This is a genomic window from Spirosoma pollinicola (assembly GCF_002831565.1).
Lineage (GTDB): Bacteria > Bacteroidota > Bacteroidia > Cytophagales > Spirosomataceae > Spirosoma > Spirosoma pollinicola.
The window spans coordinates 2,998,915-3,056,585 of sequence record NZ_CP025096.1; the positions used below are offsets into that span (position 1 = coordinate 2,998,915).

The 57,671-nt window shown below is 47.4% G+C and carries 46 protein-coding genes (2 of these 46 only partly in view); 26 read left to right on the top strand and 20 right to left on the bottom strand.

Going from position 1 to position 57,671, the window contains the following annotated elements:
• The 16 genes from CWM47_RS12595 to CWM47_RS12670 all read left to right on the top strand — a co-directional run.
• Positions 1–442 carry the 3' portion of a WecB/TagA/CpsF family glycosyltransferase gene (locus tag CWM47_RS12595; protein ID WP_100993851.1) on the top strand. 341 nt of this gene lie to the left of the window's left edge, so only the last 442 of its 783 coding nucleotides appear in the window; its start codon lies beyond the left edge, outside the window; its stop codon occupies positions 440–442.
• A complete protein-coding gene (locus CWM47_RS12600; protein WP_100988315.1) occupies positions 439–1,422 on the top strand; it encodes an NAD-dependent epimerase/dehydratase family protein in 984 nt (327 codons plus the stop codon). The genes CWM47_RS12595 and CWM47_RS12600 overlap by 4 nt, the downstream gene beginning before the upstream one ends.
• Positions 1,422–1,766, top strand: a complete 345-nt coding sequence (locus CWM47_RS12605) for a cupin domain-containing protein (protein WP_100988316.1) — start codon at positions 1,422–1,424, stop codon at positions 1,764–1,766. The genes CWM47_RS12600 and CWM47_RS12605 overlap by 1 nt, the downstream gene beginning before the upstream one ends.
• Positions 1,753–3,162 carry a flippase gene (locus tag CWM47_RS12610; RefSeq protein ID WP_240625880.1) on the top strand — a complete coding sequence of 470 codons (1,410 nt, stop codon included), beginning with the start codon at positions 1,753–1,755 and terminating at the stop codon, positions 3,160–3,162. The genes CWM47_RS12605 and CWM47_RS12610 overlap by 14 nt, the downstream gene beginning before the upstream one ends.
• 3 nt (positions 3,163–3,165) lie before the next feature.
• Positions 3,166–4,074, top strand: coding sequence for a glycosyltransferase family 2 protein (locus CWM47_RS12615; RefSeq protein WP_100988317.1), 909 nt, complete (start codon positions 3,166–3,168; stop codon positions 4,072–4,074).
• Between the two features lie 9 nt (positions 4,075–4,083).
• Positions 4,084–5,259, top strand: a complete 1,176-nt coding sequence (locus CWM47_RS12620; protein ID WP_100988318.1) for a glycosyltransferase family 4 protein — start codon at positions 4,084–4,086, stop codon at positions 5,257–5,259.
• Complete coding sequence (locus CWM47_RS12625; protein ID WP_100988319.1) at positions 5,256–6,515, top strand: O-antigen ligase family protein; 1,260 nt, start codon at positions 5,256–5,258, stop codon at positions 6,513–6,515. The genes CWM47_RS12620 and CWM47_RS12625 overlap by 4 nt, the downstream gene beginning before the upstream one ends.
• Complete coding sequence (locus tag CWM47_RS12630; protein WP_100988320.1) at positions 6,512–7,396, top strand: glycosyltransferase family 2 protein; 885 nt, start codon at positions 6,512–6,514, stop codon at positions 7,394–7,396. The genes CWM47_RS12625 and CWM47_RS12630 overlap by 4 nt, the downstream gene beginning before the upstream one ends.
• A 4-nt stretch (positions 7,397–7,400) precedes the next feature.
• Positions 7,401–8,669, top strand: a complete 1,269-nt coding sequence (locus CWM47_RS12635; protein ID WP_100988321.1) for a glycosyltransferase family 4 protein — start codon at positions 7,401–7,403, stop codon at positions 8,667–8,669.
• A 54-nt stretch (positions 8,670–8,723) separates the two neighbouring features.
• A complete protein-coding gene (locus CWM47_RS12640) occupies positions 8,724–9,611 on the top strand; it encodes an aldo/keto reductase (RefSeq protein ID WP_100988322.1) in 888 nt (295 codons plus the stop codon).
• Positions 9,608–11,272, top strand: a complete 1,665-nt coding sequence (locus tag CWM47_RS12645) for a GMC oxidoreductase (RefSeq protein ID WP_100988323.1) — start codon at positions 9,608–9,610, stop codon at positions 11,270–11,272. Before CWM47_RS12640 ends, CWM47_RS12645 begins: the two co-directional genes overlap by 4 nt.
• A 78-nt stretch (positions 11,273–11,350) precedes the next feature.
• Positions 11,351–12,619 (top strand): glycosyltransferase family 4 protein, encoded by a 1,269-nt coding sequence (locus CWM47_RS12650; RefSeq protein ID WP_100988324.1) that lies wholly within the window; start codon positions 11,351–11,353, stop codon positions 12,617–12,619.
• A gap of 89 nt (positions 12,620–12,708) precedes the next feature.
• On the top strand, positions 12,709–13,959 hold the full coding sequence (locus tag CWM47_RS12655; protein WP_100988325.1) for a glycosyltransferase family 4 protein: 1,251 nt from the start codon (positions 12,709–12,711) through the stop codon (positions 13,957–13,959).
• 25 nt (positions 13,960–13,984) lie between these two features.
• On the top strand, positions 13,985–15,568 hold the full coding sequence (locus tag CWM47_RS12660; RefSeq protein WP_100988326.1) for a hypothetical protein: 1,584 nt from the start codon (positions 13,985–13,987) through the stop codon (positions 15,566–15,568).
• A 48-nt stretch (positions 15,569–15,616) separates the two neighbouring features.
• Positions 15,617–17,305, top strand: coding sequence for an IPT/TIG domain-containing protein (locus CWM47_RS12665; protein WP_100988327.1), 1,689 nt, complete (start codon positions 15,617–15,619; stop codon positions 17,303–17,305).
• Positions 17,306–17,561: 256 nt separating this feature from the next.
• Entirely contained in the window at positions 17,562–18,410 is an 849-nt protein-coding gene (locus tag CWM47_RS12670) for a LytTR family transcriptional regulator DNA-binding domain-containing protein (RefSeq protein WP_100988328.1), read from the top strand.
• Position 18,411: 1 nt separating this feature from the next.
• On the opposite strand, the gene CWM47_RS12675 is transcribed toward CWM47_RS12670, so the two are convergent.
• Positions 18,412–18,894, bottom strand: coding sequence for a response regulator (locus CWM47_RS12675; protein ID WP_100988329.1), 483 nt, complete (start codon positions 18,892–18,894; stop codon positions 18,412–18,414).
• A gap of 701 nt (positions 18,895–19,595) precedes the next feature.
• Here CWM47_RS12675 and CWM47_RS12680 point away from each other — a divergent pair.
• On the top strand, positions 19,596–20,063 hold the full coding sequence (locus CWM47_RS12680) for a response regulator (RefSeq protein WP_100988330.1): 468 nt from the start codon (positions 19,596–19,598) through the stop codon (positions 20,061–20,063).
• Positions 20,064–20,468: 405 nt separating this feature from the next.
• The gene (locus tag CWM47_RS12685) at positions 20,469–23,621 is read left to right on the top strand and encodes a right-handed parallel beta-helix repeat-containing protein (protein ID WP_170069424.1); all 3,153 of its coding nucleotides are present in this window, start codon (positions 20,469–20,471) and stop codon (positions 23,619–23,621) included.
• A gap of 30 nt (positions 23,622–23,651) precedes the next feature.
• On the opposite strand, the gene CWM47_RS12690 is transcribed toward CWM47_RS12685, so the two are convergent.
• From CWM47_RS12690 to glf, 5 genes are all read right to left on the bottom strand, one after another.
• Positions 23,652–26,486, bottom strand: a complete 2,835-nt coding sequence (locus CWM47_RS12690) for a PAS domain S-box protein (RefSeq protein ID WP_100988332.1) — start codon at positions 26,484–26,486, stop codon at positions 23,652–23,654.
• Between the two features lie 24 nt (positions 26,487–26,510).
• On the bottom strand, positions 26,511–27,875 hold the full coding sequence (locus tag CWM47_RS12695; protein ID WP_100988333.1) for a sigma-54-dependent transcriptional regulator: 1,365 nt from the start codon (positions 27,873–27,875) through the stop codon (positions 26,511–26,513).
• Positions 27,876–28,182: 307 nt separating this feature from the next.
• On the bottom strand, positions 28,183–28,641 hold the full coding sequence (locus CWM47_RS12700; RefSeq protein ID WP_100988334.1) for a response regulator: 459 nt from the start codon (positions 28,639–28,641) through the stop codon (positions 28,183–28,185).
• 466 nt (positions 28,642–29,107) lie between these two features.
• Entirely contained in the window at positions 29,108–29,770 is a 663-nt protein-coding gene (locus CWM47_RS12705) for a DUF6766 family protein (RefSeq protein ID WP_100988335.1), read from the bottom strand.
• A gap of 175 nt (positions 29,771–29,945) precedes the next feature.
• Positions 29,946–31,067 (bottom strand): UDP-galactopyranose mutase, encoded by a 1,122-nt coding sequence (glf, locus tag CWM47_RS12710; protein ID WP_100988336.1) that lies wholly within the window; start codon positions 31,065–31,067, stop codon positions 29,946–29,948.
• Positions 31,068–31,345: 278 nt separating this feature from the next.
• Between glf and CWM47_RS12715 the strand changes: the two genes are divergently transcribed.
• A complete protein-coding gene (locus CWM47_RS12715; protein WP_100988337.1) occupies positions 31,346–31,747 on the top strand; it encodes a hypothetical protein in 402 nt (133 codons plus the stop codon).
• Between the two features lie 13 nt (positions 31,748–31,760).
• Positions 31,761–32,153 (top strand): DoxX family protein, encoded by a 393-nt coding sequence (locus CWM47_RS12720; protein ID WP_100988338.1) that lies wholly within the window; start codon positions 31,761–31,763, stop codon positions 32,151–32,153.
• Positions 32,154–32,362: 209 nt separating this feature from the next.
• Here the strand turns inward: CWM47_RS12720 and CWM47_RS39170 are convergent, their stop codons facing one another.
• A complete protein-coding gene (locus tag CWM47_RS39170) occupies positions 32,363–33,061 on the bottom strand; it encodes a S1C family serine protease (protein WP_394342014.1) in 699 nt (232 codons plus the stop codon).
• Positions 33,062–33,070: 9 nt separating this feature from the next.
• Positions 33,071–33,406 carry a S1C family serine protease gene (locus tag CWM47_RS39175; protein WP_240625883.1) on the bottom strand — a complete coding sequence of 112 codons (336 nt, stop codon included), beginning with the start codon at positions 33,404–33,406 and terminating at the stop codon, positions 33,071–33,073.
• Positions 33,407–33,711: 305 nt separating this feature from the next.
• Here CWM47_RS39175 and CWM47_RS12730 point away from each other — a divergent pair, with 305 nt between their 5' ends.
• Positions 33,712–34,611 (top strand): alpha/beta hydrolase family esterase, encoded by a 900-nt coding sequence (locus CWM47_RS12730; RefSeq protein WP_100988339.1) that lies wholly within the window; start codon positions 33,712–33,714, stop codon positions 34,609–34,611.
• Entirely contained in the window at positions 34,608–35,756 is a 1,149-nt protein-coding gene (locus CWM47_RS12735) for an aldose epimerase family protein (RefSeq protein WP_100988340.1), read from the top strand. Before CWM47_RS12730 ends, CWM47_RS12735 begins: the two co-directional genes overlap by 4 nt.
• Before the next feature lie 259 nt (positions 35,757–36,015).
• Here CWM47_RS12735 and CWM47_RS12740 read toward each other — a convergent pair whose 3' ends face one another.
• The 4 genes from CWM47_RS12740 to CWM47_RS12750 form a co-directional block, all read right to left on the bottom strand.
• On the bottom strand, positions 36,016–39,366 hold the full coding sequence (locus CWM47_RS12740) for a UTP--glucose-1-phosphate uridylyltransferase (protein ID WP_100988341.1): 3,351 nt from the start codon (positions 39,364–39,366) through the stop codon (positions 36,016–36,018).
• Positions 39,367–39,441: 75 nt separating this feature from the next.
• A complete protein-coding gene (locus tag CWM47_RS12745) occupies positions 39,442–40,401 on the bottom strand; it encodes a UTP--glucose-1-phosphate uridylyltransferase (protein WP_100988342.1) in 960 nt (319 codons plus the stop codon).
• A gap of 128 nt (positions 40,402–40,529) precedes the next feature.
• Entirely contained in the window at positions 40,530–40,670 is a 141-nt protein-coding gene (locus CWM47_RS38105) for a hypothetical protein (protein WP_157815957.1), read from the bottom strand.
• Positions 40,671–40,700: 30 nt separating this feature from the next.
• Positions 40,701–41,165 carry an energy transducer TonB gene (locus CWM47_RS12750; RefSeq protein ID WP_157815958.1) on the bottom strand — a complete coding sequence of 155 codons (465 nt, stop codon included), beginning with the start codon at positions 41,163–41,165 and terminating at the stop codon, positions 40,701–40,703.
• A 958-nt stretch (positions 41,166–42,123) separates the two neighbouring features.
• Between CWM47_RS12750 and CWM47_RS12755 the strand changes: the two genes are divergently transcribed.
• From CWM47_RS12755 to CWM47_RS12765, 3 genes are all read left to right on the top strand, one after another.
• On the top strand, positions 42,124–42,333 hold the full coding sequence (locus tag CWM47_RS12755; protein WP_100988344.1) for a hypothetical protein: 210 nt from the start codon (positions 42,124–42,126) through the stop codon (positions 42,331–42,333).
• A 281-nt stretch (positions 42,334–42,614) separates the two neighbouring features.
• Complete coding sequence (locus tag CWM47_RS12760) at positions 42,615–42,914, top strand: hypothetical protein (protein WP_100988345.1); 300 nt, start codon at positions 42,615–42,617, stop codon at positions 42,912–42,914.
• A gap of 52 nt (positions 42,915–42,966) precedes the next feature.
• Positions 42,967–44,547 (top strand): glycoside hydrolase family 43 protein, encoded by a 1,581-nt coding sequence (locus tag CWM47_RS12765; RefSeq protein WP_100988346.1) that lies wholly within the window; start codon positions 42,967–42,969, stop codon positions 44,545–44,547.
• 207 nt (positions 44,548–44,754) lie between these two features.
• On the opposite strand, the gene CWM47_RS12770 is transcribed toward CWM47_RS12765, so the two are convergent.
• Entirely contained in the window at positions 44,755–47,787 is a 3,033-nt protein-coding gene (locus tag CWM47_RS12770; protein WP_240625884.1) for an ATP-binding protein, read from the bottom strand.
• A 277-nt stretch (positions 47,788–48,064) separates the two neighbouring features.
• A complete protein-coding gene (locus CWM47_RS12775; protein ID WP_100988348.1) occupies positions 48,065–51,679 on the bottom strand; it encodes an alpha-L-rhamnosidase in 3,615 nt (1,204 codons plus the stop codon).
• Between the two features lie 229 nt (positions 51,680–51,908).
• Between CWM47_RS12775 and CWM47_RS12780 the strand changes: the two genes are divergently transcribed.
• The gene (locus CWM47_RS12780) at positions 51,909–52,646 is read left to right on the top strand and encodes an NUDIX hydrolase (protein WP_100988349.1); all 738 of its coding nucleotides are present in this window, start codon (positions 51,909–51,911) and stop codon (positions 52,644–52,646) included.
• A gap of 31 nt (positions 52,647–52,677) precedes the next feature.
• On the opposite strand, the gene CWM47_RS12785 is transcribed toward CWM47_RS12780, so the two are convergent.
• The 6 genes from CWM47_RS12785 to CWM47_RS12810 form a co-directional block, all read right to left on the bottom strand.
• A complete protein-coding gene (locus tag CWM47_RS12785; RefSeq protein ID WP_100988350.1) occupies positions 52,678–52,968 on the bottom strand; it encodes a Dabb family protein in 291 nt (96 codons plus the stop codon).
• Between the two features lie 75 nt (positions 52,969–53,043).
• Positions 53,044–53,754 (bottom strand): 3-keto-disaccharide hydrolase, encoded by a 711-nt coding sequence (locus tag CWM47_RS12790; protein WP_100988351.1) that lies wholly within the window; start codon positions 53,752–53,754, stop codon positions 53,044–53,046.
• Between the two features lie 19 nt (positions 53,755–53,773).
• Positions 53,774–54,628, bottom strand: a complete 855-nt coding sequence (locus CWM47_RS12795) for a formylglycine-generating enzyme family protein (RefSeq protein WP_100988352.1) — start codon at positions 54,626–54,628, stop codon at positions 53,774–53,776.
• Between the two features lie 35 nt (positions 54,629–54,663).
• Positions 54,664–55,368 (bottom strand): hypothetical protein, encoded by a 705-nt coding sequence (locus tag CWM47_RS12800; RefSeq protein ID WP_100988353.1) that lies wholly within the window; start codon positions 55,366–55,368, stop codon positions 54,664–54,666.
• A 104-nt stretch (positions 55,369–55,472) separates the two neighbouring features.
• Positions 55,473–56,510 carry a sugar phosphate isomerase/epimerase family protein gene (locus tag CWM47_RS12805; RefSeq protein WP_100988354.1) on the bottom strand — a complete coding sequence of 346 codons (1,038 nt, stop codon included), beginning with the start codon at positions 56,508–56,510 and terminating at the stop codon, positions 55,473–55,475.
• A gap of 55 nt (positions 56,511–56,565) precedes the next feature.
• Positions 56,566–57,671 carry the 3' end of a DUF7133 domain-containing protein gene (locus tag CWM47_RS12810; RefSeq protein WP_240625885.1) on the bottom strand. It continues 1,675 nt past the right edge of the window, so the window shows 1,106 of its 2,781 coding nt (coding positions 1,676–2,781); its start codon lies off the right edge, out of view; its stop codon occupies positions 56,566–56,568.

Below are 57,671 nucleotides of genomic sequence, written 5' to 3' on the forward strand. Positions count from 1 at the left end.
TGCCGACGAATTGAAAAAGGCCGTTGGTCAGAAGTTCAATAATTACCAGGTAGCGGGTACGTTCTGCCCACCCTTCCGGGAAATGTCGGACGCGGAGTTTCAGGCATTAGGAAATCAGATCAATCGGTCGGGTGCAAACATCGTCTGGATTGGCCTGAGTACACCCAAGCAGGAACGCTTTGCCCGGCGCCTGTCGCAGTGGATTAATGTCAACTTCATCGTTACGGTTGGAGCGGCTTTCGACTTCCATACCGACCGGGTATCGCAAGCCCCCGGCTGGATGCAGAAAGTCTCATTGGAATGGCTCTTCCGGCTTATGTCTGAGCCAAAGCGGCTCTACAGACGGTACCTGGAAATAGTACCCTTATTTATCATTCTTAACGTAAAGGAATTTTTCTCACCTATCAAACAATCAACTGCTTCGGCAAATCAACAATTATGAAAAAAGCTCTCGTCTGTGGTGCTGGCGGCTTTATTGGCGGCCACCTTGTTAATCGACTCAAATCAGAAGGATACTGGGTTCGTGGTGTCGACGTAAAAGGAAACGAATACGACAACAACAATGCCGATGAGTTCATCATTGGTGATTTGAGAAACCCGGAAGTAGCCGACGAAGTAATTACGTCGGATCTGGACGAAATCTACCAATTAGCTGCCGATATGGGCGGTGCTGGTTTCGTGTTCACCGGGACAAACGACGCGGCTATTATGCATAATTCGGTGCTTTGCAACCTGAACGTGCTCGAAGCTGCCAAAAATAAAGGCGTAAAACGGATTTTCTATTCGTCATCGGCCTGTATGTATCCAGAACACAACCAGATGGACCCCAACAACCCGAAATGTTCGGAAGATTCGGCTTATCCAGCCAATCCCGACAGCGAATACGGTTGGGAGAAACTCTTCTCGGAGCGGCTGTTTCTGGCCTACCAGAAAAATCACGGCATCGAAGCCCGCATTGCCCGCTTCCACAACATCTTCGGCCCAATGGGCACTTGGGAAGGTGGTCGTGAGAAAGCACCTGCTGCCGTTTGCCGCAAAGTGGCGATGGCCGAAGACGGTGGTTCGATCGAAATCTGGGGTGATGGCAAGCAAACCCGTTCGTTCCTGATCGTAGACGAATGTGTTGAAGGTATTCGCCGGTTAATGAGTTCTGATTTTTCGGGCCCTGTCAACATCGGTTCCGAAGAAATGATTTCGCTCAATGACTTCGCCAAAATGGTGATCAACATTTCGGGCAAAAACCTGAGCATCGACAACATTCCCGGTCCGCTGGGTGTGCGCGGACGTAACTCCGACAACCACCTGATTCAGGAGAAACTAGGCTGGTCACCAACAACTCCCCTGCGTAAGGGTGTTGAAAAAACCTTCACCTGGATTACGGAACAGATCCAGAAAAAGGAACTCGAACCAGTAGCTGCCTAATGGAACGGATCACAGCCTCCCTTATGCACCTTGAGCGTGAGCTTACGGCTCACGCTCAGGGCGCAAAGCAGGTTTTTCTCCGGTACAATGATACGCCAACGAACCTCACGCAAGTTGCGTATGGCACGTTTACAAAGGCGGATTACTGCGAACTGCATTCGCACCCAACTATGGAAGAGTGTTTTTTCTTTCTAAAAGGTGAAGGCGTCTATGTAGTCGACGATCAGCAGATTTTGTTGCAGCATGGTGTTTTTGTCCGGATTCCGGCGGGTGTGCCGCATCGGCTGGAAGCAACCGGAGATGAACCTTTAGAGTACGTTTATTTTGGAATTGCCACCGACTAAGGCCCAACCGGCCAGCCCTGAAAAAGAAGAAACCAGCATGATTAGTGAACATCCAGTTACCGAGCCAAAAGCAGCCTTATCGAAATCGGTACTGAAGCGATTTGCCATCAATGTGGCGTCGCTGTTCAGCGTTCACGCGGCTAACATGCTGCTGCCCCTGTTAACGGTGCCGTATGTTGTACGCATCATTGGACCGGAGCGGCTGGGGTTGCTGAACTTCTCGATGGCGTATGTGGCGTATTTCACATTGCTGATCAATTACGGGTTCGATACGGCGGCTGTGCGCTCCATTGCCGCCGACCGGACCAATAAGGCGTTGATCAACAAAATTTTCAGTGAGGTGGTTGTTGGTAAGGCGCTGCTTTGGGTGTTGTCGACTATCATTTTCTGTATCGTTTCGTTCTCGGTACCCGAGTTCAGAGAGCATTTGGTACTGCATGTTTGCACGTATTTCAGTTGTATTGGTGTGGTGCTGTTTCCGGTCTGGCTGTTTCAGGCTATGGAAGATCTGGGCCGGGTGGCGGTGTTTAACCTCATCGTCAAAATCCTGTTCACACTGACCGTGTTTGTGGTGATTCGTCAGGCCGACGATTACGTCTATCAAAACCTATCGCTCAGTCTGGCGCAGGTGCTGGTTAGTGTTGTGGCTTTTCGGGTGGCTATCAAGCGGTTTACTATCGACTTTAGCTGGCCTGCCTTTTCGGCGCTGGCTGAACGCTTTCGTGACAATCGGATTCTGTTCTTTACGTCGGTTGTGGCAACGATTTATGCGGGGTCGAATATCTTTTTACTCGGTCTGTTTTCTACGCCTTTCAGTGTAGGGATTTTTTCGGCAGGTACGCGCATCGTCGGCATTGTACAGGCGTTTGTGTCACTGGCCCTGAATCAGGCCTTTTTCCCCATTGTTGCCAATGCCTTTGGGCAGGGCAGGGAACAGGGTTTACGGATTGTGAAGACTATTTTCTTCCCTGTCACCCTCTTTATGATGCTCATCTCGGCGTCTATATGGATCATAGCACCCTACTTCATTCACCTGTTTTACGGGGCTAAGTTCGAGGAAGCTATTCTGGTTTTGCGGGTTGTTGCTCTATTGCCAATCACATTGGGGCTCAATAACTTAATGGGTGTCCATACCATGCTCAGTCTGAAAATGGACAAACCATTTTTTCGAATTACGGCTATTGGCTCCGTCATCAGTCTTAGTTTGAATGCGCTGTTGATTCAAAAATACAGCCACGTGGGTGTGGCCTATTCCTGGGTTATTACAGAAGCATGTGTTACGCTTGGTTTCTATCTCTATCTACGCCACAAAGGTGTCCAACTAATTCAGTTCAAGTACTTACAGGACGCGGTCACGTTCACGTCGAACCGCATAAATACCCTGTTTAAATCATAAAGAATGCAAACAGTGGCCGCCGTTGTAGTAACATACAACCGACTCAACGATCTAAAAAAATGCATTGACAGTCTCCAAAAGCAAACCCGTCTGCTCGATGCCATTTTGGTTATCAATAATGGCAGCACAGATGGAACAGCGGAGTGGCTGGCTGATCAATCAACCCTGCGCGTTATTACGCAGGCTAATCTGGGCGGTGCCGGTGGTTTTGCGACCGGTATCAAGACCGCCTACCAGGCCGACTTCGATCTGCTCTGGTGTATGGACGACGATTGCCTGGCAGCGCCCAATGCGCTTCAGGAACTGCTTGAATCCCCAAACATTGGCCCCTGCATTAAAAACTGCATGTCGGTTAGTACAAAAGATGATGCAGAGCTCGCCTTTTATGTGGATCGCCCGAATCGCAGCTACCGACAGGTAACTGATATGACATCGTTCGATTTGGTGTATGGAGTGGCGTCACTTTTTAACGGCACGCTGATTAGTTCGGAAGTGATTCGGACGATTGGTATACCCGACGAGAAGTTGTTTATCTGGGGTGATGAAGTCGAGTATATGACCCGCGCTCAAAAAATGGGCTTTCCGGTGGTTACCGTACCTAATTCGGTATTCTACCACCCGCCTTCGTTTGATCGGAACGGTATTCCCTGGCCCGGTGCCTGGAAACAATACTATGCCGTTCGGAATCAGCGTCGGGTGTTTCAGAATATGCATGGCGATAAGTATGGCAACCTGGTTTTTCTACAGTGGTCCGTACGGGAAACCCTGCAACAGATGATGGAAAAACGCAAGAACCGGATATATAACTTTTTGCTCTACGGGGAAGCGGCTTTTGACAGCATGCTTAACAATTTCCGCAAACGGCCAGAGACAATTTTGACCCTACGGCTCTATCGGTTTATGCATAAATAATCCTGCCTTATGAACGTACTTATTGCAACTTATCTATCGCCAACATCGCCCTCGGGCGTGGTCACTTCCACCAACATACTTGTCAATGATTTGACGAGTGCCGGTGTGAATGTCCATATGGTCGATGCCACCAATACCCCGGTAATCTGGCGCAAATGCCTTGGTGTATTGAAGCGGTTGATGCGCCCGTTGGGCGGGGCGTTTTATGTTGTATATGATGAGTTCGCTTATTTCACGGGCATCTATCTGTCTACCCGCAAACTGCGGCAATCTCATTTCGACCTTATTCATGCACAGGACGTTCGTTCAGGCGTAGCGGCCTGGATGGCCCTGGGTCGGAACACACCCGTTGTGCTAACCTGTCATTTCAACGATGATCCCGTTCATGAGCTGGTAGATACCCATGCGCTTAAATCAGGTTTCACGAAGCAGCTAACGGCCTGGTACCGCTACCTGTTCTCACACGTCAAAAACTATTTGTTTGGGTCAGAGTACGCCTATATCAAGTCGAAGCACCTGTTACCCGGCAACATCAACAAATTGATTCTGCCTAATTCGGTTCGCTTAAACGCGCCTGTCAACGCTAAAGAAACCGCTAATCCGACAGAAACAGGGAAACTGATCATCTGCAACGTAGGCTATATCGACGAACGGAAAAATCAGCAGTTGTTGCTCCAGATTGGTCGCGAACTGATTCGGCGGGGCACAACCAATTTTCACATACGGCTGATTGGCGACGGCCCGAAACGGGCTGAGTACACGCAGATGGCCAACCAATTTTCGCTAACGGACTATGTCACGTTTTACGGTCAACAGGCAGAGCCCTGGCGGTTGGTCGCTCAAAGTGATCTGTACATTCATACCTCACTGAACGACAATTGCCCGTACTCACTCATCGAGTCGTTTGCCGTTGGCACGCCGGTTCTGGCTTTGCCGGTTGGCGGCATTCCGGAAATGCTGCCCGATGGTGCAGGCGCTCTGCATGGAGCAACGGTTGTCGAATTGACCGACGAGGTTTTGACGTATTTCGACGCGGAGAAGCGCCAGCAACTGGCCCGCGTTCAGTCAGCTTATGCTGCGAAAGTATTCGACTCGCAAATTAACCTGGACAAAATGCTTTCATTTTATCGGCAACTACTTGGGGAGCCTGCTCCTGCTGTTGCCCATCTTGCCCCTGTATCATGAAAATCTGGATCTATCGGGTTGTCTTATTTGTGTTGCTATTCGGGATGAGCGCGCTCATTTACGGGGGTAATGCGCTCAACCCGTTGCTCGATAAAGCGGTTAGCGGCACAACCCTAATTGGCATTATCGCGCTGGTCATTTATTATTTCCGTCAACCATCTCTGTACAAAATAGTGGCCTGGCTGCTCGTACTGGGCGTAATTGGCCTGGTACTGGAATCCAAATACGAATACGGGCAGTTTGTTTATTCTTATTTCGTTATCAAGCGCTTTGCCTATTGCGGATTAGCGTTAATGACCTATGCGGTCGCCACACAAGCCGGAGAATTGAAGATTCAGTGGGCCAACTACCTGATTTTCGCTTTTTACATTATTAACCAGTTGTTTCTGGGTCAGATTTTCAGTTATAACCTAACGTCCGAAAGCCGAACCGTAACCTCCAACGAAGCCCTGTATCTGGTTATTCCGTGCGTATACTATTTGATGATGTATCTGAAGGATCGTAAAATCCCCGATCTGCTGTGGATGCTTTTCACCTTCGCCTTTATTGTGTTCCTCCTGCACCGTTCCGTTATCTCGGCGGCTATCATCGCGATTGGCGTGGTGGCGGGCCTGTCAGTGATAGGTAAACTTTCGACGGGCGGTTTTCCAGTAGGTCGCACGCTGGGCACGTTTGTCGTATTACTTATTCTGTTGGCGCCTGCGCTGGCCGTGATGCCGGGAAACAAAGTCAACGCGTTTATGGAAAACATTGGGGGTATTCTGGACCCTAAAGAAGACAACACGGGTAGCTGGCGTCTGGAGCAGTCGGAGTATTATTTAAGTAAGATTCCCGACAAACCCATACTGGGCTGGCGCTATGTCGGGTACGACAACGGCGAGATTATGGAGAATGAAGATTTTCCCGAAAAAGGAACCATTATCCACTCGCAGTATATCGACATGCTCTATAACTATGGGGCCGTTGGACTAGCCATTAACCTGCTGATCATCCTCGGTACGCTAGTGGCCATATACCGCCGGAACAAGGTTTTTTCTATTGAGCAAACCGTTCTGTTCTGTTTTCTCATCAGTGGCCTGATTTACGCCGTTTCGTACCAGTTACCGGTTTTTTTCTGGGGCTTTGTGGGTCTCGGTATGTACTACGCCCGCAAACAGCCATCTGACGACAGTTCGACGGACTACCAGACGGTTGACATCGTTGATGATTCCGTTATACCTTCTTTTAGATTGACTACAAAACACGAAATAATATGATCAGTATCGTTATCCCTGTCCACAACCGCTTAGAATTTACCCGGCAATGCCTGGAGTGTCTGTCTGTTCAGACATACCGAAACTTTCAGATTATCGTAGTCGACGATGGGTCTACCGATGGAACCGACACGATGATCGAGCAGGAATTTCCGGACGTCGTTGTCCTGAAAGGCGATGGCAATTTATGGTGGACAGAAGCGACAAACTGGGGTATTCGGTACGCACAGAAACACGAGGATAAACAGCAGGAAAATTTCATATTGACCCTGAACGACGACACCCGCGTGGCACCCGATTACCTGCAAACCATGCTGGATGCCTTCCGGAAACATAAGCCATGTCTGGTTGGCTCTGTAAGCGTCGATAGCGATAACCCCGAAAAGCTGGAATATGCCGGTGCTGCCTTTGAGCTGTATACTGCCGGTGGACGTCACCTGTCAGAGGATTATAACAGCAGTTACCGCGAGTTGGCTTCACGTACGTCATTCGTTGAATCGCACTCGCTACCCGGCCGGGGCACGCTTATTCCCATGGAGATTTTCGACAAGATTGGTCTGTATGATTCCAAGAAATACATCCACTATATGTCAGACATCGAGTTTTCGGTACGGGCTCGCAAGGCTGGCTACCGGCTCATTGTCAATGTATCCAGTGTAGTGTATGAATATGTAAAAGCAACCGGTATTCAGGTTGAGCGGAAGATAACCTTCAAAGAGTTTATCAATGGCTTTACGTCCATAAAGTCGCCAACCAACCTGCGGGTTCGCTACAATTTTGCTATTGATCATTCCAAGACGAAAGCTCTTTATTTCTGCTTCGACGTCGCCCGGATTTGCACTGGTTTTTTACTGCGCAAAGTCCGGATTATGAAACCACTATAAGTGTATGAAAAAAGTGCTTTTATCTGCTTACGCCTGCCTGCCCAATCACGGCTCCGAAGAGGGGACGGGCTGGACGTATGCAACCACACTCAGCCTGAATGAACTGGAAGTACATTGTTTGACAAAAAAGGATGGGAAAGCCACGATTGACCCAATGCTGGCAAATGGCCTTTTCCCAAACCTGATGGTTCATTATGTGCTGCTTCCGGCCTGGGTCGACAAATTCTGCAACTCCAATCTGATCGGGATGTATTTTCATTACATCTACTGGCAGTGGAGTGCGATGAAACTAGCCCGAAAGCTGGACCAACAGCATGGGTTTGATATTGTACACCATGTTACTTACGGCAGCATCCAGTTGGGAAGTTTCATGTATAAACTTCGGAAGCCGTTCATTTTCGGGCCGGTAGGTGGCGGGCAGAAAGCGCCAAAAAACATGAAACGGTACTTTGGCGCTTACTGGTCGCGGGAGTGGATGCGCGATTGGGTCAGCACAATTTTGCAATACACGAATCCCGGCTTTTATAAGTCAGTACAAACTGCCGATCGGCTGGTCGTGACCAATGAAGTTACCTATAAACTGGCAAAAAAATTACGACCCAAATTACCCATCGACCGGATATGGGATGCCGGGTTAAATTCAACGTTTTTGCCTGAAAAGGCCGTTGAACATTATCCCGACAGTACGCTGAAACTGCTTTGGACAGGTCGATTGCTGCCCCGTAAAGCCCTTGAGCTAACCATCCAGGCCCTGGGTAAAGTGGACGCAAACATTCCCGTAATGCTGACCATCGTTGGCGGCAAAGGCGAAATGGCCGATCAGGTGCCGCAGTACATTGAACGATATGGGGTTAGGGACCGCATCAACTGGGTTGGCCATGTGACCTTCCAGGAAGTGAAGAATTACTACGAACAATCGGACGTGTTCTTTTTCACGAGCCTGCGCGATTCCTGTCCGCACCAGATACTGGAAGCTATGGCTTATTCGCTGCCGGTCGTTACGCTGGATTTACACGGTCAGGCTGAACTGGTCAATGAAGACACAGGTATTCGTGTGCAGGTCATCAATGAAGAACAGGTTGTAGCCGATCTGGCGAAAGCCATCGAGTGGATGTACGCTCACCCTACCCAACGACTGGAAATGGGCCAGGCGGGTTACGCTTTCGCTCAAACGCAACTTTGGGAAACCAAAATAAGAACGTTTATCGACGAACTATACCCGGCTGTACTATCGAAAACAACTACGTATTCGGCTTCCCTCAAACGAGGGTAATTACCAGAGCCTGATTCTATTAACTCAACGATATTTAATTTAAAACTTCTCAACATGATTACCCTGGATCAACTTTCGTCCTTAGGTATTGGCACGAGTCGGGCAGCCTCGCTGGGAAGTCGGCTTACCCCAGACTTTTTTGCCGGGTTGCTTCATCTGGCTTCCGAACGAGGAGTTAACCTAATCGACACGGCCGATTTTTATGGGTCGGGCGATTCGGAACGATTGATTGCAAGATGCCTGAAGAAAACGGGCCTGCCGTTTTTTGTCGTAACCAAAGCGGGGTTGCCTTGTGTGAACGCGCCCGGCTGGATGTCGCCCCTCAACCAGGTTGTCAAAAAGATAAAGCAGCGGACAGGGACTAAAAATAATTATAGTGCTGCTTACCTGATTAGCAGTGTTCAAAAAAGCGCCAAACGCCTTAGCGTCGATGCTGTCGATGCGTTTCTGCTGCACGAACCGAGCTGGGACGATATTGCCAACGCCGACTCTTGGGAAGGACTGGCGAAAATCAGGCAGCAAGGGCTGGCCCGTTATACCGGGGTATCGTCCAACGATTATCGGGTGGTGGAAGAAGGCATTCGCAGCGGACAGGTTCAGCTCGTGCAAACATCCACAGCCTGGCAGGAGGGTTCTGATTCACCAATACTCGATCTGTGCCGAATGCATAACATTCCGGTAGTGGGGAATCAGGTGCTACGCCCTTACAAATCACTTCAGGGAAAATTTAACCAGCAGGAAAAAGCCATTCAGGAATTAGATGGACTGGAGGGTATGTCACTTCCTCAGTTTTTGATCGCGTCTGTTCTGGCCGAGAAAAAGATAGATACCGTACTCTTTGGCACCAGTGATCTGGCGCATTTAGCGCACAACATTGCTTCGCTGCGCTATGTATCTGCATTGCCGCCTTCGTTATCGAGAATTAACCAACTCCTGTCATGATCGTAACAAAAAACACGTTTCAGCCAGGCCAGAAACTCGACGCCGATATCTGCATTGTCGGCAGTGGCCCTGCGGCTATATCCATGGCGTTGAGCCTGGACAAATCGCCCCTTTCGGTCATCTTACTGACAGGCGGAAGCTGGACAGAAACCATCGCTAATCAGGATTTATATCGGGGTGGCGTGTACCCGAGAGGCTCACACGAGCCGCTGGAAGAAAACCGCCGACGCCAGTTTGGCGGCACCTCGTCGGCCTGGGGCGGGCGCTGCATTCCGTTCGAATCCATCGACTTCAAGACCAGGTCATGGGTGCCCGATAGTGGGTGGCCAATTACCTATAACGATCTGCTGCCCTATTACCACGAAGCCGCTGACTTATGCCAGATCGGTCGGTTTGAATTCAACGCCCAAAAAGCGTTTCCAACAAGCACACAGGAAATTCTGGATGGTATGGACTCCGAGGAGTTGGTTTCGTATTCGCTGGAGCGATGGAGCCCCCCGGTCCATTTTGGCAAAACGTACCGCTCAACGCTTGAAAACAGTACAAACATTCAGGTATTGCTGGATGCGCACGTTCTAGCGATACAAACGCAGGAAGATACAGGCCGCATCAGCCACGTCGACGTTACGATGGAGGGGATTTTATTGACCGTTCATGCAAAAAATTTCGTACTGGCAGCGGGTGGTATCGAAAATGCCCGTTTGTTACTGCATTCGACAAACGACCGTTTTCCAACTGGTCTCGGTAATCAGTACGACAATGTGGGGCGATACTACATGGTTCACATCAGCGGCATTTTTGCCGAGGTTAAGCTCTCCGACAAAAGGAAACTCATGGCCGACTTTGAACGGGACGCCGGGGGTATCTACTGCCGACGGCGCTGGTGGTTTCCGGAGTCAGCTCAGGAGGCCAACAAGCTGCTGAACACCATCTTTTTCCTATATCATCCCAATACGACAACCGGGCACCGGGATGTGCTGTTTTCGTCCCGATTTGTGGCGAAGTCGGTATTATCAATACTCAGCCAGAAATCGGTACCCCGCTCTATTAACAAGGCGAAAGAGTTAATGCCTGCTCTCAAGGAGCATTCTATTAACATTGCTAAAAACGGCTTTTTTGAGGTCCCTTCCCTACTGAAGCTCAGTATGCAGCGGATGGCTAAACGCCGGTTACCTTTTCTGCTCCCCTCCAAGCGCAACGACTATTGGGGGTTGTATTTTCAGGCCGAACAGGCACCAAACCGAGATAGCCGGGTGTGCCTGTCTGATTCGCAGACAGATGCATTTGGTGTACCCAGAGCCGAGGTAAGACTTGCCTTTCTGGATGCTGACATTGACTCGTTGGTAAAAACGCATACCCTTTTTGTCAATAAATTCATTAGCCGAAAGCTGGGCGAGATACGCTACTCGGAAAAGGGCCTTCGGCAGTTTTTACGTGAACGGGTAAAAACGTTCAATTCGGCATCGCATCATATTGGCACTACCCGAATGTCTGATAATCCCGAGACAGGAGTTGTGGACAGGAATTCAAAAGTATATGGTGTTGATAACTTATATATAGCGGGCTCCTCCGTATTTCCAACCGGCGGACACGCGAACCCGACACTTACTATTGTTGCTCATGCGCTGTTGCTGGCAAACTATCTAAAAAGTAAAGATTAATCGAAACGACCGTTGTTATGGGTTAATCCATCCCTCTTTCTATTCAATCAGAACCTTAAAGAATACTGTACTCACGTTATGAAAAAAATCCTAATCTCTGCTTATGCCTGTATCCCGGATCTAGGATCTGAAGAAGGTAATGGGTGGTTTTATTCATCCCTGATTAGCCAGCAGGGATACAAGGTCTGGTGCCTTACCCGAGACCTTGGTAAAACCCGTATTGAGCAGAAGTTACAGGAATCGCCCTACCCTAACCTCACATTTGTGTATGTGACCCTTCCGAAGTGGATTGACAAAGCGTACTGGTTTGGTCTTTTGGGTATGTATTTTCACTACTTGTACTGGCAATGGTCTGCCCTGAAAGCGGCAAAAAAATTAACCAAAGACCATCAATTCGACCTGGTTCACCACGTAAGCTACACGAGTCTTCAATTAGGCAGTTTTCTGTATAAACTCAAACTCCCCTTCATATACGGGCCGGTAGGTGGCGGGCAGATAGCGCCGGACAACATGCGCCATTATTTTAAAGAGTACTGGTCAAAAGAGAAAATGAGATCCTGGGTTAGTGATCTGATGCTCCGTTTCAATCCCGGATGCTACCAGTCGGTGCGTTATGCCGACTATGTGCTGGCCTGGAACGAAGATACCCGAAAAATGATCCACGGACTGGGCCGGACAAAACAGGTTGAGAAGGAATTCGGGGGCGTTGGCAAACACTTTATCCCGATAGATCCCATCACTCGTCCTTCGCATAATTCGCTCGAACTGGTTTGGGTTGGCCGGTTGATGCCGCGCAAAGCACTTGAACTTTCGTTACATGGTCTCAGCAAAGTTGACCCCGGCTTACCCATTCATTTAACCATTGTTGGCGATGGCGAAATGGGCAAATACGTACCCGAATACATTGCGCAGTATAAATTGGAAAACCGGGTAACCTGGGTAGGCAAGGTAAACTATGAGCAGGTGAAAGAATATTATCGGAAAGCCGATGTCTTTTTGTTCACCAGCCTGCGCGATACCGGACCGGCTCAATTGATGGAAGCAATGGGCTACTCTCTTCCGGTAGTTACCCTGTTTCTGCATGGTCAGGCCGAGTTAGTAGATGACACAACCGGCATACGAGTACCTGTTACCGAACCCGAATCCGTGGCGGCCAATCTGGCAAAAGCCATTGAATGGATGTACCGTAATGAAGCCAAGCGGATGGAAATGGGACAGAACGCATTCCTGTTTGCGCATCGGCAGAAGTGGGAGTTGAAAATTAAACATATCACCCAGAAGTACTACAGCCCGATTCTGGACCAGTCTATTCGCAGGCCGCTCGCGATGAGCAACCTTACCGAATAAACCAGCCAAAAATCAGTTGTGCTGCCGTGTGTGCACACAATCAGTATGGAAGAGCTATTTACTAAACCTGTCAAACAACAAACACAATAATGTATATCAGCATTTTAGGTTCAATCGCAACGAATGATCTGCTGACAGAAAGCGCACGGCAAAAAATGGGAGCATACCCCAAAGGTCAGGCGGGCGCTCCACTGATTAGTAATCTCATTAAAGAATACCTCGATCGCGGACACAAGGTGCTGGCCGTTACGCTGGACGACCAGTTGAATGACGATGAGCCACCGTTTGTATATGAAGATCAACAACTAACGTTTGTGGTGGCACCAAAGCGGAAACGTACATTCAGCCCCAACGGGAAGCGTCCGGGTCGAACGGCCGATTTCTTTCGCTTCGAGCGGAATCAGTTGTTAACCATCCTCAAACGCTACAAACCGGATGTCGTTCATGCGCACTGGACATACGAGTATGCTGCGGCAGCGCTGGCCTATAGTCCCGATGCCGTTATAACCGTACACGATAATGCCATGGTCATTTTCAAGTACGTCCGCACGCTGAACCGTTTTTTCCATCTGTTGCTGGCCCGTTACGTGTTTCGGACAGGACGCCGGTTTACGGCCGTTTCGCCCTACATGGCTGCATCGGTGCAAAAATGGACAAGTTCCCTGGTAACGGTGATCGCCAATCCGGTTCCAATGCCGAAGAAGCAACCCGCGCCAGCGCCCACAATGGCGCCTATTATTAGTATGGTCGTTAACGGCTGGGACGATCGGAAGAATAACAAAAAGGCCCTTCTGGCCTTCAAAAGCATTCAGCAGATACACCCGGAGGCTGTATTGTGGGCTTTCGGAACAGCTTTCGAACCCGGTACCCATGCCGATGCCTTTTGTCGGGAACATGAGATTCCGAACGTCGTATTACATGGCTCAACGCCTTATGTAGAGGTGCTGGAGAAAGTAGCCCAAAGCACGCTGCTATTGCACGCGTCGCTCGAAGAGTCATTCGGGATGGTACTGGCCGAAGCCATGAGTTACGGGGTGCCGGTTGTGGCCGGGAAAGACAGTGGAGCTGTAGCTTGGGTTGTAGAAGACGGTGGTTTGCTGGTCGATGTAACGAAGATCGAAGAGATGGTCAGTGCAGTTGACACGCTCCTGTGCGACCAGGAACTGTATGATCACTATTCAGCTAACGCAATTCGAGTTATAAAAACCCGCTTCAGCATTGAGCGTATTGCCGATCAGTTTATTGATCTCTACAAACACGCCCCTGTAAATCCGGAACCTGCCGAACACACGAACGATAAGCAAACCAGCCTAAGCCTCGATACAGCTTATAAAGGATAAGCTATTAAACACTATAGCTACGCAGATGAAACAGCAAAGAAATGAAACCCAATGGCTAAGCCTCGCCTTGTTGCTTATCGTCTCCGTTAGTCTTATCAGTTCGTTGTTCTTTAAAGAAAAATGGCTGTGGATGGATGAAGTTCTGAGTTATATCCTGATTTCGGACTCGTCGATAACCCATATGAATGATGCGCTCGTCAGCAGTATGGACCAAAATCCCCCTGTTTTCCCAAATATATATTGGATGCTTGGTCATTTGATAACAGAGAACCCGCAATTTCTTCGGGCAGCAACGGTTGTCGTATTTGCCATCACGCTGACCATATTTTATCGCTATACAACCCGGTTGATTGGCAACCCGACAACAAATTTTGTACTGATTACGGCTATTGTTGCGCTTACCTATCTGAATTTGTCTTTATCGACGCAGATACGCGGATACGCGTTGTTTCTGCTCGTCTGTGTCGGGTATTTTACGCTGATTCACCGGCTCATTACGTCGCCGGATCGGGCTGGATTGGTCGTCGCTTTCGGTCTGCTGGCGCTGCTTCTGGTTTTCACCCATAGTTTTGGGTTGTTCTACGCAGCCGCTTCAGGGGCTTTTTTCGCAGGTTTATGGCTCTGGTCTAAAAACAGGCAGTACCTGATTGTGCTGGCTGTTCATGTACTGGTTCTATTGGTCTGGCTCGTTGTATGGTATCCGAATTTCGTTATTCAAACCGAAGCTGGCAAGCCGCATTCGTGGATTCCGATACCAACGTTTTCGTCCTTCTTTACCATCGTTGGCGAATTGGCACCAAGCCTGTCGTCATCGCTGGAGCGCCAGTCGGTTTTTCAGATTCTGCCTTTCCTCCGCTTCTTCTTACTTATCGGGCTGTGGGCTTATATCGCTCTGCCACGGCTGGTGAAAAGCAGTTTCGGGGAGCTTATCCGCGATAAGGCATTTACGTTTTACCTGCTGGCGGGCTTCTTTTATCTCGTGCCCATTATCATTTCGCTCGTGGTATCGCTCTTCTTCAGGTCGGTGTTCATTAGCCGGTATTTGTGGCCGGGTCATTTGCTGGTGGTGTATCAGTTGGTGTACGCTTTTTACTTTTTCCGCGACCGCTGGCAGCTAAGCGCCCCGCGTCTGGCTTTCGCCACCCGGCTTCTGCCGCTGTACATGCTTTTGCTGGCAGGTTTCATTTTCTACCAGAATCGAAAACTGACTGCGTTTCCGAGTGGTGTATTAAGCTATCTGCCTCAATTAGACAAACGGTATCCTGTTTTCGTCGAAACGGCCGATTACTTTCTTCCGATCTGGTTTCACGACAAAAAAACAAAGATTCGCTACCTGCTCGATTGGGAAACGGCCATGAACAAACGCAATATTTTACAGGCAACAGTAGCGCATAAAGTGCTGAAATCTGTTCGGGAAAAATACAACGTCAATAACATTTTAACCAGTCAGGATTTCAACCAGTCCATGGTTCCTCACTTCTATGTAATTGACGAAAGCAGTAATTACCAGATTGAACATTTTATTGAAAACGGCCGGGTTCAGATCATCCGGGAACTCCCGATCGGCATAAAGGGCCATCGGATTCTGGAGTGCATACTGCGGTCATAATGAACGCTTGACAAATAATATCCAACATTAACTTTTTAACAACTTGCTATGAAACATCTCACAAAACTAATGACCGTCCTGCTCCTGCTGTTGAGCGTATCGGTAGTCATCATCTCCTGTAAAAAGGACCCGGATCCAACACCGACACCAACGCCCCCGGTTACATCAATAACCAGTATCGATCCGGCTACGGCTCCGGTTGGGAGCACCATTACCGTTACTGGTACTAACTTCAGCACCGATCCGGCCAGCAACACAGTAAGTATTGGGGGCGTGGTAGCCACTATTGTATCGGCTTCATCAACACAATTGGTTGTCATTGTACCCGCAGGTGCTGCCAATGGTCCGGTATCTGTAACGGCCGGCGGGCAAACTGCCCAGAGTGCAGCTTCATTCACCGTTGCTTTGGCGGCTCTGAAACCGGTAAAGGAAGTAAAGGGAACAACCTTTGCAAACATGACCTGGAGAAAAGATACGATTTATCAGCTTCGGGGTATGGTGTATATACCTGCCGATTACAAGCTGACCATCGAGGCCGGAACCGTTATTAAAGGCTCCGGGCCCGAACTGGACCCCGCCGGGACCAACTATCCGGGGGCTCTTGTCGTTGAGCGACGCGGCCAATTGATTGCACAGGGCACGGCAGCTCAACCAATTATCTTTACTTCGGCGAAAACCGCAGGTCAACGCGCTCCCGGCGACTGGGGTGGCGTAGTTCTGGTTGGGAAATCGCCGGTAAACCAATCGAGGCTGGCAGTGAACCCGAATGGCGTTCGGGGTACTGTAGAAGCTTATGGCGAACCCGCCGACAACTCGGGTACACTGCAATACGTACGGATTGAGTATGCGGGTGCTGCCCAACCAACGACACCCGCTACGCGGCTTGGCGGGTTGACCCTCATTGGCGTGGGTACAGGTACCGTTATCGACCATGTTCAGGTGTCGTATAGTGCCAGCGATGCGTTTTCGTGGTTTGGTGGTACGGCTAAACTGAAAAATCTGGTTTCCTTCCGGAATACCGACGACGACTGGAGTATCGACTGGGGTTATGTAGGTAATGCACAGTTTGGCGTGTCGCTTCGTGATCCGGCGGTGGGCAGCACTGCGGGCTCAAATGGATTTGAAGCTGAGTCGTATCAATCGACCGAGACGGGTGACATTACGTCTGTGACGGCCATTAACGGCTATACCCAAACCTCGCCGACCTTTGCTAACTTCAGTAATTTTGCTTTTTCGACGGCGCCTACTACAGGGCTTTATCAGGCTGGTATGTATCTGCAGCGCAATACGGCGATCAGCATTTATAACTCACTGATTTACGGTTATCCTGAGGGCCTGCACCTATCGAGCGCCACAACGGGGGCACAGGCCAACCTGACAAGCGGTACGCTGAATTTAAAAGGGATTATTCTGGCCAATGTGCTCACTCCGGTAGTGGGTGCAGGTGCACTGACAAGTGATCAGGTGACAGCTTATTTTGCCACTGGCGAACGCGCAAATCAGATTGTGCAAACAGCCGATGCGGCATCGCTTTTACTGAATGCAGCCAACTTCAGCCTAACAGCTCCCAACTTTTTGCCGCAAACAGGCTCTCCCTTGCTAACAGGTGCAGTGAAGGATACTAAAATAGCCGATACGTTCTTCACACCAGTGACCTACCGTGGTGCTTTTGGAACAGATAACTGGACGTCAGGCTGGACAAATTTCGCTCCGCAAACGATGACATACGACCGATAAACCGGTACTCCGTTCATTGACCGGACAGTTTGATTAAACCACGGATTTCGATGGAAGCATGTCTATACTTTTGTATGAACATGCTTCCATCACATCTGGTTATAGGTGAAATAAACGCCCAGTTCTGCTTTCAGTGCTAACGAATGGGAGTTACATACGGGTTTAGATTAGCATATATACCTACTAAATCTATATTCATACCATTTTATCCAACATTTTGCAAAAGCAACAGCTTTCCTTTTAAAGTATTGTTATTATGAGCGTCATAAAACCCGCCCTTCAATTTCCAGAACTTATTACCCACTTATCGGGGGCAAATAATTATAGCTGGCTTCATTTCAGGAATGGCGAGAAGAAGCTTCTGGCCAAACCCATCAGTTATTTAGAATGTGAGTTACCAGGGTTCATTCGGGCTCATAAAACTGTTTTGATCAATCCGGATTATGTGAAAAGTCTGCATCAGCCACCCCGCCAGAAAATGGCGGGAGAGATTCAACTGGAGAATGGTATTACTTTTCCGGTTAGCCGCAGACGCTGGAATCAGGTTGTCGATGCATTAGCTTATCGACTTTCGCCCATTAGCGATAGGGCCGTCGTACATCAGGTTGAAGTTTCGGTTAGTCCAAAAACAGCCAACCGGAGTGAAGAGAATGGCGCACAGCAGTCGATTCTGCTGGTGACAGATGATGAGCCAAATGCGTTGTTGGTAGCTCAAATGATGAAAAAGCATTGGTCGACTTATCAATTTCACACGACTCAGCAGGCAAAACAACTACCTGATTTATTTAATCAAGTATCTGAACAAGAATTACCCGCCCTGTTATTGCTGGATGCCCGTACATCGACGTTAGAGCGTTTGCAAACATTACAAAACTTGAAACAGGATTCTCGTTTGTGCCGGGTACCCACTATTTTGCTTGTTTCACCAACAGATAGTTTAGTGACCGATGGCTATAGACGGCAGGCTAACTCTGTTATTTCCTTACAGGAAGGTTACGTTTCCTTCACGCAAACAATTGAACGGATCTGCCGCTTTTGGCTGCACACAGCCGCGTTGCCAGGGACGGTAAAGGCGACAGAGCTAACGAATAAAGTAGCTTTGTAGATCAAATAGAAAGGTTTATCGGTGGCAAGGTCACCGTTTCCCACCAGTAAATTCGTAACTCGTTAAAATAGGTAATCCAACCCGAAAAATCAGTTGGCTTTACAATGTAAGACGAGCCCCCATATTGATACGATTCTGAAATATCGGCAGGGTCGCTGGATGCGCTAAGAACAACAACCGGAATCTGACTGCAGGGAGATGGGAGTGATTTAATTTGCTGAAGAAATTCACACCCATCCTCCCGGGTTGGCAGGTACAAATCAAGTAAAATCAATTTTGGCAATTCCCATTCCTGAATACTGTACTTTTGTACTATCTCCAGTGCTTCTATTGTCGTAGTAGCTAATATGGGCGTTACTTCTGAAAGACATTGCTGCATAGCCCGATTCATCAAGGCCCAGTGATCTTCATTATCTTCAATGACCAATACCCTGGTTTGCTTGACGTTAGCTTTAACAGCTTCGTTTGGTTGGGGGGTTCGCATACGTTGACGTAAAGAATAGTAATCCAAGTTACATATTCTGTATTGATTAATAAATTTAACCGAGCTACTCTATGTTCATTTCTAAAAAATACGCTTTTCCCCGTTCGCAAAAGACGCATGCAAAAAAACGCATGTTGCTCCTGTCCTTCCGGTCATCTACTTCGTTAATTGAAAGCTGTATTCTGTACCCATTCAAAAAGGCGGCCGAGAAAGGGCAATCTTTACATATATACTTCATTAACTGACTACTAAATGATCTTACTATTTACATTAAATGAAGGGCATAGAATAACTGCTACGGGATTGTTGTATAACTAACTCCGGCTTGCCATGCCGGGTGTGTCAGTAATTTAATGAAAATACATAATCTTATTCAGGATGTTGTGGCCTTTAGCAGTATTGTTTACGCCGAACATGTATACGGGTAAGCTGTTTGAATTTTCCTATTTCCAGCTTGTATTCCCGTTTTAAGGGAAAGTTCAACCGATTTTACAGACTAAATTCGACTAATAACCAGAAGCCCTCATTGGCACTTTAGGTTTATTTTATATACATTATAATATTTTTAATTTACTTCTAAAATTAAAATAGTACACGTACGATAATTATCTGGTAAATAGTGTTGGTATGCGCCATTATATAGAATCCTTACTAATATATTTGATAGGAAACGCTTTCATAAGTTACTATTACAACCAAAAATGGCCAAGTTACCCAGTATAAGAAAACGAAAATCACCCAAAATTCCAATATTAGTTGTTGAAGATAATGCTGACAATTGGCTCATTATTCGTTCTGCTTTGTCGCAGTGTTTCCCCGAGGTAGAACCTATTTGGATGAATAATACAATGCAGGTTATCAGCTATCTTGAAAGCTGCACATCGTCCGAAAAACCATTACCCCGCCTAATCATATCCGATCTGTATTTACCACGCAACGAAGATGGATTCATGTTGCTGGAATCTATAAAGAGCCACCCTATTTACCGGCAGTTGCCTATTGTCATATTAAGTCATTCAGAAGATAGTCAGGATGTAGCAAGATCATATACATATAGCATTGCGTCCTATATTGTTAAGCCTATTTCATATCACCAGTGGTTAAATTGTTTCTACACATTTAGACGCTATTGGCTGGAAGCTGTTACACTACCATACCAGCCAAACTAACCTGTTTTCCTGTTCAGTACAGACACAAGCAACAGCCTACCTGTTGCCAATATTGCTATTTTCCTCCAAATTATATTTATACATTACTTACCAATAAGTAAAAAAGCCTGGCCACACAAATTGAACTGGTTAGGTTTATTTACTGACTGGTAGGTTTTTTTTGTGTAAAAGTGGTGTCAAAGTTTATTAAACGGTAAACAAATAGTTTATGAAAAAACAATTTTAAATATATGTGGTTAGGTTTACCAATTGACTTTACTGGCCTGATTTAGTTCCTGTTAGTATGTATGAATATACAGGATTTTGCCAGAAAAGTCTACCTGATAGTAACTCACGTTTATGAATTGTGCTGGTCATAATTCATATCAAACAAACAGGAGCGGGTTTATTGGAATACCTATAAACATGTACATATCAAAACAAAGAGTACTGTATTGCTTAACATTATTTATCTACACCATTTTACCGTCAACGGTCCTTGCTCAAACAACTTACTTTGTGTCCGGTGCGGGGAATGATGCAACAGATGGCCGCTCTTTTAACGCTGCTTTTCGAAGCATTGACAGAGTCAATCAATTAACGTTAAAGGCTGGGGACTCGCTTCTTTTTCGGCGGGGTGATGTATTTAGAGGGACTTTATTGATACGGCAATCAGGATCGGCAACCAGGCCTATCCTGATTGGTGCTTATGGAAACGGCGCAAAACCAGTATTGACAGGTTCAGTATCCGTTACGAACTGGGTTAATCTGGGAAATAATCGCTGGCAGGCCCCCTGCCCCGATTGTGGCAGTCGGGTAACAGGCATGTACCGAAACGGTGTGTCGCTCCCGTTGGGACGCTACCCAAACCCCGACGCGCCAAACCGGGGGTATTTGACGGTACAGGCGCATGCGGGCAATTCCCAGCTAACGAGTCAGGAGCCCCTGACAACAAACTGGACCGGAGCCGAAGTTGTCCTTGCCCCTACCTACTGGATCATCGATCGAGCTGGAATTACTCAGCAAGATGGCAATACGCTCACTCTCAACAATCCATCGACCTATACGTTGACCGATACCTGGGGCTTCCTGATTCAGAATCACCCCGCCACGCTCGACCAGACTGGCGAGTGGTACTATAACCCAGCCAACCACACACTGCAGTTATACGATGATCGGGGCAATCCAAATACTCAAACGATCACGGCAACAGCGGCCAATAGAAGCATTGACATAGCCAATGCATCCTTTATTACCATCAAAAGCCTTCGTATTACGGAGGCAAAAACCGAAAATCTGTTTGCCTCGAATGTATCTGATCTTGTGCTGTCTGACAACGATTTCACGAATGCCGGTGAGGACGGAATTGTTATTCAGGGAACGGGCAGGAACATCCTCATCGAAGCCAGCACAATACGGGATATCAATAACAATGGCGTCAATATCGGCTCTTACCAGACCGTTACATTTCGAAAAAATACGCTGAAGAACATTGGCGTAGCACCAAACCGGGGAAAAAGTGGTGATGGTCAATTCACTGCTTTTCAATGCTTTGCTACTCAAAACACGTTAATTGAAAACAATGTAGTCGATAGTGTAGGCTACATTGGCGTGTCTGTTTTCAGTAACTCTACCATACGGCAGAATTCAATAGCCAATTTCTGTATGGTAAAAAGTGATGGTGGCGGCATATACCTCTGGAATGGTAATCAGCTACCCTTACACGACATCAGGATTGAGTCGAATATCGTGCAGAAAGGAGTCGGTACAACGGGCTCTTTATTGAGTGATGTGTATAGCGGAGCGCATGGCATTTTTCTGGACGATTGTGTGGAGTCAGTTATGGTGACCGATAATACTATAAGCGATTGTCATGGATTAGGCATTTATATGCATGCCGTCAGCAGAGTGAGTTTGTTACGGAACACCTGCTTCAACAACAGCGTAGGCCAACTTATTCTTTATAATTACAACGCACAATGCTTTCCCCGAAACAATACTTTGAGGCAAAATATACTGGTCGCTAAAACGGCAACCCAGCCCGTGGCAGGCTACATATCGGGAGCAAATGATCTGTCGGATTTCGGCCTCATGGCGCAGAATTATTATGCCCGGCCGGTCAATGATGTATTCACGATACGAGCTGTCTATAACAGGACTGTCGTAAATGACCTGAGTTTATCGCAGTGGCAGACTCAGTTTAAGCAGGACCTTACGTCCAAAACCAGCCCGATAACGTATAAAGATTACCGCATCAAAAGCCTGAGCAGTAACGCCCTTGCAACGAGTACGTTTACGAATTCGAGCGAAGACTGGTCAACCTGGAGTCCTTACAACAACGGGAGTGCCAGTTGGTCGATCAATGGGCAACTTGAGGGGGGCAGTTTACAAGTAAGTTTCCCCCAGGCATCGGGTCAGAACGATTCGTATATGCTGGCGTATAAAAACATTCAGTCAGTTACCAAATCGAAGAGCTATCGACTTCTGTTCGACGCCAGAGCAACAGCAGCCAAAAAAATCGTCGTATTTATGCGACAGCAGAATAGCCCCTATCAAGATCTGAGCAGCCGATATGAGGTATTGGCAGAACCCGCTAAAAAGACGTATGAACTAGTATTAACGGCTCTAGTCAACGATCCAAGCGCGTTACTGACCATTCAGGTACAGGAAGACAATCAGACGGTCTGGCTCGATAACGTCTCGCTAAAAGAAACCGTTATTGAGCCGGTAAATCCCGATAATCTTATTAGGCTTCATTATAATCCAACAACGAAAGATAGCCTTATTGTGCTGAAAGGCACTTTTCGCGATGTTAAGAATCATTATTATACTCGCCAGCTAACCCTGAAACCGTTTACGTCGGTTATTTTGCTGAGCGATTCGCTGCCCCCGGTCGATGTTAGCCTCTCCCTGAAAGTAGTCCAAACGGCGCTTAAGGTTGGCGATGTTGCTTCCTTTTCTCTTACGTTGCGTAACGAATCCCCTGGCCAGAACAAAATTTCCAGCCGGGTGCAGTGGGCCTGTCAGTTACCGGCAAATCTGATGTTGATAGGTGGGTCGGGGTTGTCTTACAAGGAAGGCGAACTTAGTGGAACAGTCCAGCAACTAAAGACGGATACGACTTTTGCTTTCCAACTAAAAGCAACAATGGCTGGCCAGTACATCGTTGCAGCTCGGGTAACCGCAACGACCTATGCAGACCCTGATAGTACGCCCGATTCGGACACCGATGAGGGCGATGATGAAGATGATGAAGCCAGTATTCATCTATCAGTCCAGCAACTTACCGCTGTCGATACAACAAATCTGGTGACCGCTACTGAGCCAGTTGCCGCAAGTACAAAACACGCCGTTTATCCAAATCCAACAGCCAGCGAATTTTCATTCATCACCGAAGCCGATGTAGCAACCCTTCGGGTAGCTGATATGCTGGGGCGTGAATGTTTGCGTCTGGATGCCGTTCGCAGGGATCAGCTTATCCATTTTGGCCAGCAGTTACCGGCGGGTTTATATCTGTTAACAATTCAGTATACATCTGGCGAGCAACGAACGATGAAAGTGGTGAAGCGGGATAATTGACAAAATACAGAGACTCTTACAACTAGTCAATTAATGCTCAGGATACGTTATCCGTAAATGGTCAACAACTTCCTTAATCACATTCTCGAAATTCGTAATGAGCGTTTCAAGCTCTGTCGATTTTGTTCCTATTAGTGCCAGTCGTTCTATTTCGCGAATAGCTTCTTTCTGTGCATAGATACCTAAAGTATCGACAGAGGGCTTTGTTCGGTGAGCCAGGTATTTTACTTTTTCAAAGTCTCCCGTTTCATAAGCCTGGCTAATTTGAGTGGCAGTCGCCGGAGTTTCTACACAAAACAGATCGACCATTTGATGAATGAAATCCTGATTACCCTGGCTGATCATTTCCAGCATCGACAGATCATATAACAGATTCTCCGTTTTGGTAGTCTCTTCTTTTAGGACGGGTTCGGCTTTAACAACAACGGCGTCTGAGCCTTTCAGCCATTTAGTCAATTGATCGATAAGTTCTTTTTCTGCAAATGGTTTTGCCAGAAAATCATCCATGCCAGCCTCAAAACACGCTTCTTTATCACTTCGTATGGCACTGGCAGTTAAGGCTATAATGGGTATAGACTTGCTGATTTCACGCCGAATAATCCTGGTAGCTTCCAGCCCATCCATTACGGGCATCTGAACGTCCATGAGCACAATGTCAAAGGAGTCATTCCGAAGTACCTCCACTGCGTTCAATCCATTTTCTACTTCGGTAATAATGGCTCCATAGGGTTCAAGAATCATGTTGACCACCAGTCGGTTCATGCTGTTGTCTTCTACCAGCAGTATGCGTTTCGAGGTCAGGACATCTTCATGCTGTATCTCCTGATCATGAACAACCAAATCCTCAGCAGTACCCACAGGGAACGACAACTGTAGCTGCATGGTAGTCCCCACATTCTTTTGACTCTTCACCTGAATAACACCACCCATTAAATCGACCAGCTGTTTGGTGATACTCATGCCTAAACCCGTTCCGCCATAACGTCGACCAATACTTTCGTCTTCCTGCGTAAACTTTGTGAATAAGTTTTGTTGAAAATCAGGGTCTATACCGATGCCGGTATCTGTCACGCTAATGTAAATTTCCTGATTAGAACCGTTGATCCGGCAATCACATTGAACAGTTACACTCCCGTTCTCTGTAAATTTGATGGCATTTCCCACCAGATTTAACATGATCTGATTGAGTCGATAGGGGTCGCCCAGCAGCACAGGGGCCAGACCTGGATCAATTTTAGTTAGCAGTTGAAGGCCTTTTTTATCGGCCGTTGGGCCCATGACGAGCGATGCCTGCTGGAGCAGATCAACCATATTGAAGCCTATTTTTTCCAGGGAGAGTTCACCCGCTTCAATTTTCGAAAAGTCCAGTATATCATTAATGATGACAAGCAGGTTGCTGGCAGCCGTGTTGATCATGTTGAGCGAAAAATGCTGCTGATCCGTCAACACGGTTTTTGTCAGTTGCTGGCCGAAGTTGAGAATGGCATTCATCGGCGTGCGAATTTCGTGGCTCATATTAGCCAGAAAAAGCTCTTTGGCGCGCGATGAATTCTCAGCGCCCTGCCTGGCAGTTCGCAGTTCGGATTCAAGCTGTTTTTGTTTTGTCACATCGAGATGGATTCCCGTTGAGCCAATCACCTCGCCCGTTTCAGAATAAAGTGGTGCCCCACTTACCAACCACCACATGGCATCACCACGCTTGTTTTTGACAGCGATTTCGTAGGCATCCATAGCACCTGCCAATCGGCTGTCATTCTTTTCTTTCATGAGTAGAATATTCTGCCCTTTGAGCAGAATATCTGTGGCAATCTGCCCGATCAACTCATCCGGCTCATAGCCGCTCATATCGCAAAAGCTATGATTTGTATAAACAATGCGGTCGTCCAGATCAACCTCAATCAACCCCAGGTTCATATTTTCGATAATACGCTGGTATTTTTCCCGTTGACGGCTCGACGCATCTTCAGCACGTTTTCGCTGTGTAATGTCGGTGTATTTCCAGAGATGGCCGGCATAGGTGCCGTCCATATAAATGGGAATGTAATCCCGTTCAAGAAACCGTCCATCAACCAGTTCCAGTTCTTGGCCAATAACCGTTTTTTGATCCAGCAATAATTGATTTACCTCAGTCAAAAATTCGTCGGGTCGCGTAAAGAGATGCTTACTCTGCTCGGCCATTCCGGTGCAATCCATCCCTTTTAATTCCTCGGGCGATGCAGGCACTGAAAACAGGTCGCAGAAATGTTGATTCACAAGCACAATAGCCCGGTGCTCATCTTCCAGCAAAATACCCTCCTGAAGATTAGCGATAAGGTTTGATTGCAGATTGGCATTTTTCCGCAATGTCTCCTCCATCCGTTTCTGGTTTGTAATGTCGGTACTGGTACCGATCATTAGTAGGGGTTTACCATCGGCTGAATAGCTAAATATCCGTCCACGATCCAGAAAATAACGGTAAGACCCATTCTTACTCCGAAGCCGGTAGGTAAAATCAATGCTTTCGTGGCTGCCAGACTCCTCGTATTCTCTTTCCTGCGCAGCCATAGGTTCTACATCATCCGGATGCAGGAGGTCTTGCCAGGCCTGAAATGTATTGGGAAACTCCTCTATAGTGTAGCCAAGCATGTCGCGGTACAGAGCCGACCGGAACACATCGCCTGTTTGCAGATTGTGTTCCCAGATCACATCGCCAATACCTTCCAGGGCAAATGTCCAGCGTTGTTCGCCATAGGTTATATCGGCTTGCTGTTGGCGTATTATCGCTTCTAATTGCTGCTTTTCGAGTCGAAGTTGTTCAATTTCCTGAATCAATAATTCCTTTGGCTCCAACTGCGACGGTACCTGAGAAGTAGAAGGTGTTTTCATTCTGTGTCAGTGTAACAATCAGGCTCAGGACAACGAAAGCTCGTTGTTCTGAATCATTTTATAGATAGTGGATTTGCCAACATCCAACTTTTCGGCGACCAGCAACACATTGTTGTTGTGTTTTTTAAGGTATGATTTAATTATCTGAATTGTATAATCGCGAAGCGTTTTTTCTTCAGAATCAACAACCAAACTTTCTGAATCTGAATTCATTAAAACGTCCTCTGGCTTAATTTCGGCGCCATCGCACATCACTGCGGCCAATTCAATAACCGCCTTCAATTCACGAACGTTGCCGGGATAGTCATACCGGCGTAATTTTTCGGTTGCCGCCGATGTGATAGCTATAGCCGGAAGCCGGTTTGCCTTACAAAAGTCATCCAGAAAATAGCGGGCTAACAGCATAATATCGTTGGTTCGCTCCCGCAGTGGCGGTAAATCAATGGGGAGTCCCAGGAGTCGATAATATAAATCCTGACGCAAACGACCCTGCTTAACCTCTTCCAGCAAGTTCTTGTGCGAGGCTGTAACCAGGCGAATATCAAGCACTACCTTCTCGTTGCCTCCCACCCGAACAAGCTCCCGCTCCTGCAACACGCGCAATAACTTGCTCTGAAGTACCAGATCCATTTCGGCAATTTCATCCAAAAAAAGCGTGCCTTTGTTCGCTTCTTCAAACCGGCCTATTTTGCGACTTACGGCTCCTGTGAAAGCGCCTTTTTCGTGGCCGAATAGTTCACTTTCTACCAGATCATGGGGAATGGCGGCCATGTTTACCGCAACGAAAGGCTTCTTTTTACGATCAGACTGATAATGAATCGCTTTCGCTATCAGCTCTTTACCTGTTCCGGTCTCTCCGGTAATCGATACACTGATATTGGTCCGAACAGCTTTTTCAATCAGGGAATATACCTTCAGAATAGCTGGTGTATTTCCCTTGATACTTGATCCAAATTTATATTTCTGGCCTAGCTCTTCACGCAACAGGTCGATTTCATACTTCAGTTTCTGATTTTCCCTGATTTTCTGAACGGCGTTCCACAATAGATTTTTGGTTCGTTCATCCTTAACAAAGTAATCGTAGACCCCTGCCTGCAGAAGCCCAACCGCTGTTTCAACGTCTTTTTGCCCACTAATAATAATCACTGGTGTATCGGGCAATCGCTCGCGTATGCGACGATACAGCTCTGCACCGTTGGTATCTGGCAGTGAATAGTCGACCGTTATCAGATGGGGCAGGCAAGCCCCAATGCTTTTTAAACAATCCTCGCCATTTGTAAACCAACTGATTTCATAATCAGGATTTAACGATAGATGATATTTAAGAATTTCGCCATACCACGGATCGTCCTCAACAATAAAAATACGGTAAGTACTAGATGGATCCATGCACAAGTCAGCTTTTTACCAGACAGATTATTGGCATTAAGTTACATTATCGTTGGCTATAATTATTAATTTGACTGATTACCTGACTAAGTCAGGCCTACTAAATAAGTAAAGATCCCACAGGCCAGAGAAAGTAAAACTACTGAAATTAGATTTAACTAATTATATACCAGATTATTAGTTGAAAATATTTTTACATATTTCCAGACTATTTTAGACGTTAACCGCACCAAAAAATAAAGTATGCCAGCAATTAATCGATAGCCTGCGAGTGAACTAATTCCTCTATACGTTCATCAACCCTATCTTATAGCAGGCCAATCTTGGTTAGTAGTTTGGATAGTCTCCCTGTTGGGCGCTGTTGCAAAAGCGCTATAACATTCTCAATTTTCGTTAAGACTTCATCGATTTTAGTAAAGTCACTTTCTCCCTTGATGATGTAATCAAATGCACCATATTTTATGGCATTGATGGCTGCCTGCTTATCTTCATCGCCTGATAAGGCAACCAGATAAATATCAGGATTGATGCGTTTGATTTTGCGCAGGATGTTCAGACCATTCTGCTGCTCAAAACAACAACACAGGAAAATAACATCCGGAATCTCGGTAGTTGACGACGTCGTTAACTGATCCATGCACTCCTGTTCATCGCAAAATAGGCTGACACGGCTATAGCCTAAGTTGTGTATGTGCTGCATATAAAGTGTACGGCAGAAAAGGTCATTGTCAATAATAAAAATGGATAATGAGTCCCTGAGTATCATAAGTCGCTATAAAAAAAATAGAAGGTCGAATACTGTGCCAACTAAATTTCATTTTGATCCTCAAGCATTTGTGCGACAGTGAACACATCAAAACGTCCAAATTTTAGACTTTATTCCATATTCTGGAATGACCTGTGCACGATAAATGGTTAGTAAAAGACCGATTAATCAACCGGTTCCTCAAAGCGAACCGGTTAAAACGGTTGTCGAATCAGGTGAATCGTGGCTCATTTCAATTACCATATCAAACCGTTTATAGTAATCCTTACTATGGCACAACGTAAAGCCTTCATTTAGTTGGCTCAGTTCTTCTACTCTCCTTATTCTCTGGCTGCCATTGGAGACCTAACTCAAGCAGTTCATCAGAAGAGATCGACGTTTACCAGAAATTAGCCGGGGCGAAGATGAAGAGGATGACGACGATGATTAACAAGGTCGGGCTAAAAAAGTGACAATTGGCCAACCACTAGCTACTCCCCGTTTCGGAATCGGGCGCATCGACCGGTTTGGATTCAGGCGACCCTTTCTGCCGAAGGAAAATCGACAGCACAACGATAGATAATACAGATAGGAACTCGCTTTGCCAGTTTTGCAGGGACTGAAACCAGAATTCGCTGGTACCAAAAAATTGCCACAATGTTAGATTCTCCGGTTTACCTTTCAGTGCCTGTTCCAGATTGTACTGTTCAACGCCCCCAACGGCATGCAGGAAAAAGGAAATGAAGAAGAGCAGAAAAAAGGCGATACTGAGTGAGTTCTGGTACAGCTTCAGCACCCAGCCCCCACGCCGAACGGGCCAGGGGGCACCCTTTCGGGCAGGCGACGGCTCGCGATCAACCTCTTCAGGTTCATCGGGTTTCTTGGATTCAGATGAGCCTTTCTGGAAGAGCGAAACAGTCAGCAAAACATACATCCCCATTTGCAAAAATTCACTTTCCCAGTTTTCAAAGACTGCTTCGATGCAGTGACCGCTTGTCAGGTAATCGCTAAACGCATAGGGAGTCCGGCCAAAATCGGTTAAATCATCATTGAACTCGTGCCAGCCAACAAGAATCTGCCCAAACAACGTCAACAGCGTAAGCAGCAGAAACAGTACTGAAAGGCCATTTTCACGCAGGTATTTTTTCATCACAAAACAAGCTTGTTTTTCCTGACAATGGGCAACTGAAAAAGGAAAGGGGTTCTCTGACCGAATCAAAGCCAGACCAATGTGTCGACTGTAATTCAGTCAAAAAACCCCCAATTTGACCATTGTATGTGGTTATTGACGGACAACGATATACGCCCGACATTAATCAGTGATTTTAGCTCCTCGCTACATCGTGAAGCGACTCAGCTCCTACCAATTTCTTGTATAGTGTAAGCGCCTGCGCTACTACCTGATCCATATTGTAGTACCGGTACGTGCCTAATCGCCCAACAAAATGAACACCCGCCTGCTCATCGGCCAGGTCTTTATACTGCTTGTAGAGAGCCGCGTTTTCGGGACGTGGAACTGGGTAATAAGGGTCACCTTCGTCCTGTGGATACTCGAAGGTGAGACTTGTCTTAGGGTGTTCCTGACCCGTTAATTTCTTATACTCCGTGATGCGGGTATACGCATGATCGTTCGGGTAATTAACCACCGAAACGGGTTGATAATCGCTTACGTCCAGCGTTTGGTGATCGAATCGGAGCGAGCGATAAGGCAGTTTTCCGTAGCAGAAATCGAAATACTCATCGACCGGACCCGTATAAATCAACTCGTCGAAAGACAGTTCATCTTTTACCTGCTTGAAATCGGTGCTGAGCATCTGGTGAATATTCGGATTATCAACCATTTTCTCGAACATCTTGGTGTAGCCATGCAGGGGCATGAACTGAAACTCATCGGTAAAATAGCGATCGTCCTGGTTGGTGCGGGTCGGAATCCGCGAAGTCACCATCTTATCCAGCTCGGAGGGGTCCACACCCCACTGTTTGCGGGTATAACCCCGGAAAAATTTTTCGTATAAATCACGCCCTACCTGACTCACGACCACATCTTCGGAGGTACGAATGTCGTCGATCTGCTCGCCAACGGATTTGAAATAGTCGGCCAGTTCTTCGGAAGTGAAGTTATAGCCATATAATTTATTAACCGTATCGAGATTAATGGGAATGGGAAGCAATTGTCCATCAACCGATGCCAGCACCCGGTGTTCGTAGGGACGCCATTCGGTAAACTGCGACAGATAGGCAAATACGTCGGGTGAGTTGGTATGGAAAATATGCGGTCCGTAGAGGTGAATTAAAATACCATCCTCGTTTGGACAATCATAGGCGTTACCACCAATGTGGTGCCGTTTATCGATTAATAGAACTGTTTTCCCGGCTTGACTGGCTAAGCGCTCGGCCAATACGCTTCCGGCGAAACCGGCGCCAACAATGGCATAATCGTAATGCATAGAAAGAAATTGTGTTAGTAAATGGTATTAGCTCTCAGAGCTGGTCATGTGTTTAACTGCTTAATCAGGCGAATTGTCACAACAATCGACAGTGCAATTAGGATACGGTCCTACCCGCTCCTGTATATATAACCGATTCTTTATCTTCTTGTTCCCCTGACTAGATAACTTGCACTCGTGAGTAACTACCGCTTATAGACTGGGATGCAGTTCAAGGAGTGTTCTTAAACATCCATCCAACTTCATCGGTTTAATTACCACATACAATCTCGATTCAAATGAAAACGATCATCCCGGCAATTATGGTGCTAGTCACCCTGTTCATAGTTACGTCTTGCACACCCAAAATGAGCTTCACTACGTCAGCTCTTGTTCCGGCCGCTACCGGGGATGTGAAAGTAAAAAAAGACAAGAATAAGAATTACCTCATAAACGTAAGTGTACAAAACCTGGCCGACCCGAAAAGGCTGAGTCCATCAAAAGAAACCTATGTTGTCTGGATGGAATCGGGCCGGGAGCCTTCAAAAAAGTTAGGTCAGCTAAAGCCTGCATCCAAATCACTGAAAGCAAGCCTGAATGCAACAGAAACCACACAGCCAACCGATGTTTTTATTACCGCAGAGGATAATGCGGATGTTCAATACCCGGATGGACAGGTTGTATTAACGACAAAAAAATAAACGTGATGAGGTTATGAACGAGAAAAATGCAGAAAAAATAGCCAGAGTTCTTTTAGGTGGCGCGTTGATTTTTGCGGGTGTAAGCCATTTAACATTTGCCAGAAAAGCATTTAGGGCACAGGTGCCGGACTGGGTTCCCCTGGATATAGATGATACAGTCTTGTATTCGGGTGTAGCTGAAATCGCATTGGGCAGTAGCCTCGTGCTGACCAACGAAAAGCATCAGCAGACGGTAGGAAAAGTTGCTGCTGCTTTCTTCACAGCGGTATTCCCCGGAAATATATCCCAATATGTTAACAAGCGGCCCGCGTTCGGTTTAGATACGGATCGGAGAAGGCTTGTGCGGTTGTTTTTCCAGCCAGCACTCGTTTATTGGGCATTGAAGAGCACAAACAACAAGGTGTAATTTTCTGAGTATAGTGTAAATACAGTGTAATTAAAGTTTTCGGGTATTGTACAGGACAGCATCCTGCTGTTCTGCCGTTAGGCTACTATTTTACCAATAGTACAGGCCATTTTAGCCTGACGGCTGGACAGCAGGATGCTGTCCCCTACACCAATTACTAGACAAGAAACTTTATGCTTTGATAAGGCTTACTCAAACACGTTCGACCATCAGGTCAATTCAGCGGGTGTTACTTTAAGCGTGATTCGCCTGTTGGCTCGCAACGCCAACAACTGAACCGGACGACCTATACGTTCGTCCGTTAACAGCCGGTGAAGATCATCCATTGTGGCAACGGGTTGCCCGTCAAAACCGACAATAATATCCCCCTGTTTTAGCTCACTGTTTCCCGCTACCCCATCAGCTTCAACACTGGCAACGACAACACCTGTTTTTGTTGTTAGCTGGTTGTAGAGTCGAATGCGTTCTGTCAGATTAATAAGCTGACCAGCAATACCCAGATAACCCCGACGAACGCGACCGTGCAGAATTAATTTGCCCGCTACAAACGCAGCCAGATTCGATGAAACGGCAAAACAAAGCCCCTGAGCGGGTAAGATGACAGCCGTATTTACACCAATAACATCGCCATTCGAATTTACCAAAGGTCCCCCCGAGTTACCAGGATTGAGGGCCGCATCGGTTTGAATAACATCATCAATGAGCCGTCCCGACTCTGAACGTAAGGTTCGCCCAAGCGCACTGATCACACCAGCAGTCAGAGAATATTGAAACCCATATGGATTACCGACCGCAATAGCAATCTGGCCGACCTGCACCTGTTTGGAATCGGCAAACCGAATCGCTTTCAAGCCGTCGGCATAAATTTTAAGCACGGCAATATCGGTCGCCGGGTCACAGCCGATCAGCGTTGCTTCCTAGTCCTGTGTAAATTCATCACCGGGAAGGGCAACCTCAATCTTACTGGCTCCAGCCACCACATGATTGTTTGTAATAATGTAGCCGTCGGTAGAAATAATAAACCCCGATCCTGTGCCACCCGCTTGTTGTCCCGGTCGCCCTTTATGAACGTCGACGCTGGACTTTTTTGTCGGCTGAGCGCTCACTTTGATCTGCACAACCGATGGGCTAACTTTTTTAGCAACTGTAACTACTGTGTTCGAATAGGCATCCAGCAGAACGGAATCAGGTTCCGCCCTGCCAGCCGCTGACTGTGAGGCCGAGTCGGCAAATGTTACAAAATTAGTTTCCATTACGTATCTCGTTTACATGTACATCCTGACTTGCTCATGAACTGTTCCAGTCTGGACTTTAGGAGGATACAGCCTTACCTGACCGACATTCTGTCATTGGATAACCCATTATACCAGCCATCACACGGTGATTAACTGCGAGATACAGCCACACTTCGGTTAAAATGACAGGAATTCAACTCAATAGGTTTTACGGCCAATGGGTAGACCCGCAACATACTTTAGCGTTTTTTTAGTAGGATACGGCTCAGTTGGTCTTAGAGTGACATAGATGCAGCATAAGCTAAACCTGAAGGTACTCTTACATGAAAAACATACTGTCTTGCGGGCTTTTTCTCTCTTTCATTTTCCCCGTGAAAGCGCAGCGAATCAATGACTCCATACAGATTGAGGGTCATTATCGGGCATTTCATTTCAATAAGCCGTCGCAATCCTTTCGTCAGCCAAATCTGATTTTTGTCCTGCATGGGTCAGGAGGAAACGGTCTGGGGATGATGACTGCAGCCACTAAGATGGAGAAACAGGCCAGTGCACAAAATACCCTGGTTGTGTATCCGGATGGCTATCAACGATACTGGAACGAGTGCAGGAAATCATCTCCGGCAGCAGCCAACCGCGAAGATGTGAATGAGCAGGCTTTCTTCAAAGGCATGATTGAGTACTTTAGCCAACGCTATCAGATTCAGAAAAAACACGTTTTTGCCGTGGGTACGTCGGGCGGAGGACATATGGCCTATAAGCTTGGCCTGACCATGCCCGCTTCGTTCAAAGCTATCACCGCTATTATTGCCAATCTGCCCGATACGGATAATATGGACTGTGTTCCCTCCGGGAAACCGGTTGCTATGATGATCGTTAATGGTACAGAAGACCCCATCAATCCATACAATGGAGGGCTTGTCATGCTGGGCAACAATGTGAACATGGGAACCGTGCGCTCCTCCGAACAGACGCTGGCTTACTGGGCCGATCTGGCCCGCTACCACGGCAAGCCAACGGAAGAAACCCTCGCCGATACCGACCCCACCGATGGTAAACGCATTGAACGATATACCTATAAAGCCAAAGGAAAGCCCGAGGTCGTACTTCTAAAGGTAATTGGTGGTAAGCACGATTACCCGAACGACATTGATGTTCATCAGGAAGCCTTCACCTTTTTCATGCGCCAGATTGGCCAGAGCACCCCTAAACCAGCTAACGAATGAAACTCTTTTTTTATGCCTCCTGCTTTGCGTTGGCACTAAACGTTTTACAAGGCCATGCCAAACCTATGCCAATCCAACCCATAAAACAGGAAGCAGGTATCGAAAAAACACCGTTTGCCAGCTTCCCGGATGGTCGGCAGGCGGATTTATTTACACTGAAAAACAAAGCAGGCATGACCGTCCAGATTACCAATTATGGCGGCTATATCGTTTCCTGGACGGCTCCCGATAAAGCCGGGAAATATGAGGACATTACGTTAGGAATGCCCGCATTTGCCGATTATTTAAAAGGAACACCCAGCTTTGGCCCCATTATCGGTCGGTTTGGGAATCGTATTGGCGGTGCCAAATTCTCGCTTGACGGAAAAGACTATGTGCTGGCCGCTAACAATAGGGCAAACCACATTCACGGTGGACGAGTCGGGTTCGACAAAAAACTATGGACGGCAAAGCCCGTTACCGGCAATGAGCCTGCTTTGCATTTAACCTATACCTCTGTTGATGGAGAAGAAGGCTATCCCGGAAATTTATCCGTTGAGGTGGTTTACACGCTCCAGAAAGACAACTCATTACGCATAAGCTATAAAGCAACGACCGATAAGCCAACAGTCATTAACCTGACCAACCATGCATATTTTAATTTATCGGGCATGAAGCGGGATGTGTTGGGCTATGAGGTTCAGATTAAGGCCAATTCGTACCTGCCCACCGATGCCGGCCAGATTCCAACCGGCGCCATTGAACCCGTTGCCGGAACGCCGTTTGACTTCACGAAACCAACCGTTGTTGGCGACAGAATTAACGACACAACGAATGTTCAAATCCGATATGGCTCGGGCTATGACCATTGTTGGGCTTTTACCGATAAATCGACGAAACTGAAACTGGGGGCAAGCGTTCACGACCCCGAAAGCGGCCGTTTTATGGAAGTATACACCACAGAACCGGGCGTGCAGCTCTACACGGCCAACCACCTGAATAACCTCAAAGGGAAAGATGACGTAGTGTATAAACGTCGCTTTGGCATCTGTCTGGAAACCCAGCACTTTCCCGATTCCCCTAACAAGCCCAATTTCCCAACGACCACGCTAAGGCCGGGCGAGACCTATACAAGCACAACTGTGTATAAGTTTTCAACTAAGTAAGGGCTTAAGTAGATAAAATTAATAATAAGCCAGTTGGTTCTGATTCGTTTTTGTCATCCCGACGATAGGAGGGATCTTCGGTAAAGCGGAGAGTTTCTTCTCTACCGAAGATCCCTCCTATCGTCGGGATGACAAAAACGAATCAGAACCAACTGGCTTATTATCATGAATTTAGAATTTAGCACTGACTTTACCCATTATTTACGTTAAGTCTGGCTGTGTTGGTTAACATTCAAATACCCTGCCTGAACCGTTGCGGCTATACAGTGCCGGGAGCGGCAAACGTACACAGCGAGGCTACGTGCTCTTTACTGCCGTCAATTACCCAGGAATCTAGCTGGGCCGGATCTTTCATCTGCTGACCCCGATAGCGGGGCACCGCAATGTAGCCGCACTTAACATCGGCCAGTGCCGACATATCGCTCCACAGTTTTTCTATCTGCGCAACCGGATAAATGTCTTCCTGCCCATGTCCCCAGCGGTATTTCACGTCCTTGATGGTAACATAAGTGGGTATCCGATGGGCAACACTCCGCACCGCTTTGGCCAGTTGAGCATCGTCGCCGGTTTGCAGGTCGGCGCGTGTCAGACCAAAGAGCTGGAGCAGTGGATCGACCTGAATCCAGGTCGTATTGGTGTTATAATAGCTTAGGTTTAATTCGTCTTCTTCTCTGGGCTGGGCCAATCCCTCCAGCAGGCGAACCTGGCCGTTTACCCGCGCCAGTCCACCCCCACGGTCTTCAATGCGACGGGGCACGACTTCGAACGTGAGTGCATCTCCCGATTCGAGATGATGCCCAAGAATGGCCGGATCGACATCGGCACCGAGGGTATCGACGTTATGAAGCATAATCGTTTCTACCGCTGGATTCTCGGCGAGCAATTTTGCCAGCGTGCCGTTCCGCAGCAGGTTAGACACTTCATACCAGTGCCCCAGGGGCGAAAACCGTTGAGCGGCAATATTATCGACATAGTCACTGCCCTCCCCTTTCGACTTCGCCCAGGCGATCATGGATTGCCGCACAGAATCCCGAACTTTCTGTTTGTGCTCGTCAAGCGTTTCCTGCGGCATTTCTTCCCACAAAAACCGCAAATCACGCTCCATCGGCACAAATCGCTGGCCTATTGAGCGGCCAGGCGATAGATACGTTGCACCTTTATACCCGAAGTTGTCCGTTTGTTCCAGTTTTTTCCGGATAGGCTCATGCGTCAGGTAACTGGTTGCCACGAGGTGCGGAATCACGGCTCCATAACGCTCGGCAACTTTCCGGGTTTTGGCCAGATGTATTTCCAGAAAACTCCGGTGTGCCCCATCAATATCGACAAATGGATTGATGGCCTTGATCACCCCCGCCCCTTTTGTCCAACGGCTACCGACACCAGCAGCCAGACTTAATATAGCGACTTTGCCAGCCCGAATGGCCTCTTCGCCAACCTGAGTAGCCGACGTTAATGAGTCATACAGGACAAGATCTTTCGGCTCAACATCGTCAATCGTGGTTTCAGCCGACAGCCGGTTGCGGGCCAGTCCTATCCGGCCTTTCTGCAGTTCTTCCCGAATTTCTCCATGCTGAATATAATCGAATCCGTTCTCTTTCTTTATACGGTCTGCTTTCTCGTTTTCGGCGCTTCGGTTGCCCTGCGAGGTGGGGTCCGATACCTTGAACAGATTACTGACAATAGTTCGCAGGAGTGGATAGGCCAGGTTGTTTTTATCGCAATAGGTAGTAAAATAGTCGATCTCGGCCCGGCGAACGTAGGGAATGGAATTAGGGTCTTTCCGTACCAGTTCCGACACCTGAATGCCGTAATACTGCTCCGGCATCAGGGCTTCATTGCCTTGGTGCAGTGTTGCCCAGGTGCCATTATTGTTGATGCTCCAGTTATAGACCACCGGCTCCATGGCAAAGGGCAGGGAGTCGGATAACTCATTTTTCGTTTTGCGGAGCATCTCCAGCACCTGAAGTTTATATTCCTCGTAGCGGTCCGGATTCACAAACATACCCATCCCCCCGCCAGACATACCGCCCAGCATCAGGAACCCGTAATAATCGTCGCCAATCTGCTGTTTTGCTTTGGCAATGATCTGTTCAGTAAAGTACGTCGATGCCCAGGGAATGATCGTTTTAATAGGAAACTCCCAGTTACGGGCTGTATTGGCCCCTAACTTCTTGATGTCTCCCTCCTTGATGGCACCCAGTATATTATCGAAAATCTGGTTCGTTTGCTGGCGGGCAGCCCATTCGTTATGGCCCCGAAGCAGGTACTTTTCGGTTACCATTTCCAGAATCGGGCCAACGTTGGATGCCATACCGCCGTGCATCAGCACCAGCGAGTTCATTAGTTTCTCCTGAATATCGGGATGTACATCAGCTCCCTGCAACACGCGGTGGCGAGGTAATAACGTGCCCCGGCTAATGCCCGATTCCGGGTCACCTTCCTGCGCAAACGTACCCTGAATGGCTTTGATGCCCGGCCAAACACCACCGGAGTCCTGCCAGCCACCGCCCGAGCCACCAATCCATTCGCCCAGAATAGCTCTTGACGCTACCAGACGCCGTTCGCTTTCCTCTAAACCACCTTCCAGTTTCCGGGTTTGGCCCGTTGCCCGCATCAACAGGCTGATGATCGAGCCTAGCAGGTTGGTCGAGACGGCAAAGCGCGAGCCCTTTGGAATATCGTTTACTTTCGTGACCAGTTCAATACCCATGCCGGGGGCTACAATACGGGTCAGGATTTCGGCCAGCGATTGATTCGTACCTTCAAAAGAGGGCGGAATTAACCCCGACGCGATAACCCCGGCTTTGACCAAACTCAGGTAATCATTACCGAAATTGAACAGATCGGCAAGGTCATGAATATCTTTGGTAGTATTTAGATCAACGCTGGTCAGGCGCAGTACCGGTTCAGAAATAACCCGCACATAACAATGCAGAGGTGGCCTGATGTCTTTATCACGCCCAAAAACGCCGAGATCAATAGACACATTGATGACGCGCGCGCCCTCGGGGTAATCCATCCCCAGGAAAAAAATATCAGACCAGCCACTGTGGGTCAAGTCCATCCGAACAGACGTTTGCTCGTGCAGAATGGGGTAAAAAAGGGAATTGTCCGGACGTTGCAACAGGTTCGGATGAATACGAATCGGGTGTTCGGCCTGATGCCCTACCCGAAACATCCACTGGTTTCCTTTGCTGGATCGAACGCTTTTACGAACCTGATCGGCCAGGATCTGGAAAGACAAGTGATGATAGCTGTCAGCTAACGCACTAAACAGCGTTGCATTAGGCCCGTGTTTATCTAAATCATGTAAAAATGTGGCAATAGCGTGGTCAAACCGGCGCGACAGTAAGTCCTCAAAACCGGCATATGGAATTTTGCCGATAGCCGGTGTTTCGTTGGCCTCCATCAGGAAAAACCGAAAACCAGCATACAGGAAGAGAATCGCTCTAACTTTATCGTACAGGCTGGGTGTGGACTTTCTGAATTCATCCAGTTCACGCAGGTCTTTTAACAGGTTACTGGCCGATAGATTTCGGCTTAAGTCAAAAAAGGATCGGTCGCGGGTCTTGGAATCAGCAGAAGTAATTGTTTCTATAAAAACATTCATGTTGATTTAAAATAAGAATACTATTGTATGTAGAAGTCTTGGCTTAGTTAGATAAAATCATTCTGGTTCAGCCACTTACTGAACCAGTTGAGCCTTTCTTGTATTGGCTTCGGCCAGGAGTTCTACCATTGATGTGAGGGTTTCGTCATGGGCTAGTCCCGCGAGTCCAAGCGCCATTTGAGCCCTTAATAGCCCTTGCCGTCCGCTTAAGTCATAGCGATTGCCTTTCACCTCCAGAGCAAGGTATTTTTCGGTATCGGCCAGTTCCTGTAAAGTTGGCGTCAAGAGAATATTCTTACCTCCCTGGGCGAGTTGTTTTTCAAGAATCGTAAAAACAGTAGGCGTAAAAACGTGCATACCGAAGAAACAGAGGTAATAACCAACGCGCAAACCTGGGGTTTGGAGTTCTAGTTCAGCTACGCTGAGGGAGGGTTTCTCGATCAGTTTTTCAATCTGATACACCCCCGTCATGTTGGGTACATGCTTTCCGGTAAGGGTACCATATCGGCCAATCTGATGCTCGATGGTGGGGTTAACCGCCGACACCGAGCAGTTTTCCTGCATAGCAAGTTCAATTAGCTGAGCAGCGCACCGTTTATTAATGAGGTTGGAAACGTACAGATAGTCACCCAGCAGCAGCAAAAACGGTTCATCATTGACAAACTCTTTGGCGCAATGAACGGCGTGACCGTAGCCAAGCGGCTCTTTCTGCTCGGTAAACTGAACCCGGCTAATGAGGTTATCGATTTTTTCGGCTTCCTCTCGTGCCCAGTCAACGCTTTTATACGATTTAACCAGGTTATCCCGCAACGATGTAAAGGCATTAATATAGCGTTCGCCATCGCCGGGGGCACAAACGACACAGATTTCTTCAATGCCACTCAGAAAAGCCTCTTCGGCAATGGCTTGAATAACGGGTTTGTGCAACCCATCAATATCGATGACCGGAAGCATGGCCTTTTGTATCGTGTCGGCTACCGGGTATAAACGTTCTCCGCGCGCAGCTGCGGTAATTACGGCTTTTCTAACTTTCATTTTTCAAAGAGTATCAGACGCCGAATATAAGGGAACATGCCTGATTTAACCAGATATGCCAGTTAAATGAGTTAATAGATAGGGTAAATTCTAATAGATAACCATACCTTGAGTATAAACTATTCTATTTATGGCCATAAATCATCCATAATATCATCCCAGGTAATATCGAATTTATCACTGGTAATGTCAAGAGAATCAAACCAATTGGTCCGGATGTAAGCGCTCATACCGATGAGCGTGAATAGAAAAATCAAGAGCGTTTTCATGAGTTGAATACGTTTAAGGTGGCAATTAATTTAGTCGAGACGAAATGTGATTGGCAATTCAACAAGGTGGCTAACGGCCACACCTGACCGGTGTGCCGGATACCAGCGAGGCATTATGGATACGGCTTTAACAGCGGCTAAGTCCAGTAATGCCCCCCGGGACTGCACCACACGAATGTCGGTTATAAGGCCGCTGGGCTTTACCCGAAACTGTACCCGAACGGTTCCTTCATTAAGCGTCAGTCGAGCCTGAGCCGGGTATAGTTCCAGGTTGCTCAGGTGCTGTTGCAACGCCTGTTTACCCCCCGGAAAAAAGGGTTCATTGCTCAAAGTAGCAAACTCGTTAAATACCTGACCAGACGGTACCGATTCGAACATACTCTGAACATCCATAACAGGCTTGCCATTATCTACCAGAACCGGACCAATTACCTGAGCATTGGCGAGTGTACTCAAAACCGTTGCATAAGCCATAACTAAAGGAATCGTTTTCATGATAAAAGAGGAGCAAATGTGTGAAGTTGAAAATATGGTGTGGATAGACATTTTCTTTTCGCTTTGAACAGGTCAAAGTTCTACTAACTCAGAAAGAGTGAATGGCGATTTTGGGTCGAAAACTAGTTCATTTGAGAATGGAGCAGCTTTATTGATTAAGGGTAGTTTCCGGTTGTCCTGATGGACATCCTCAAGGGGTTTGACTCAACAGGGCCGACCTTTATTTTGACGAAATTATCGAAATAGCTACCTTTTCGTAGTCCTTACTATGGCTGATTTTAATTAAGGCGAAGGATCAAAAAAAAGGATGGATCCTATTGTATAAATAGAAGATCGATTAAATAATAACTATCATATTTATGCTAATTTATTTATATAGTAATCTATACATAAATACAAATCTGTTGTGGTAAACAGATCATTCTAATACTCGCTTTCGACAGTTTTATAATAAAGAAAAGTGCATGATTCAATTACATCCAGGATGTAGTTAAACCATGCACTCAGTATGGATAGAAGGCAACGGTATAATTAATTAAAACATTACAACTAAGTAGAATAGTATAATTAATCAGATCAATGTAAGTAAGCAGAACAGTATATGTAATTGCAACAGTATACCTTTCAGACTATAGTTAATTTATAAGGTCACACACAGCTAAACAAGTATAAAATCTTTTCACAGAGTTGACCATCAGCTGATTAAAAGCGAGATAATCCTACAGGTTAAGCCAAAACTTATCACCCGGACACTGAAATTTATTTATCGGCGTTTAATTCACCTAATACTTAAATAGGTGAATTATAAATAAATCCATTTTGTGTTTTGTAGTTATTTTTATACACTATATGAGACCAATAAAAAGTTAATTACTATACAAATTTCTTTTTTTGATAGATAATATTTTTTACTTTAGATGCTTGAAATTTGTTTTTACAGTTTATCATAATCCTCTCCATGAACACAAATCAATCTGTAGACCAGTTAGCCGCTTTAGGGCGCATTGTAAGTCAAGTAAAAGCGTATCGGGAAGACTCGGGCAACTATCATCAAAGAACTTATAGCCCTCAATTGAATCAATACCTACAACAACGGTTATCGTCTCAGGATTTAGCATTTTGGCAGGCGCTGCAAACCGATTGGGAGCGTAGTAAAAATTTCGATTGACGTAATCATATTAATTGAAAATATATACAAAATGTGTTAATTTAAATCATGTCATATAAACACAAAAAGTTAATACCTTATGTAACTATCAATAACTAGTAAATTCAAAGTATTACTCATAAATAAAAGTAGATTTTTTATATAAAATCTACTTTTATTTATTTTACACCTATTGATAATACTAAGCAATAAATTAATTTTGTATAAAAGATTCGCAAACGCTCCACACTAGACTTTCAACTTTAAGTTACTATTAGTGCTGTAGCAAAATGATCGTTTGCATGAAAACTACCATACCTACAAAAGCTTCCCTATCTATTGTCTCGGCAATCAGAAACTATTGTTATCAAACAGGCGATTATCGGGACCCAGCCGACAATGCGTCAATAAACGATTACCTGAAACAGCGGTTGTCGGATCAGAACTGGGCCTATTGGCAACGGTTAAGACCTGATGAACGAGCTGCTTTTGTGAATAATCAAGATATGTTACCCTACGATACAAGCTCGCTCCGCGAGTTTAAAACACGCATTATACAAGCAAAAAAAGCAGGTTACGAACCCTATAAATTTTGGCATTAGTGTAGGTTGGGCAATCCACTCCCGGTATCTTTAGGCTGCATACCAGCCAACTATGACACGAATTAGTCTAGCAGCCTTTTTTTTAGTAGTCAGTATTATCAGGTGTGTCGCGCAGACCACTCCCCCGCTAGCGACAACAGGTACTTATCAAAATCCGGTTATCTCAGGTGATTTTGCCGATCCGTCGATTATCCGGGTTGGCGATACGTATTATGCTGTGGGTACCTCATCTGAATGGGGGCCGGCTTTCCCGATATATACTTCTAAAGACCTTGTTAACTGGGCGTATGTCGGTCCGGTGTTTACGAAGCTCCCGGCCTGGACAATGGGCAGCTTTTGGGCTCCTGAACTCGTTTACAGAAAGGGTACTTTTTACGTTTATTATACCGCCCGTCGGAAAAGCGATGGGCACTCCTATATAGGGGTAGCTACCACCCAGGATCTTCGCAAAGGATTTACCGATCATGGGGTACTGATCGAATGGACAGCCGAAGCCATCGACGCCTTTGTCATTGAAGATGAAGGACACCTGTATATTACCTGGAAAGCCTATGGCCTGGATAAAGGCAAAGACATCGAAATTCTGGGAGCGGAACTGTCTGCCGATGGGCTGCGGGTAATAGGGAAAGCTTTTTCTCTACTGAAAGCAGATCGCGACGGTTGGGAAGCCGGTGGTGCCGAAGGGCAGGCTATTGTCAAACACGGCCGCTATTTCTACATGACCTATTCCGGGAATACCTGTTGCGGTGCGCAATGTAATTATCAGGTCGGTTTGGCGCGTGCCGAAAAACTACAGGGGCCCTGGGAGAAGTTCTCCGGAAATCCTGTGTTGGTTAGCAGTGTAGCCTGGAAATGCCCTGGACATGGAACCGTAGTTACCACGCCGAACAACCGCTACTTTTATTTACACCACGCCTATAATGGCACCGATTTCACCTTCACGGGTCGTCAGGGGGTGTTGAGCGAACTAGTATGGAATGACAACACGCAGTGGCCCGCTTTTCGGTATGGAACAACGACCCCAGCACAGGCCGAATCGCCTGCGGGCGTTTCGCAAAAACGAAATCTGAACCTGTCCGTTAATTTTGCTAAAGATAAAACGCCTGTTCCCTGGGTGTGGGATGTAAGCCAGCCAAAGCCAGGCTTCACCGTTCAACAAGGGCAGTTGCAACTAGCAAATACAGCCTCCAGCGTTGCCGGTAGTTTTCTGGGACTAGTCGTCAAGAAAGGCACGTACACTTTTTCTGCCGAGGTTAACCCAGTGGTTAATCTACAACAAAGTGTATGTGTGTATGGCGATGCCAATAATGCGATTGGGTTTGGCATTCAGAAAGATTCGCTCCAGCTTTGGCAGGTAAAAGACGGCGTCCGTACCGTATTGAAAACGCAGTCACTCCCCGGCAACCAATCGTCCCTCAAGTTACTGATCCACAGTAAACTAGGACAATTTTACACGTTTGGCTGGCAACTAAAAGGGGGCCCGCCCATTCTGCTGTCAGACGCTCCCCTCAACGGTTCTTTTCTTCCGCGTTGGGATCGTGCCCCTCGTGTGGGCATCAGCGTTTCGGGGCAACCCAAAGCGATCAGCCATGTCCAGTCTATATCGATGGACATTGAGGAGGATTCGCATTAGTCGACGTACTAAGTCAATCGCATTACCACGCCTAATGAGTAGCCTGTTTACAATTGACGTGGTGTAGTTTTTAAAATGGTGTGGATAGAAAAGTAACCTTTTCGATGGGTCAAATTTCGCTCGCTGAGCACCAATACGCTATCAGTCTCGGGACATTTTCTATCAGAATGGGGACATTCCGGCATAGAAATAAGGTAAAAAAACAAATCAGGCGCTTTTCTCGTGGCTGGCGATAAATTCGGAGGGTGTCTGCAAATAAAACTCTTTGAAGACGGTGGTGAAATAAGACGGGGTGTTGAAACCAACCAGATCAGCGGTCTCGGTCACGTTATATCCCGCCCGCAAAAACTCGGCGGCTTTCCGCAAACGATACTGCCTGATCAGATCGGCAGGAGCCAGTTGGATAAGGCTCTGCACTTTTCGGTACAGCGTTTTACGATTCATATTCAGTTGATCGGCCAACCAATCGACACTAATCGTGGGATCATCCAGATACTGGTCCAGCAGAGAATATATCCGAAGTAAAAAAGAATCAGGGGCCAATGAATCCATACCAAACGAATCCACTACGGCGGCAGAAGGTTGGCTTTCTGGCTGACCAGACACCGGACTTCCAGTAGGCAACGCAAATTGCTGCCGGAAATAGGCCCCTAATTTCTGCTGACGGGTAATCAGGTTATGCAAACGCAGATGCAGTTCATTTATATTAAAGGGCTTGGTTAGATAATCATCTGCCCCCTGTCGAAGCCCATCGATGCGACTCTGCTGGGCAGTTTTAGCGGTTAGCATCACCACCGCAATGTGGTTGGTATCCGGATTATTCTTGATAAGCCGCGTAAGTTCATACCCGTCCATTTGCGGCATCATTACATCGGTCAGTACGATATCGGGAAGCTCGGTTTGGATCAGCACCCAGCCTGCTTGCCCATCCACTGCCTGAATAACGTCATAAACGTCAGCCAGTTCTGCCACCAGAAATTCCCTCAACTCGGCATTATCTTCTACAATGAGAACTCGTGGAACCAGATATTCCTGAATTGCCGGCTGACTAATACGAGCATCTAGAGACGATATACTATGATCAACACTACTCGATTTCGGCACAGACCAGCTTATTTTGGGGACGTCACTCGTAGTGGACGACATTACTTTAACAGGCAGGGTAAGGTAAAATGTAGTCCCCGCGCCCAACTGGCTCTCAACTGTAATCGTACCACCCAGAAGACCGACCAACTCGTTGACCAGCGCCAGGCCAATACCTGTACCTCCATAGGCGCGAGTACTTGAGTTATCTACCTGATAGAACCGGTCGAAAATATGCGGCAGTTGGTCGGCTGCAATACCGATTCCCGAATCAGCCAGCTTAATTTGTATGCCATTCATCTCTACGCCTACCCAAACAGGTGCGAGTGTCAACGTAACAGTGCCACCCGAGGGAGTAAACTTGAGTGCATTGGCTATTAAATTCGTCAGAATCTTCTCCCATTTATCAGCATCGAATATGTATGATTGATCAGGAAATTGATCAACAGTATAGGTTAAGGTTACCCCTTTCTGCTCGGCCGGCCGACGAAATAAAGTCACCACATGATCAATAAAACCAGTCACTTCACCCTGCATAAGGGCTACATTCATATAGTTACCCTCTAGCTTGGACAAGTCCAGAAGTTGATTAATAAGCCGCAGGAGTTGGTCAGCATTTCGGTGAACAAGGGTCAGCGTTGGCCGGTCGAATCGATTTTCCTGAAGCAGTTTCTCCACCGGCGACAGGATAAGGGACAAAGGCGTACGAAATTCGTGGGTGATATTGCTAAAAAAGCGGGATTTAACGACGTCCATCTCCCGAAGCTGATCAGCTTTCTGGTTAAGCTCCCGGGTGCGGTCGGCAACCTGTAGTTCCAGCTGTTCGTTTTGCTCCGCCAGGAGCTGCTGCTTTTCCTGCTGTTGGGCCAGATTCCGGGCTGATAGGGTTTCAACATCCTGTAGGCGGGCCATTAGCTGCCGATTAACCCACCCGTGTTCCAAAGCCAGCCGAAGCGACAGCGTCAGCGGAATACACAGGAAAGCGACCATATACAGGATATGGTAAACCCACTCATGTTCTCCCGCCGTGAAATTAAGGGCCGATAGTAGCGAAAACACCGGCAAAATCGCCAGATTAACCAGAACGCCCACCCGAACGATACCGGCCCCTACCAGTTTGCGCTGATTTGGGGCAACAGAAAACAGCCAGGCTAATTGGATATTTATATAGTACGTGACCGCAATGTAGAGCCACTGGTAGTTTGCCGACAAAGGAACAAATCGAAACGCTGAGCTGGCAAAAGCCAACCAGAAAAACCATTCTTTACGAAAATTAAACAGACTGTACAACGTAAAAATCACTGCGCTGGATACCAGGGTATCCAGAAGCGATACGTAATAAACAACCATTCTGGCGTTTATAGAATGAACAAATCCGTTGCTGGCTTTGGCTAAAAAAGCCAGAAGCAACATCAGATACATACTCGCAGCATATAAGTTTGCCCGCTGTGTGCGATAAGCGAAGAACAGGCTCAGGTGAAGGATGAAGAGAATGAAAGCAATCCCAACCCGAAACGTATCCATGTAGCTTGCTTGGAGGGAAATAGGGTGGAGAGTAAGTAGTGCTGTGGGTGAAAAGAGTCGCATTTGAAGAGCGGCCGCATCCCATGGCAGAAATTTATTATCATAATGCAGATTTGCCTGACAGGCAAAGCGAATGGCTACTAAGTGTTGAGACGAAGGCTTAAGCGGCAAATTGAAGCCTGCACAGGGATTGTAAGCCTGCACACTGTCGGGATTGGTGCTTATTGTCCCGAAGCGATACAACAGCTGGCCATCTACATACACCTCCGAAGCAATCGACTGAAACACAGTAACCATGATAGGCGGCAAGCTTGGCCCTGTTGTCAGGTGCAGTCGAAGCCAGCCAATGCCAGCCTGTTGAAGCTGTGGCAGTTTCCGAATATCTAACGTTGGATCAATGCTACGCCAGCGGCTGTCATCCAATAATGGTACCGCTCCGTTGGGGTTGTCGCCGGGCTGGAACCGCCAGCCTGTCTGCAACAAAAATCCACCATTCGGTATATCTACCAGCGATACCGCAGAAGGTGTATGCTGCGCATAGACAGTTGTGAGACATAAGATCAGTAAGAGACCACCTACAAGTCGGGCCCAGGCGGCACGATCTGAGTGAGTAGGTATGGACGTTGATGGCATCTGCAAGACGGACAAGACCGATAATTTATCCGTTGATTTCGTAATTATACTGTTCAAACATTGGACCATACCACAGCACATACACAGTATAATTCTGCACAGTCAAAAGTACCGGCAAACGTTGCATTAGCTATATCTTTAAATAAAAAATAGGGGTAAACGCATCGACAAATGCAAAAAAACAGGTCTTCAGTCCTTATGCCACAAACAAGAGATGGTTTTGGATCTTAGCCCAAAACCATCTCTTTTGTTTATTAACCTTACTTTCCGGCTGCTATCAATTGTTGATGGTGAACGAGTAAGTGCCCGAACCTAGCGGAATACTGACCTCTCCATTAACTTGGCTTACGCCTTTCAGTTGGGCAATGGGCTTACCCCCTTCACTGATCTGATTCAGGCTTTTGGCAGGCAGATAGAGAGTGGCCGAGGTATTGGGAGGCAGGGTCGTTTTATAATTCCAGCTGTTGCCAGACCATGCCCATTCACTGCTGATGCGTCCATACACCGAGTCATAATAGCCTTTGGCATACGTCATTTTTTTGGTCGGGTCGGGCGTTGGTTTCAGAACAATCTCTTTAAAACCCGCTACCGATGGGTGCCGTTGAATACCCAATGAATTAGTATACATCCAGGCAGCAACAGCCCCAAACGAATAGTGGTTGAAGGAATTCATGCTGTTATTACCCCCGAACCCATTCTCAACTGTGTATGAGTTCAGGCGTTCCCAGATAGAGGTTGCGCCATTTACGACCGAATATAGCCACGAAGGGTACTCCTGTTGCTGCAACAGCCGGTACGCATTGGCCGAATTCCCATTTTCCGACAGCGCATCGGTGATGGAGGCTGTTCCGATAAAGCCGGTCATCAGCGAATAGGCGGGGCGTTCAACACCGCCATCATCCTTGTTTTTGCGTTCGATGGTTTCGTTTAAATGCGCGACGATAAATGGCTTATTTTCGTCGTTGACAATGCCAAGTGCCAGCGGAATTGCGTAGGATGCCTGGGTGTCGATCAGTTGCCCCTTGTCTGTTTTTTGGTCCTGCGATTGCTGACCCGGAGGACCAAACGAAGCCGCTTTTACCCCCGACTTAATTGTTTTATGGCTGGTTTTATCCACATAAATATCGTTCCAGACCGTTTTTATTTCGCTTTGCCGTTTCACGAACTGAGCCGCGTCATCGGTCTTGCCCAGAATTGTGGCCACCTTACCCATAATACCCAGATCGTAGGCGTAATAGGCCATCCAGAATAAGGTGTTGTCGTTTTTGTTGTTTTCGGGGCTGAGCCAATCGCCCAGTGGCCCTTCGTTCAGGATGCCGGTCTGTTTTTCGATTTTTGTTTCCAGAAAATCGGTGTAGCGTTTCATGGCCTCATAATGCTCCTTCAGCAGCGTTACATCGCCATATTGCCGGTAGGTTTCCCAGGCAACCACAATACCGGCACTCCCCCAAAGTGTTCCCCCAAAACCACCACCCATTGGCGCAACATCAGTAAACCGACCGTTTTCTGCCTGTACATCCCGCATGGCCAGCAGGTGTCGGCGCAGGAATAAATCGGCGTTGGTGAGGTAGGTGGCGCTTTTCGAGAATACCGAAATATCTCCGCTCCAGCCCATGCGTTCGTTCCGGGCTGGGGTATCGGTTGGAATGGACAGAAAATTACTCCGGAGCGACCACGTAATGTTCTGCCAGAGTTTATTGACCAGCGCGTTGGAGCTTTCGTACTGCGACGAAAGAGCTGTTATAGAACTGATAACCAAGCCTTTTACATCCGCCACCGGAATGGCTTTATCAATGCCCGTTAATTCCAGATAGCGGTAACCGTGAAACGTGAAGCGGGGTTGAATGATTTCGTCTCCCCCTTTCAGCGTGTACATGTCCTGCGTGAGGGCGGCCCGGATGTTTTCCATCATCACCATGCCCGTATTGTCTTTGTACTCGGAAAGATTCGGGTATTTTACCTCGGCATAGCGCATCGTAATGACTTGCCCTTTTTTGCCGTTTTTAACCAGAATCTGCGGGAAGCCCACCATGTTTTGCCCCATGTCATACACAAATACCTTCGGACGAACTTCGTCTACTTTTTGGGCGGGCATGGTTTTAACCAGACTGGCGTTATCGCCCATCTGCCCAACGAGTTTGAATTCTTTATAATCCAGGGAGGATTTTCGGCCCAGGAAATCGGTGAATGTTCCCTGATAAGCCGTTCCTTCCAGAGGCACCTCAACGGCTGGCTTCCAACCTGCATCAGTATAGCTTGGAGTTGACCAGTTTTTCACCGGGGCATCTTTGGTGGCATCATATACTTCGCCCTGGAAGAATGAACCGTAGCGAACGGGACCATCGGTAAACAACTTCCATTGGGCCGGATTTGACGTAACAACCTGTTCTGTTCCATCGGCGTAGGTAACGACCAGTTTGCTCAGCAGCGATTGCCGGTCGCCGAAGTAGTTCCAGCTATCGCCACTAAAGGTTATGTTTCCACTCCACCAGCCTTCGCTCAACCAGGCACCAAGGGCATTTTTTTGGCCCTGTTTCACCGCGCTCGTGATGTCGTAAGTTTGGTACATATGGTGCTTGTTGTACTGCGTAAGGCCGGGGTTGAAATAGTCGTTGCTCACACGATTACCGTTCATATACAATTCATAAATTCCCCGTGCAGTCACGTATAGGCGAGCTTTGGCAATGGGTTTAGCCTGCGTCGTAAACGTGTTTCTAAGCATGGGAGCCGCATTCCGACTCGGATCAGCAGTAATCAGCGCATCTCCTTTAATCGTGTACTGGCCGTTTGCAACAGTTAACTTTTCTGATTTAAAAATACCGGTATAAGCCGTATTACTCAGATTTTCAGAGAACAGTGCATTGGACGGATACCGAAAATTCCGGATTTCAACCTGCGAGAAATGAGCTACCTGATTTCCCTGAACCCTGAAGCCAATATGGGCTACCATCGGAAAACTGATGAAGTTATTACCACTGCCAACCGGATTGAGGTTAAGGCCCCGAGCGGCAAAACGCGACGGTGTTCCCTCCGTCTTTTCCCTGAGTTTATTGGCGTCTTCTTTCCCATCGACAAAAAACTCAAACAGGCCGAAATTGCACTCGGCCAGCACGGTATGTTTCTCGTATTTATTACCGCTGTTGATCAGGCTCTGCGGAATCGTGAAGCTCTTGAAGGGCACATCGGCTTTGTCTGTTTTGGCATACCCTACCCGGTAGATATTGAGTTTGGCGAGTCCTCCCGGCGAATCACCAACCGTCGAAATATCCAGTTCAAACGCGATATAACTTTGATTCGGGCCGTTTTGCATGCCCAGTATATTCAGGTCTTTGTTCATCAGCCGCCGGTCATTTGCCCCGATCACAAAGGCGGCTTTGGTCGAATTGGTGGCCTTGTCCAGTTGAATACCATACTGGAACTTATAAACCGATAGATAGTGGGGATAGAAAACCAGATCGGCATCACCACCGCCAATCCATTTTGCCCCCGACCAGGCGGAGATGTCAGGATTCATCAAACCGGTTTCAAACCAGGACGTATTGGTTGCCATCTGGCCCATCTTATCCCAAACCGTCACTTTCCAGCTGTAGCGAGTGGTGGGTTTCAGTGCACTACCAGCATACTCGATGCCATGCGACAGGTCTGAATCTACTTTTTTCGAATCCCAGACGAGTTGATTTTTGGCATCCGTCACAACAAGTTGATACGCATTTTGGGCATAGCCCCGTTTAGCATCAAGCGCCTTCATTTGCCACGAAAAATGCGGATTCATCTGATCAATCCCCAACGGATTTCGCTGATAATCGACCGCCAGATTATCAATGGAAACCGTGGCAAAGGCTGTACCCAAGCACAGAAACAGGAGCAGAAACGGTAGGGGAACGATTTTCATAGTAAGGGGTTAGACTAGCATTTTCCTGCTTGTTCTGCATTTTCCTCCCCTATTTTATTGAGAAGTTTTATGCAGACAGAAGTAGAGAAATGTTATTATATCATTTTGATACAATGATAAAAAAAGAACATGATTTGTCAAATTTTTTATTGTACCATTTTCACACGAGAACCAGCAAGTAGCTTTTGTGTGTAGTAAATGGATAGCTTCGCTTTAAAATTCGAGTAGCATGCTTCGTCAGAATGACCCCAGAGAAATTAATCCCCAGGGGGAAGGCTTATTGAAAGGAATTGCCATTGATCCTGTGATCTTTGGCTTTCATGAGAACCAGTTGAAAGTGTTGGTCATTGAGCATACCAATACGGGGCTGTATGCGTTGCCCGGCGGCTACATTCAGTCAACCGAAGATGTAGATGAAGCCGCGAAGCGCATTCTGACCATGCGAACAGGTTTGAGTGATGTATACCTGCAACAATTTCATGTCTTCGGCAAGTATGACCGCAATGACCCTGAGGTGGTAAAAAAAATCCTGATTGGCCAGGGATTCACCCCAACAGAAAACCATTGGAGCCTACAGCGTTTTGTATCGGTTGGTTATTTTGCCCTCGTCGATTACACCAAAACCAAGCTTACTCTTGATCCAACAACGGGTAGTTTCGTCTGGTATGAGCTGGAAAATCTTCCTTCGCTAATCATGGATCATCGCACCATTATCGACAAAGCACTGGCTACCCTGCGGACCAACCTTGACCAAATGCTGATTGGGTTTAATCTGTTGCCTACCCTGTTTACCATGGCCGAGTTACATACGCTGTACGAAACCATTCTGGGCAAGAAGCTTTTATCTACTAACTTCCAGCGTAAGATGCTCAGTCTGGATATTCTGGAACGTATTGACAAAAAGAAAACCGGCAAACCGCATAAATCGCCTTACCTATATCGCTTCAAATCCGATGGACTACAATGAGCGGCCTGTTTTCTTTTTATAGACTATTACCTCACAGCGGCTGATAATCAATTTCCATAAAGTCGGCCACACCTGGTATCCAATGCTGCTGCACGAACTCGGTATGGGCGGGGTGGTTAGTATATGCTGTATACAGTTCCTGCGTATCAAACTCCATCGACAGGCCAAACTCAAAGTTGTTCTTCGGACTGATCTGCTTCAGGCACGTAAAGTTTTGCACACCTGGAATGTCGGCTAATTTCCGGGCGGCATCAAAGAATACCTGCTCTTCAGCAGCGTCTTTTGACTGGTTCAACGTAAAAAAAACAGTATGTGTAATCATAAAACGAATGGCTTTTCGAAAGACGTTTTCAGGTAATAATCGGCGGATTTATTGTTTTGCGTTTTATGAAAAAGATCACGGTAGCTCCTTAATGGCCAGATTCCGAAATTTAATAGCGGCATCCGGTCGCCAGCTGGTTAAGGGCATACCGCTGCCCGCTGCCGCCGAATACACGGCCGTCCAATGGCATTGCAAGCCGATCATACCTTCTGTAGCCTCACCAATAAAGTCATTTTTGGGTTCCTCGACATCCCACATTTGCACGCCATTGATCCAGAGCGTTAGATGCGGAATGTCACCTGCCATCCGAATTCGGAAGGCGTTCCAGCCGTCTGTTATACCACTGGCCCGCCATACTTTTTCCCGATCCGTGGCTTTAGCCCCTTTGCTGGGGTTGAGTCGTTCGCCCAACAGGTCGCCGGTGTTGCCCGGCAAGACAAGCTCGATCTGATAGGCGGCACCGCCTTCGTTGGAGCGCAGGAATATACCGCTGTTACAGAACGAGTCCAGCTTGACTTCCAGGTAAAGCTCAAAGGATTTATAATTCTTATCGGTCAGTAAAAGCCCGCCCTGTCCATAAGGTTTCTCTTTACCGACGATAGCGCCATTTTCGACAAAAAAATTGGGAGTCGAACCCTGATGTGTGCTTCGGCTAATGTGCCAGCCTTTCAGGTTTTTCCCGTTGAAAATTGGCCTAAACCCATCGGGAATTTTGCCTGTCTGGCCGTTGGCCAGCTGGCTCATCAGTATCATCGTCAGTAGGAGGATCAGTTTTGAGACTCGCATGGTTTATGTTATTAATGAGTTAGTTAGCTTCCATGACCAGACGAAACCCGACATCGTATTGGCTACCCGGTCCGGCGGCATGGGTCATGTAGGTGGCATTCTTCACATCGCCATAAAAAGGTGCCCCTTTCAGTACGTGCTCTTTTCCTGATTTTGGCGACGGGGTCGACGGGTCATCGGCAAAGATCTTTTCATTATACACATCCTGTACCCATTCCCACACATTGCCGAGCGTATCATAAAGCCCCCAGGCATTGGGCTTTTTAGTCCCTACAGGGCTGGTCGTTTTGGCCGCAATAACGGCACTGGCTCGAATATCGCTCCACGAAATATCGTCCTGAGCACCCGCACGAGCTGCATATTCCCATTCAAATTCGGTGGGTAAGCGGTACTTGTGCCTTTTATCCAGTGCATTTAATTTCTTGATGAAGGCTTGCGCATCCGGCCAGCTTACGCGCTCAACCGGGTGCAGATCGGCATTATCAGACACCTTACCCGACTGAAAATATGATGGGTTAGTGCCCATTACTTTTTTCCACTGCTCCTGCGTAAGTTCGAACTTGCCGATATAATAGGGCTTCGAAATCGTTACGGTAAAACCGGGCATGGCGTCTTTTTTAGCCAGTTCTTCGGCCAGTTTGTAATCCGATTCAGGCAGCGGTGATGGTCTGGGGGCGGCACTGGTTGTTGCCTGGGCGGGCGGTCTGCCAAAGCCCGCACTTCTATTGATCGTCGGCTGGAATTTTCCCACGACCATGCTTCCGGGTTTGATCAAGATAAATTCGATTCCCTGCTGATTGGTATAGGTGGGTTCCTGCGCGTATAGGCTCGTTACGAAACAAAAACCCGCTAAGACAAGGCTAATTCTATTCATATGCATAGATAGATTTTAATCAACTCCGGGTATCCTTATCTGAATCCGTCATAATAAGTCAGAGCGCTAACCAACTCATTGACAGTCAGTTTGTTCTTGGGCAGCGAGTTCGGGAGTCTCGTCAACGGGGCATCCAAAACGTCTAGTAGTGATTTCCGGGATAACTTAACGGGCCGAAGAAACTCGTTGTCTGATTGGATATAAAAGCTTTTTTGTCGCAGGTAGGTACCATCAAATGACTGCTCCAGCGTGTAAGGTTCGTTGCTGATCTGCCGTAGGCTGCATTTGTACTGTGCCAGCAGGCGGGTTTTGCCCGCATATAACACCCGGTAATACGTACGATCTCCATTCTTGTTGAGTCGGCTGACGAAATGCATGTCATTGACCGTGAAAGCCTCCGGCGAAACCACGTGCGAAACCGAGTCGCCGGGGAACTGACACATGATCTGATTGATCAGCAAATTATAGGCAATACCGCAGGGTATGAATTTTTCAGAGCCTACGACCTTCAGACTGCCGGGCTGCCAAACGGGGTATGTCAGGTATTCACTTCCCAGATAAACCGTTTGCGAAAGTCCCTGCTGCCGGTCTGTTCGGTTGATGAGCAATCCAGTGGGTTCTTTATACGCCTGACAAATCGTGATGACCCGCTTCTGACTGTCCAGCGAAACGACGCACTGCCCGTAGCTAACGACCTGTAAAACAGACAGCCATACCAGAAGTAAACAGTAACGATTCATCCTTGCAGTCCAGTTTATTTTATACCAGCAGAACTAAAGCGGCTGCTTTACACCAACAAAAAAGGCGTAAAGCAGCCGCTTTAAAGTCGCAGGGTTTTCGCCTTCTAGCTCAATGCATTCCGACAGAAATCCACGCATTTTTTCACTTCAGCGACCGAGGTCGACCCGGCGGGTATCTGGTACTCCAATTCGACGGAAGCCGGGAATGTATATTTCTGGTCACGCATTAGCTGGAGAACCGGCAGTAAAGGCGTGTCGCCCTGGCCCCAGGGAAGGTTTCCTTTACCATGAGCCGGTCCCTGACGGTCTTTAATGTGCATGCTGGAAATGCGGGTGTGTTTCTCCCGAATTAACCCCAGTGGGTCGGGCTGGCCAGCGGCAATGTAGTGGCCCAGGTCAAAATTCATGGCATTGCCCGGTGACTGGGCCAGCGCGGTATCCCAGAAAGTGGGCGTTTGCTGCTCATGTCCATGATATCCCACACGCAGGCCGTGCTTCACCGCCATCTGCCCCAGTCTAAGCGTTTGCGCGTCATTAGCAGGGTGTTCCACTGTCACCTGATTGGCTCCCAACGCTTTAGCTGCCCGCATGCCATAGTCAATATCGGCGTCTGTATTTTGTATACCGAAAGCGTCGGGTTTGAAACCGTACATCGTTACACCCGCCTGATTATACATTTTGCGAACCTTCTCAAACTTGGCCATAGATGCCGAAATCCGCCATTTCGACATTTCTTCCCTATAGGCTTTCATCTGCGCATCGGCGTCGGCCAGTGTTTTTGTTTCATCTTCGGTTAAGGGCTGATTTTCGCGCCGTTTCCGCATTAATGGGAACAACGTCCGCATGTCGACCGTGTTTTTTGGGGCACCGGCAAACGACTCGGCAGGCCCGCCCATCAGTTCAATAGCGCTAATTCCACAATCCAACACATATTGCAGGGTAGCTTCGGCACTCTGATCGGGCATATCCCGAAATGAGTAGGTGATGGTACCGATTTGTACACCATTGATCAGCGAATTAGGCTTGATGATATTCCGAAGAATGGCTGGTGCGCCAAAAAGCTTGTTGCTCCCCAATACCGCTCCTGATACGAGAGCAGCCGTAGCGCCCAAAAACTGACGGCGTGTTGGTTGGTTTTTCATGGTTTAAGGTCTTTGGAAATTGATTTGATTATAGGAATATACTGAGCGTCCCCACTCATCGTGCAAACACTTTCAACTGCCGCATCGACCACGGGATTTCGTCACTGTCATCGGCTAATCCCTCAAACAGACGCATACGCAGGAATTTAGCTTTACTGCCATTCAGCGTAATGACATTATCGCCCTCAACACCCCTTGTTTCCGGCAGAATTTCGTGCCAACTCTTCCCATTATCGGAAGCCTCTATGACGAAATCGCGCGGATATGTATGAATAAACGGTATTTTCATCGACCCCATCGGTTGGCCGGGTTGTGGTTTCCAGCCCTTCTTTATGGTTTGTGAAGCCGTAAAATGCAATTCGGCCACGCTTGTCTCTTTGGGAAATTCGATTTCATACCACATGCCTTTTTCCTGACGACCACCCGTTGACCAGCCTTCGTAGGTAAAGGCCGTTGCGGGCGACACGTTACCCCCAATGCGGGTAGAGGCCGTATGACTGGCTGTAACGGTCAATGATTGGGGTTGCAGTTCGTAAGGCGTTAACTTCGATAGCGTAGCATACTGATAAGACCCCTGCTGGTCCGCCGTTTTTTTGCGAACCGTAGCCACCTGTTCCGCCGAAACCAGTGATGCATCGTTCGATAACCCATTCCGAATATATGAAAGTACATCGGCGACCCACTCGTTGGACTGTTCTTTCATACTCGCCATCATGCCGCCGGAGTAGGTTTTACCCTCTATAGCCCCTTCCAGCCCATGCAACACAACCCGTATGGCATACTCCGGGTGCGACTGCATATGAGCTGAGCCCGCCAGGGCCGGAGCCAGTAAGCGTCCGTTTCCGGCAGGAGTTCCCATACCGTTATTGCCGTGACACTGCGAACATAATTCGTTGTAGATCAAAGCTCCGCGTTCGACCTGTGCTTTTTGATTGGCACTTAGTTCCGGTGCGCCAAATGGCCCCATGTTCCGCTGTTTGGGTGGCGTAAGGATTTGATCGCCCACCAGTTTTACCCCAGCGGCTTTGTTGCTGGCCATCGCCGTTTTTATAGCGTCGTCAAAACCGGGTATTTTCAGAAACTTGGCTGTGAGCATCGCCTGAATCAGCACGTCGGTATTGGCGTCGGTTAAGGCATGTTTGTAGTTAGCTTCCAACGATT

What these genes read in the sequence shown, in the direction of transcription:
- CWM47_RS12640 (WP_100988322.1), top strand. Translation starts at nt 8,724, where the DNA reads ATGATTACCCTGGATCAACTTTCGTCCTTAGGTATTGGCACGAGTCGG.
- CWM47_RS12655 (WP_100988325.1), top strand. Translation starts at nt 12,709, where the DNA reads ATGTATATCAGCATTTTAGGTTCAATCGCAACGAATGATCTGCTGACA.
- CWM47_RS12765 (WP_100988346.1), top strand. Translation starts at nt 42,967, where the DNA reads ATGACACGAATTAGTCTAGCAGCCTTTTTTTTAGTAGTCAGTATTATC.
- CWM47_RS12680 (WP_100988330.1), top strand. Translation starts at nt 19,596, where the DNA reads ATGGCCAAGTTACCCAGTATAAGAAAACGAAAATCACCCAAAATTCCA.
- CWM47_RS12785 (WP_100988350.1), bottom strand. Translation starts at nt 52,968, where the DNA reads ATGATTACACATACTGTTTTTTTTACGTTGAACCAGTCAAAAGACGCT.
- CWM47_RS12605 (WP_100988316.1), top strand. Translation starts at nt 1,422, where the DNA reads ATGGAACGGATCACAGCCTCCCTTATGCACCTTGAGCGTGAGCTTACG.
- CWM47_RS12720 (WP_100988338.1), top strand. Translation starts at nt 31,761, where the DNA reads ATGAACGAGAAAAATGCAGAAAAAATAGCCAGAGTTCTTTTAGGTGGC.
- CWM47_RS12740 (WP_100988341.1), bottom strand. Translation starts at nt 39,366, where the DNA reads ATGAATGTTTTTATAGAAACAATTACTTCTGCTGATTCCAAGACCCGC.
- CWM47_RS12715 (WP_100988337.1), top strand. Translation starts at nt 31,346, where the DNA reads ATGAAAACGATCATCCCGGCAATTATGGTGCTAGTCACCCTGTTCATA.
- CWM47_RS12660 (WP_100988326.1), top strand. Translation starts at nt 13,985, where the DNA reads ATGAAACAGCAAAGAAATGAAACCCAATGGCTAAGCCTCGCCTTGTTG.
- CWM47_RS12600 (WP_100988315.1), top strand. Translation starts at nt 439, where the DNA reads ATGAAAAAAGCTCTCGTCTGTGGTGCTGGCGGCTTTATTGGCGGCCAC.
- CWM47_RS12635 (WP_100988321.1), top strand. Translation starts at nt 7,401, where the DNA reads ATGAAAAAAGTGCTTTTATCTGCTTACGCCTGCCTGCCCAATCACGGC.
- CWM47_RS12670 (WP_100988328.1), top strand. Translation starts at nt 17,562, where the DNA reads ATGAGCGTCATAAAACCCGCCCTTCAATTTCCAGAACTTATTACCCAC.
- CWM47_RS12625 (WP_100988319.1), top strand. Translation starts at nt 5,256, where the DNA reads ATGAAAATCTGGATCTATCGGGTTGTCTTATTTGTGTTGCTATTCGGG.
- CWM47_RS12745 (WP_100988342.1), bottom strand. Translation starts at nt 40,401, where the DNA reads ATGAAAGTTAGAAAAGCCGTAATTACCGCAGCTGCGCGCGGAGAACGT.
- CWM47_RS12700 (WP_100988334.1), bottom strand. Translation starts at nt 28,641, where the DNA reads ATGATACTCAGGGACTCATTATCCATTTTTATTATTGACAATGACCTT.
- CWM47_RS38105 (WP_157815957.1), bottom strand. Translation starts at nt 40,670, where the DNA reads ATGAAAACGCTCTTGATTTTTCTATTCACGCTCATCGGTATGAGCGCT.
- CWM47_RS39175 (WP_240625883.1), bottom strand. Translation starts at nt 33,406, where the DNA reads ATGGAAACTAATTTTGTAACATTTGCCGACTCGGCCTCACAGTCAGCG.
- CWM47_RS12620 (WP_100988318.1), top strand. Translation starts at nt 4,084, where the DNA reads ATGAACGTACTTATTGCAACTTATCTATCGCCAACATCGCCCTCGGGC.
- CWM47_RS12685 (WP_170069424.1), top strand. Translation starts at nt 20,469, where the DNA reads ATGTACATATCAAAACAAAGAGTACTGTATTGCTTAACATTATTTATC.
- CWM47_RS12760 (WP_100988345.1), top strand. Translation starts at nt 42,615, where the DNA reads ATGAAAACTACCATACCTACAAAAGCTTCCCTATCTATTGTCTCGGCA.
- CWM47_RS12615 (WP_100988317.1), top strand. Translation starts at nt 3,166, where the DNA reads ATGCAAACAGTGGCCGCCGTTGTAGTAACATACAACCGACTCAACGAT.
- CWM47_RS12770 (WP_240625884.1), bottom strand. Translation starts at nt 47,787, where the DNA reads ATGCCATCAACGTCCATACCTACTCACTCAGATCGTGCCGCCTGGGCC.
- CWM47_RS12730 (WP_100988339.1), top strand. Translation starts at nt 33,712, where the DNA reads ATGAAAAACATACTGTCTTGCGGGCTTTTTCTCTCTTTCATTTTCCCC.
- CWM47_RS12775 (WP_100988348.1), bottom strand. Translation starts at nt 51,679, where the DNA reads ATGAAAATCGTTCCCCTACCGTTTCTGCTCCTGTTTCTGTGCTTGGGT.
- CWM47_RS12800 (WP_100988353.1), bottom strand. Translation starts at nt 55,368, where the DNA reads ATGAATCGTTACTGTTTACTTCTGGTATGGCTGTCTGTTTTACAGGTC.
- CWM47_RS12705 (WP_100988335.1), bottom strand. Translation starts at nt 29,770, where the DNA reads ATGAAAAAATACCTGCGTGAAAATGGCCTTTCAGTACTGTTTCTGCTG.
- CWM47_RS12695 (WP_100988333.1), bottom strand. Translation starts at nt 27,875, where the DNA reads ATGGATCCATCTAGTACTTACCGTATTTTTATTGTTGAGGACGATCCG.
- CWM47_RS12780 (WP_100988349.1), top strand. Translation starts at nt 51,909, where the DNA reads ATGCTTCGTCAGAATGACCCCAGAGAAATTAATCCCCAGGGGGAAGGC.
- CWM47_RS12665 (WP_100988327.1), top strand. Translation starts at nt 15,617, where the DNA reads ATGAAACATCTCACAAAACTAATGACCGTCCTGCTCCTGCTGTTGAGC.
- CWM47_RS12690 (WP_100988332.1), bottom strand. Translation starts at nt 26,486, where the DNA reads ATGAAAACACCTTCTACTTCTCAGGTACCGTCGCAGTTGGAGCCAAAG.
- CWM47_RS12735 (WP_100988340.1), top strand. Translation starts at nt 34,608, where the DNA reads ATGAAACTCTTTTTTTATGCCTCCTGCTTTGCGTTGGCACTAAACGTT.
- CWM47_RS12805 (WP_100988354.1), bottom strand. Translation starts at nt 56,510, where the DNA reads ATGAAAAACCAACCAACACGCCGTCAGTTTTTGGGCGCTACGGCTGCT.
- CWM47_RS12790 (WP_100988351.1), bottom strand. Translation starts at nt 53,754, where the DNA reads ATGCGAGTCTCAAAACTGATCCTCCTACTGACGATGATACTGATGAGC.
- CWM47_RS12650 (WP_100988324.1), top strand. Translation starts at nt 11,351, where the DNA reads ATGAAAAAAATCCTAATCTCTGCTTATGCCTGTATCCCGGATCTAGGA.
- CWM47_RS12645 (WP_100988323.1), top strand. Translation starts at nt 9,608, where the DNA reads ATGATCGTAACAAAAAACACGTTTCAGCCAGGCCAGAAACTCGACGCC.
- CWM47_RS12750 (WP_157815958.1), bottom strand. Translation starts at nt 41,165, where the DNA reads ATGAAAACGATTCCTTTAGTTATGGCTTATGCAACGGTTTTGAGTACA.
- CWM47_RS12630 (WP_100988320.1), top strand. Translation starts at nt 6,512, where the DNA reads ATGATCAGTATCGTTATCCCTGTCCACAACCGCTTAGAATTTACCCGG.
- CWM47_RS12675 (WP_100988329.1), bottom strand. Translation starts at nt 18,894, where the DNA reads ATGCGAACCCCCCAACCAAACGAAGCTGTTAAAGCTAACGTCAAGCAA.
- glf (WP_100988336.1), bottom strand. Translation starts at nt 31,067, where the DNA reads ATGCATTACGATTATGCCATTGTTGGCGCCGGTTTCGCCGGAAGCGTA.
- CWM47_RS12755 (WP_100988344.1), top strand. Translation starts at nt 42,124, where the DNA reads ATGAACACAAATCAATCTGTAGACCAGTTAGCCGCTTTAGGGCGCATT.
- CWM47_RS12795 (WP_100988352.1), bottom strand. Translation starts at nt 54,628, where the DNA reads ATGAATAGAATTAGCCTTGTCTTAGCGGGTTTTTGTTTCGTAACGAGC.